Raw genomic sequence first — 57,671 nt, forward strand, 5'->3', positions numbered from 1 at the left:
GCCAATCCCCCATGGCCCGCGGGCGTGCCGCCTCCATCGCGGCCAGTTCTTCCGCGGAAGGTCCACTGGCACAGCCGGTACCCATCCACGAGGGAGCGGCGACCAGAAGACAGAGCGCCAGGACCGAATACGTGATACTCCATCTTTTCATTATAGCACTCCTTTCACATTGCGTTTCTCATCCGGCACCAGGCGGCGAGTATATGGACGCCTTCTCCGGCCTCAACTTACATTTAATATGCATAAGTCAATTCAGCACATCCACAGTTAAAATTCCGAATTCGGCGGCCAAAGTAAAGTAATAAGTCATTCTTCCGGCATAAGGTCCAGTCTCATCCTCGCGAGCTGGGCCTCCTCGGTATCGGGAAATTCACCAGTTACCCGTTCCAGGTAGGATCTTGCCTCGGACAGTTCCGCTCTGGCCACCTTGATAAAAGCGATCTTCAACAGGGTGGCCGGCACCTTGTTTCCATCCGGATGCGCGTTCAACAGCATCTCGTAAGCGTCGAGCGCCTGAGTGTACAGGCTCTGCGTGTAGTAGCAGTCGCCGATATAGTACTGCGCGTCGTCTGCCAGGTCCGAGTCCGGGAAGTATTCGATGTACTGGGTAAACTGCCGGACCGCCACGTCATAATTGCCCCGCTGGTAATCCCTCAACCCCAGGTCGTACAGTTCGCCCGGATCGAAGGACCCGGACGCCAGCGCGGAAGTATCCGGCCTTTCCGTTGCGCTCAACTGGACTTGTATGCGCTCCAGCCTGCGCACCAGGGCCGAAAACTGACGGTCGCTTTCCGTAATGCGCGTCGTAAGGATCTGCAACCGGTTTTCCAGGCCGCTGATCCGCTGTCCCATGTCCGCCCGCATGCGCAACATCTCATCCGTCTGGTCCCGCACGAGGGCTTCCAACCTCCCGATGTGGACCTTCAGCGAGTCTATGTCCTCCCGAAGGGCGACCTCCTCGCGCATGACCTGCAACTGGGCCCGCAGATGCGTCGTGTCGTTCTTCAGGTTGGTCAAGTCGGACTGGACACCACATGCGCTTGTAACGACCAGGGCGCAGACCGCCGGCAGCATGCCCCGGCCGAGGTGTTTCAAGGTCCTTTCTTTCATTTCTCCTCTATTCACGCCGGTTTCATTCGGGCCTGGGTCCCCAGCCTGGTTGCCGGTTGTTGCCCTCGGTGATGACGGGATGAACATCGCCGCCGTTCCAGTACATCCGGTAGATATGGTACTCTCCCTTGCGGATCCGGTCGGAACCGAAGAGAATGTGCAGTCCGTCTGGGGACCAGGCCGGATTCACGTTGTCCCCTTCCGGTCCGCGGACACCCGTGAGCTTCACGATGTTCCGACCGTTGACATCGCAGGTGTAGATATTAAAGACCCGTTGGGAGCCTCCCCGCCTTCCCGGCGCCAGATCACCGCCCACGAAAGCGATGCGGTCACCCCGGGGCGACCACGCGGGCGATCCGTTGTAACCGCCTTCGAAGGTGATGCGATGATCGTTCGAGCCATCTATATTAATAACGTACAGGTGCTTCTGTGTCAATCGGTCCGACATGTATACCACCTGGTCGCCCCGGGGTGACCAGGACGGTGAAACGTTGATCCCGTAACCGGTCGCCAGCGGGATCAGTTCGCTTCCGTCCAACGTGCTGATGAAAAGCTTGGAAATCCCCTTCGTGACCAGGCCCACGATCAAGTGGCGGCCGTCCGGCGACCAGCGTGGCGACAGCACCGTTCTCCCCTTGAAAGAGACCTTGCTGGTTTCCCCGTTCTGCAGGTCGAGTAGATACAACTCGTGGGGCCCGTCCCTGTAGGAGGTGTAGGCGATCCTGGTGCCGTCCGGGGACCAGGTCGGCGAGTATTTCCGTGCGCCGTCCCGGGTCAGCTGCCGGACGTTGAAGCCGTCGTAGTCCGATATGTACAGTTCCGGGGCGCCGCTGCGCTGGGAGATAAAGACGACACGAGTCTGAGCGATGCCTCGATCCCCGGTCAACTGGAACACGATATCGTCGGCCATGAGATGCACGATCCTTCTCAGGGTCAGGTCGAAGGCGGCGTACCCCTTTTCCAGGATCGTCCGCCGGGTGCCCACGTCGGTAAGGCGCACGGAGATTTCCACCTGAGATCCTGAAACCTCGTACGTTCCCGACACCATGACCTGCACGGACAACTTGCGAAGCAGCTCGAGGTCCACTTCCCCGGCGGCGTCCAGGAACACGTAGGCGGTGTCGCCGGCGCTGTCCGTCAGAACCGGGGAGCCAGCGTCCGCTCCGGTCCGGGCCGGAATGGAAAGGTCCCGCACGGCAAATACGCCGGAGAACGACAGGTCCCGCATGAGCACCTGGTTGACGGTGTCCTGCACGGCGGCGTCGAAGGCCGTTCCGTCCCGGGGGGCAAAGGGCTTGAAGGCGATCGGTATGCGGGGGGAGACGCGGGCCTGCACACTGAGATTGACCTCGTCCTGGGCCGACACGGAGTTCGCGCCGAGCAGGGGCAGGACGAAAGCCATCACCAGAATCCTCAACGGCCGGACAAACCGCTGTTTTCTCATTATTTCAGGCTTTCCGTGCTGGAAGCCAAATATGGCCTCGGGCCTGGTACTGCGTGCATTCGCGCCTGCTTCACAATGCGTATTGGAACGCGAAATGCACGCCCAGGTAGGATTTCCTGTAACCTTCCGGCAGCGGCGGCAGCGGATCGGCCGCGTTCAACGCCCGTTGCGCCGCCAGGTCGAAGACCGGGTTGGAAGACGAACGCTCCATGACGACGTTGGAAATCCGGCCCGACCGCGTGACGCGAAAATAGATGACGGTTTCCAGGTGCGTTACGCCGAGCATTCTGGGCACGTTGAAATGCTGTTGTATCTTCCGCTGTATCGCGCCGAGGTAGTACGGGAATTCGAAGTTCCGCTCGTCCAGGCGGATGCCCGGGGAATCGGTTTCAAAGGACTGCGGCGTTTCCGGTCCCGGGTCCGGTTCTTCAGAGACCAGGCGCGGCGTCCTTTCAAGCGCCAGAGCCGCCTCCTCCTGCGGCACGGCGGCCTCCTTCCGCGAGACGACTTCGTACGCCTCGTCTATCATGGGCGGACGTCGAATCGGCGGGCTCTCGGCCAGCGTTACGAGATCGACCCGGTAGACCTGCTGGTCCAGCGATGACGCCGTCGTGGACCACCAGGTATTCAAACCGATCAACCCGGCGATAATCGCGAAATGCAGCAATCCGGAAGCCCAGATCATGCGTGTCATTATCGTGACGGTCTCAGACTGGTCGCCAGTCCTATCTGCGTTACGCCGTGCTCCTTGAGTTTATCGAGCACGGCAATGACGGTGCCGTAGGGCACCCGCTCGTCCCCACGGATAAACACCGGTTTATCCTGCTGATCCTCGAATATCTCCCTGAACACTCCGTCGAACTGGCCGATCGAGAGCAGGCGGTCTTCCAGGTACAGCGACCCCTCGCTCGTTATCGTGATGACGAGGCCCTCGGCAAGATCCGGCGCGGCCGCGCTCGCCCTGGGGAGGTCCACCTGGACTCCGCTCTGGATCATGGGCGTGGTGATCATGAAGATGATCAGGAGCACGGTCATGACGTCGACCAGCGCCGTTACGTTGATTTCCGAAAGGGCGCGGGGCGAACCCGCGCTATTGAAATCAAACGAGTTCATGGCGTCCCCGCAACTGGAGGATGTTCAGGACCGCGGTGGCCAGATCTTCAAGTTCCAGGCCCAGGTCTCTCGACCGCTGCACGAAGTAGTTGTACGCCACCATGGCCGGGATGGCCACGGCCAGGCCCGCGATCGTCGTGATCAGGGCTTCCGCGATACCGGGCGCCACGACCACGATGTTGGTGGAGCCCTTGGTACTGATGTCCAGAAAAGCGGTCATGACGCCCCATACCGTTCCGAACAGGCCGAGAAACGGGCACACGCTTCCCGCCGTGGCCAGTATGGGCAGTCGTTGCTCGAACCGGGCCAGTTCCCGGTGGGCGGCCAGCCGGAGGTCGCGATAGACGGATTCCATCAGGTCCTGGCCGATTTTCTTCGACCGGTCCGCATGGTCTTCGTTGCCGCCTGAAGGGGAGAGAGCCGACTTGTGCTTCTCGTATACCTCGCGGAAGACGACGGCGGCGGGACTGCAGGGCCACTTCGAAGCGACGGTATAAACCTGGTCGTAGTCGCGCTGGGACTGAAAGAAAGCAAGGAAATGCCGGGACTGCGCCTGGGCCCGGCGGAAGTACCGCCAGCGCTCCGCCATAATCGCCCATGAAACGATAGAGAAGATCAGGAGGACGATGATAACGGACTTGGCGACGGTGCCCGAATCCAGAATCAGATTCAGGATACTGACTTCGGATGACAAAGCGCTTTCTTATCCTTTCGACCGATCTCGTGTCCCTTCCCGGCGGCCTGAAAGTAAGAGCCGGGCAGGATGCGTGTCAAGCACTATGGGAGCCCGGATATTGCCGGTTCCTATGCCCTGATCAGCGCGACTTCAACGGCCAGGTTCGGATGTCCGTCGATCAGCTCGAGGGCTTCGGCGATGCGATGCACGGGGAATACATGGGTCAGCAGGGGACGCAGTCTGACCGCGCCGATGCCGACGAGTTTCAACCCCCGTTCCACCAAATGGGAGGTTTCAAACGGCTGTTCCCGTCCCATGATCAGTTGCAGCGATCGTTCCGACCATTCCCGCATTTCGATGGATACGGGGTTTGCCACGGGTTTGAGAACGACCAGCTTTCCGCCCGGCCGCAGCATCGCCGCACATTGGAAAAAGGAAATCTCGTTGCCGGCGCATTCGAGACAAACATCCACGCCCCGGCCGCCGGTCTGGTCCATGACGCGCCGATGGGCGTCTTCCGTGGAGACATTGATCACGGTGTCCGCGCCCGCGTCCCGCGCGCGCTGCAGACGCGTCGCGTGCAGGTCCGCCGCGATTACAGCCGTCGCGCCCGATATGCGCGCGATCTGCGTACTCAGCAGACCGGTGGTCCCCGTACCGCTGATGAAAACCGACCGGTCTTTCACCTGGGCGCGTTCCAACCCGTTCAGGACCGTCGGCATCAGGGCGGCTATGGCGCCCTCTTCAAAACTGATGCCGACCGGCAACTTTACGACGTGGTACGCGGGCACGCTGTGGTATTCGGGAAAACCGCCGTCGGTATGGCAGGCGACGACCCGGTCGCCCGGGACGAGCGCCTCCACGCGCTCCCCGGCTTTCTCGATGATTCCCGTGAAACACCGGCTCAACGACACGTGGCGGCCGTTGGCGGCCGGTACCGGCTTAGCGTCGGCATCGGCGATGCCCCGGCGAGACAGGACACACGCCCGTGCCTTGAGCAGCACTTCCACGTCGTTGCAGGAAGGCACGGGCCCGCTGGATACCTCGGGATTGCCAACCGTATCCAGCGTCAGTTTCTGCATGGCGGCCTCTTCGTCGTACAAGATGCGACCCGGCTCCGGCGCTTGATGACCGGGGAACCCGGGAGGCAGGGTGCTCGTTCACCCCGCCGCGAACCGGCCGGGTCTCCGGCTACCAGTATTCCTCGAAGTGTATATTCCCCTTGTCCCTTCGATGATCCGCCTTGAAGCCACGGGACTCGAGCAGCTCGACCATGCCGGTGGGCGAGGGGTAGGACTTGTCGCCTTCTCTGGTGTAATTGGGCACGCCGATCATGTCCGGGTTTCCACAGATATACACGTGGGTCCTGTCCGGGGCCAGGACGATACCGGTCCTCTCTTCCAGTTCTCCGGTCTTTACGAGGTCTTGTATATACACCTTGCGGTTGAGGTTGTGCGCCTCCCGCGTGGTCAGCGTGATGTAATGGTAGTTCGAATGAAGCCGCTCCAGCCGCTCGTTGGTATCCTGGTAACCCAGGTCCCGGGCGTATCGGACGCAGACCACCGATATGATGTCGGGCCTGTGGCCGTTCCGCAGCAGATCGGCGATCATGCAGTTGTGGGGCGCCTCTCCGGTGCCCGTCGCGGCGAAGATGACCTGGTCTTCCGGCCCCATGTGTTCCAGGGTGTAATGGCCCGTCACCTTGGGCCCCATCCAGAGCCGGTCGCCTTCCTTCAGCATCCACAGCCTGGGCGTGAGGGAAGGATCCTGGCCCTCTTCGCCGTCACGGGCCACGAGCGTAATGTAGAACTCGTAGTAATCCATGTCCCCCGGTTCCAGCAATTGGGCGGGATCGTCCTCGTACATGGGAAAGGACATGGAGTAGGCGCGGCGGACGAGCTTCGTCTTGAGGTTCTCGTTTACATCCTCGTTATGGGCCGGATCGTTGGTGGGCTCCCAGTCGCCCAGGCCGAGGGTCGTGTACTGCCCGGGCTTGTACGGCGGGAGTTCGTCGTCCGGTTTCACCCGGATGATCCACAGTTCGGGGTTCAGCTCATGGATTTCGGTAAGTGTGGCGTTATAATGTTGCTCCCTTAAGGCCCTGATCTCTTCTGACGTATGCATGTATACCTGCCGTGTCTCCGTGTATGGGCCATGGTGAATCAACGGGGGATATGCCGACCGCCAGGCCGCGGTTTATGGAGTATCCTGGAAATCGGCGCCTAAAAATCGGCGCCGATCGTAAAGAAGAACTGGGTATCGTTCAGCGCGTTCCTCAGACGGTAGGAACGCGTACCCGGGAACTCGGATTCCAGTCCCCGGGGCACGTTGGGGAGGGCTTCGTTGTTGTACCACGACGGCCGCCTTCCCAGGTCGAATTGGCGGGCGACATCGAACTTCAGGATCAGGAAGCCGACGCGCGCCCGGGCACCGATTCCATAGGCCACGGCGATTGGGCCTCCCGCCAGCTCTTCCATCGTACCGGGTCCCAGTCCATTGCTCCGGACGAGCCTGCCGTCGACGAATTCACCCACGTTTGGGTAGCCCGCGTACTGGTTGGCCTGCACGGCGCTGGTGTTCTGGTCCCACGCGCTTCCCGCGTCCACGAACAGCGAACCCCGGATCTGCTGGAAGGCGAGCGGAAGCGGCCAGCCCATGGCCAGCACTTCGATCAGTGGAAACCGGAATTCCGCGTTGACCATCGCGACCTTGCTCCCCCAGACGGACCAGTAGTTGGCGCCACGAAAGTCATAGGGGCCTCCGAAGGGATAGAGTTCCTGGTCGCGCCCCTCGCTGGCCAGCCCGAACAGGCGGAAGGCGAAAGCGTAGCGTTGCAACACGTTGAAGTACGTACGGTAGTCGATGAAGGCGCGTGTAAACTCCAATTCACCGAAGGTCGGCGTCACTTCCACGCGGCCCCGGGCACCGGCGATCGGACCGGTGACGCCATAGAGGGTGTGATCGGTGACCAAGGCGACGTTGGGTTGAATGAAATTCACACTGCCGAGGTTCCCGCGCCGGGTTCGGCGAATACCGAAGTAATTGAAGCTCACATCTACCAGTTCACGTGTCCTGTGCACCCCCTGGACGCCCAGTTCTATGCGGCTGAACTGGCTGAAAGGCCGGCTTACGAAGAGATGAACGCCGCGGTTGATCTGGGTCGTCACCTGGGTAAGGATGGGGCTCTGGTAGTTGTAAAACAGGTCGTAACTGTACTGAAACGCCGCAACGCTCCAATTGACGCGCCGGGTCAGGTTGGTATACTGGAGCAGCAAGTTCGCATCGGTCAGGGATCCGAAAACGTTGGCGCCGACAAGAATCTTGTGATTGTTCAGGATATCGCTGAAGGACAGGAGAGAACTGCCCACCAGACCGACGTTCGTGGCGTAACCGGCATTCCCGCCGATATAATCGAGGCCGAAACGGGGGGAGTACTTCTTCTTCTTGAACGTGCCGTCGATCCAGGCGGTCGTATCCGGCAGTTCGCCCCCCGGTCCGATACCGCGCGTGACGGGTCCGAAAGGAAATTCCGGTTCCTGAAGGAGTTCGGTACTTCTCGTTTCCTCGGGCATCTCGTCCGGTGCCGTCGCTTCCGGGACGGACGTCGTATCGGGAGGCGCCGTAAGTACGGTCCGGACGGTGGATACTTTCTCCCGCTCCGGTTCTGAAGTCGATTGCCCGGTCCGCCCGGTCCGCCCGGTCCGCCCGGTCCCGGGCGCCGCGTCCGCCGAAGGGGACAGGGTATCGGCGGCCGCCACGGCGGTGTCCGGCGAAGACCCGTCGCCAGCCCCAGCCGCAGGGTTTTCTTCGGAAGGTTCGGTTCTCAGGGGCGGGGCGAGTTGCTGCGCCACCGGTGACGCTCCGGGCGTCGCGGCCCGTGCGTGATCATAGGGCTCCTTCATCAACGACACCGGGTCGGTGATGGCGAACAGGTCGAATCCGCCCCAGGACAGGGAGGAAAAGACCAGGCGGTCCGCCTTCTGCGCCCAGGTGATGGCGGGACCGGCGGCCGTAACGTTGGTCACACCGGTCAGGATATTGGTAATCTGGTAGGTCTCCCTGGACTTCATGTCCCAGATGAAGATGTTGGAAATGCCGGTGCGGTCCGATATGAAGGCGATCTTCTCGCCATCGGCCGACCACTGCGGCGAAATGCTCTTGCCGATCTGATCGGGGATCTTTTCGACCTCTCCCGTGGCCAGGTCGTACAGCGCCAGTTGCTGATAGCCGAAAGTAAGCGTTCGGAAATTCGTTACTTCGCCCCGGTCCGTGGAAAAGGCGATCTTCTTGCCGTCCGGCGACCACACGGGATCCCGGTCGGTGTACCGGTCCCGGGTCAGCGCCTTCAGATTGCTCCCCGTGGCGTCCACCACGTACAGGTCCGACTGTCCGCCCTGGAGACCGACGAAGACCAGCTTCTTCCCGTCGGGCGACCAGCTCGGCGACGTGGCCCCGTCCAGGTCGACTTTGATACGCCTGACCACCTTTCGCCTCTTGACGTCCATGACATACAGGGCGTCCCGCGCCCCCACTTTGGCCGGAAAGGCGATGTACTGCTCATCGGGCGACCACGAAATGGACGTGGAAAAAAACCGGAGGGACTCGAAATCGGCGGAGCGTTCGCCTTCGACGAGCTTGGAAATGACTTCGCCGTTAATGGCGGAGGCCAGGTAGATGTCGTTGTAAAGACTCTTGTTGGAGATGAATACCAGCTTGTCGCCCCGCGGCGAAATCGCCGGAGCGAGGTGCAGACCCGCCCGGGATTCCCGGACGTCGGTCAGCTGGCGGGCAAAGGCCTGCGGCTTGTCGTAATCCTTGATCTGCGGAAGGTAGGTCTTGCGCACATGCTCGTTCCATTCGTCGGACAGCTTCTCGATATCCTTGCCTATGGAGGAACGAAAGGCCTCGTTTACGTTCCGCATGCGGCCCGTCTTGCGGAGGATCTCACCGATCTTGCGGTCACCGTACCGGTCGCCGATGTAGGCGAAAAGGGCCTGGCCGAACCGGTATACGCCGAAGCTGTAGTCCATGGACGGTATGGTCGGGGGGAGGTAGCCCTGCAGCGCGGCGTCCCGAAGCCACATATGGGTATACGCGTCGATCCCGCCCAGGGACAGGTATTCCGCCATGCCTTCCATGAACCAGAGCGGTGCGACGAAGGCCATGGGGTTCAGGATGGACACCCCCGGACCAGCGCCGTAGAGCACGTCTCCCTGGAAGGCGTGAACGAGCTCGTGGGTGAGCACGTGTTCCAGTTCCGCGTACGAACCGGTAAAGGGAAGCAATATCCGGTTCTTGTTGAACTCCGTCACGCCGCCGGTGCCTTCGCTTATGAATCCGGGCAGGACGTTGGTCTGCTGGAAGTCGGTGTGGGAGGCGTAGAAGATGATGGGGACCTTGTCGCTGAACCGGTGCTGGAGTATGCGGCTCAGACGGTTGTACGACCGCTCGGCCATCCTGGCGGCATCGTAGGCGGCTTCTTCTTCCCCCTGGTAGTAGTAGATCTCGAAGTGGGGCGTCGATATGATCTCCCACTTGAAGTCGCGGTACTGGACCTTGTTCCGACCGAAGTAGTCTCCCTGCGCGAGTGCTACCGTCGGCGTGGCCAGCAGGCACAAGACCGCCAGCATACATCTGAACCGATGTGGCATCCGGAGTCTCCTTGAAGATAGACCCATCTTACCGATCGGCTTTCCCCGTGTCAAGCCAATATGGGCCATTCGCGTACCCGTGCCGCGGACTGCCTGGTGGACATCCGGGCCACGTCTATACTTGATTGCACGAAAAACCGCCGACTTGGTTTCGATTTAATGAAGATCGCGATCTATGACCCGGGAGACTGGAAGGCGGGTTCCCGTTAGACTCTCGAAGGCGGGTTCCTATTCCCGGAAACCGGGTAAATGAAGACGGCGGACCCGGAGCAGGCCCGCCGTCATATCCGACCGCCAATGCGCGACGCAGTTTGGAAAAACTTCCGGGCGGGTTCCGTCAGAACCGTACGGCCACGCCCGCGGAAAGCAGACGACCGATTTCCGGGGCGCCGACGAAGGCGCGGTACTTCGTGTTCAGCAGGTTGCCGGCCTCCACGCTGAAGGTGATCGCGGAGAACTCGTAGGCGGCGTTGGCGTCCACCACGGCGTAGGAATCCACTGGGCCCGCGTATACGCCGTCCAGCATCGGGAAGGAGCCGCGGTAGCTGACCTTGCCGCCCAGGGTCAAAGGCATCGACGAGGGGCGGAACGTCACGCCTCCACTGAACTTGTGCTTCGGGGAATTCAAAGGGACGTCGCCGAGGTTCTCCACGTTCTCGAACAGGTTCCGGTGTATATACGAGTAGCTGCCCGTGATATGCCACGAACGGGTGGGGAACCAGGAGAACCCCAGGTCGGCGCCGTAGACCGTGACGTCGCCGAAATTCCGGTAGGTCAGGGCCACCGCCGTGGGGTCGGAGGCCCGCTCGGGCGTTATGGTGCCGAAGGGAATCATCGCGGTGCCTTCCGCGATCTGGGCAATGTACCGGTCGACCTCGTCCCTGTAGTCGCCGTTCCCGTTGCCGCCGAAAGCGGCCGTATCGAGAAACCTGATCAGGGTGGCCAACTGTACGTTCGCGGGGTCCGCCAGATAGTCGGCGATGCCCTGGCTCAAGGCGCTCCGGAGGGAAGCTTCGTCGATAAACACCGAGGGCGTGAAGATCCAGAGCGGCAGGGTGTAGTCGTTCATCTGCGTTCGGTAGAAATCGGCCGCGAGGACCAGCTTGTTCCGGACGATGCCCTTGTATCCGAACTCGAGCGTCTGCGTGATGGTCGGCCGTATCTTGTCGATGTCCTGGACCGCCGAGACGTCGTACGGATCGAAATCCTGTGTTTCCGGGTTGAGCAGCCTCAGGGAGTTTGTCAGACCGTGGAGATTCTCGGGTATGACGCCGGTGAACTGGGCTGCCAGTTCGGGGGTTACCAGGCCGCCGCTGTCGTTACCCAGTTGCGTGATCAACTCCTCTACCACGAGTTCCCTGGCCGCACTCCAAAGCATGTCGTTGGCCGCCGGATCATCGAGACGGAGGTAGGTATCCCTGGAGAGCCCCGCCACGGTGGCGAAGGGCGACCGGTACATGGGCCGGCCGGTCTCGTCGCGTCGGAAGGTAAAGGGATTGCGCGCGCCGTACGACCGGATATCGATGGTGTTGTCCGGTCCCAGGCCCAATCCACCGAAAAGTCCGCCGAAACCGAACGCGTCGGTAACCGCCCTGATATCCAGCGACAAGGTGGTTACCGTGGGTGTGTTGAACGCCCTGTTGTAGGTGACCCTGAACGTGTTTTCCGGACTGGGCTTCATGACGACCGCCGCACGCGGCGAGAATACCGGGTTGTCCAGCCTGCTGTGCCGGTCCAGGCGGCCGGCGAGCATCAGGCTCACCTGGTCGGTGAACCGGGTCTCGCTCTGGAGGTAGACCCCGTATTCGTCGGTGTCGTCATCGTCTTCGTACGCACCGTGAATAGTTCCTTCCGTACGCGGACGGGTCAGCAGCAGGTCCACGCCGTAAACGAACTGCTGACGCCGGCCGATGTCCGAGGTGTTCTGCAACTGCATCACGGTCAGCGACGACTTGTCCACCACGTCGTCGCCGGTGCGGAGCAACTGGGTAGCCCCCGCGTCGCTCTTGTTGTAGAAAAACTGGCCGAACCAGCCCTTGTACAACATCCGGCCCTGGAGGTAACCATACACCCAGTCCCTGCCCTGTGCCGACCCCTGGCCCGTCATCTGGATGCTGGAACTCTTGGAATACCCCGCCGAACCGATGAACGTCAGCTCCTCCGATGGACGGACGTCGACCCTGATCTCTCCGTACTGGCCCCCGACGTCGAGATTGCGCGGCACGACCTCGGCGGGATCGTGGTGTTCCCAGTCCCGCGCCTTCAGATACTTGCCCGAAATCTTGAGTCCGATCATGTCGTTGACGCTGCTGGCATGGCGGAAGGACGCCTTCCGCAGATTCCGTTCGCCCCCGGAGAGGGACACGAAGTTGCCTTCCGATCCGAAAGGGGACCGGGAAATGATGTGCATCACGCCGTTGGAGCTGTTGGGACCGTAGAGCGCCGAACCGGGACCGCGGACGATCTCTATCCGTTCGATGTCCTCGCTGGTGATGGGAATGATGTGGAAGGAATTGATCCGCAGCGACGGAATCCGCGCGAGCCTGTTGTCCACCATCGTGAGCAGGAGGCCCGACAGCACTTTGTTGAAGCCGCGGATCACCGTGCTGGCCTGTACGATGCCCGTCTTCGCGTGGTCCACGCCGCTGAGAGTCTTGATGTGTTCGTCGACGGACAGCGCCTGGGAATCCCGGATATCCTTCATCTCGACCACTTCGACGGATGCCGGGGCGTCCAGCGCTTTTTCCTGCTTGCGGGAAGCGGATACCACGACCTGCTGGCCCACGAGCGCCGAGGCGGCAAGGCTGAAATCCCTTACCGTACGCTCGCCGGCCCTGATGGCGACACGGGCGGCGGTTACCGTCTCGTAACCCAGAAAGGAAACGGTGACTTCGTATTCGCCGGCGGGAAGGCCATCTACCTGGTACATCCCCCGGTCATCGCTCGTCGTGCCCCGCAACGCTGCGATCGCGGGGCCTTTGACCACGATGTTGGCTCCGAAGAGACCTTCCCCTGCCTCCGATACCACCTTTCCGGTGAGACTGCCCGGATTCTGTGCCGATGCCGGGAGTACGCAGAGCAACAGGGAAAGAAAAACGGCAACCCGTCGCATTCAGGTCTCCTTCCCGCGGGAATCACCTGCGGGTGTGCCGGTTCGCGTGGCTTCGTTTATGATTGGGAACGCGACTTCAAATCCGTTCCGGAGCGCTTGATCGGTCTTTCGCCAGATTGATATAAGTATATGCGAAAACACGACTTTGTCAAGCTGTTTGTCTCCCTCCAGTCCGTCAGAAACGCACCGCGAGGCCCGCCATGACCAGGCGTCCGATCATCGGCGCCCCGACGAACGCCTGGTACTCCTTGTTGAGCAGATTGCTGGCCTCCACGCTGAACGTGACCTTCGCGAATTCATAGGCAGCGCTCACGTCCACGACGGTATGGGATTCCACGTCGCCGACGTAGACGCCGTCGGCCATTTCAAAAGCACCGCGGTAGCGCATGCGGGCGCCGAGGTTGAGCGGCAGGCCAGACGGCTTCAGGCCGATCGCCAGGGACAGCTTGTGCTTTGGCGCGTTCAGGGGAATGTCGTCGATGCCGTCCACGTTCTCGAACAGGTTCTCGCTGATGAAGGAATAGCTACCCGACAGGTTCCAGGTATCGCTGGGATAATAGGAAAACCCGATGTCCGTGCCGTAGTACGAAACTTCGCCGAAGTTGCGGTAGGTCAGCATCACGGCATTGGGGTCGGAGGCCTCCTCCGGGGTCACCGTGCCGTAGGGAATCGCGGCCGCCGTGCTCACGAATATTCCCGTCAGTTCGTCCACCGGCGAGCCATTTCCGTTGCCTCCCACACCCGCGGCCGGATCGTCGATCGCCGCGAGCGCCCCGGCCAGTTGCGCGTTCTCCGGAAGCGCCAGTTGCTGCGCGATGCCGGCTCCAAGGGCCGTGGCCAAGGGACCGGGATCCAGGAACACGTTGGGGGTCACGATGTGTATGGAACTGATGAAATCGTGAATCTTGTTCCGGTAGAAGTCCGCGGTCAGCACCAGCTTGTTGCCGACGACGCCTTTGTAACCCACCTCAAACGTCTCGGTAATGGACGGTCTCATCGGGTCGACGTCCCTGACCACCGCCGGATCGACCGGAATGAAAGGCTCATCTTCCGGTCCCGCTCCCGTGTCCAGTACACCCAGTGAGTTCGTGAGCCCCGGCAGCGCGGACGGGATGACGCCCGGGAAAGCGGCGGCCAGTTGCGCCGCCTGCTGGGCCGCCAGCGGCGCGGCATTCTGAGCCGGAATCCCGAGCGAAATCAAATACTGCGTGATGAGGGGGACCGCCAGCTCTTGGAGCTGCGGCGTAAGCTGCGCCAGCACGGCTCCGCGGGCCACGCCCCAGAGGAGATTGGTGCTGGCCGGATCGTTCATGGGGAGATATGCGTCCACGGGCAGGCCCGCCACGGGGGCGAAGGGCGACCGGTACATGGGCAGGCCGTTGTCTCCGCGCCGGAACGTGAACTGCGAGTTGACGCCCTGCGTGCGCAGGTCGATGGTGCGGTCCGGACCCAGGCCCAGGGCGCCGAAGTTCATTCCCAGGTCGAACGGATCTGAGCTTGCGATCAGGTCGAGAAAGTAGTGCACGGAACTCGGCGTGCCGAACGCCCGGTTGTACGTCAGCCTGAGCGTACTCTCCGGCGAAGGCTTGATAACCAGGGCCGCCCGGGGCGAGAATACCGGGTCCTCGATCTTGCTGTGCTCGTCCAGCCGGCCGGCCAGCATCAGGCTGACCTGGTCGTTCAGATTCGTTTCGCTTTGAATGTAGAGTCCGTATTCGTCCAGATTGTCCCGGTCTTCGAATTGACCGTGGGTCGTATTCCCGGTGTTGGGCCGGGTCAGCAATACGTCCGCGCCATAGGTGAACTGCTGCCGGTCACCCAGCCCGAAGTTGTGCTGAAGCTGCATGACGGTCAGCCTCGAGGTATCCACGATCGGCTGGGTGGTCCGGAGGAGCTTGGTATCGCCCGCGTCGTTCATGTTGAGAAAGATCTGCGCGAACCATCCCTTGTACTGCGAGCGGGCCTGAAAGAACCGGGTAGACCAGTCGACGGCCTGGGCCGCGCCCTGCCCGGTCATCTGGATGGCCTTGATCCGGGAATACCCCGCCGATCCGATGATGGACAGGTCGTCGGTCGGACGCAGGTCGATCCGGACTTCTCCGAGCAGGCGTTCGTTGTCGTTATCCCGCGGGATGACCTCCGCCGGGTCTTCGTATTCCCATTCCCGGGCCTTCGAGTACTCGCCCGAAACCTTGAACCCTATTTTGCCGTCGACGCTGCTGGCGTGCCGGAAGGTCGCCTTGCGCAGACTGCGTTCGCCGCCGTACAGGGAAAACGCGTTGCCCTCCGAACCGATGGGCGACCGGGTCACGATGTGCATGACCCCATTGGCGCTGTTGGGACCGTAAAGGGCGGAGCCCGGCCCGCGGACGACCTCGATGCGCTGGATATCCTCGCTTGTGAGGGGAATGGCACTGCCCATGTTGAGTCGGAGCGAGGCGATGCGCGCGATCCGATTGTCCACCATCTGCAGGAGGGAACCGGTGAACGTGCGGTTGAAGCCCCGGATTACGGTGGAGCTCTGGGAAACGCCGACCTTGGCCTGGTCCACGCCGCTCAGGTCCTTGATGTAATCGGTTACCGACAGGGAAGGCCGGTTCATGATCTCGTCCAGCTCCACAACGGACACAGAAGCCGGTGCGTCGAGCAGCTTCTCCTGTTTGCGCGACGCGGAAACCACGACCTCCTGGCCGATCAGCGTCGTGGCGGCCAGGTCGATGTCGAGCCTCGTGGTCTCGGCGCTGCGGATCCCAACGCCAGCCGTGGTGACCGATTCGTAGCCGAGAAAGGACACGGTGACCTCGTAGTCGCCCGGCGGCAGGCCGTCGATGCGGTACGTCCCGTCGCCTCCGGCCGTCGTTCCCCGCAATGCTTCGATCGCGGTCCCCCTGACGACGATGTTGGCGCCGGGCAACGCCGTTCCGTCTTCGGCGGCCACACTGCCTGCCAGGCCGCCGGTTTCCTGGGCGGCCGCGGGTCCTATGCTGAACAGTACGAGCAGAATCACGCTTGCGATTCGCATGATGAGAACCTCCTCACGAGATCCGGTTGTGATTGAAGACCATTGGTGCGGGTCTGTGATTTTTGGCCTGTGATTCCTGGCCGTCTATGACAAGAACACGTATCGTGCGATAAAGACAAGGGCCAACACATCGACGAGCGGATGCACTTCGCCTCCCCTGCCGCTCAGTCGCTTGATGATCGGATAGGCGACGAAGCCAACGGCCAGGCCGTCGGCGATGCTGAAAGTCAACGGGATCGCGATGAGCGTCAGGAAGACGGGGACCGCCTCCGAGGCGTCGCTCCATTTGACCTGCGCGGCCGAGGCCATCATCAGCACGCCCGTTACGACCAGGGCGGGCGCGGTGGCGAAAACCGGTATCGATTCCACGAGGGGCGTCAGAAACAGCGCGCCGAGGAACAGGACGGCGACGATCAGGCTGGCGAATCCCGACCGCGCCCCGGACGAGATCCCCGTGGCGCTCTCGATGTAGGTCGTCACGGTCGATGATCCCAGGACGCTGCCGAAAACCGTCCCGCAGGAATCCGCGAGAAGCGCACGGTTGGCCCGGGGCAGCCGGCCCTGGGCGTCCAGGTATCCCGAACGCTCCGAAAGTCCGACCAGCGTGCCCATGGTATCGAACAGGTCCACGAAAAGAAAGGCGAAAACGAGATGCAGCATGGCCGAGTCCAGCATCAAAGGCAGGTTAACGACGGCTTCGCCGAACAGGTTCGCGGGCCAGACGGGAAGGCTGACGACGCCGGCCGGCCACGGCGCCACACCGGCGATCATGGCCAGCAGCGCGACCCCCGCAACGCCCAGCAGGATCGCCCCGCGGACACCCCGCGCAAGCATCACGCCGGTGCCCAGCAATCCGGCGAGTGTCAGTCCCACCGTCCAGGAGCGTACCTCACCCAGGCCGACCAGCGTGGCGGGATTGTCCACGATGATGCCCGCGTTCCCGAGCCCGATAAAGGCGATGAACAGTCCGATGCCCGCGGCCGTCGCACGTTTCAGCGGTTCCGGAACGGCCGTAATGATCGCTTCACGCACCCGCAGCACCGTCATTAAAAGAAACAGGAGTCCCGAGGCCAGCACAACGGCGAGGGCAAGACGCCAGTCCACGCCCATCCCCTGCACGATCGTATACGTAAAAAAGGCGTTGAGGCCCATGCCGGGCGCCAGGGCAAAGGGGTAGTTCGCCAGGAGCGCCATCAGCAACGTGCCGGCCGCCGCGGACGCGCACGTCGCGAAGAGCAGTTCCCCGAACAGCGCCTCGCCCATCGCTTCCGAAAGAACGCCCGGGTTCACGACCACGATGTAGGCCATCGTCATGAACGTGGTCAGGCCGCCGGTCACCTCCGCGCGCCAGTTCGTGTTGAGTTCGTCAAATCTGAAGTAGGACGCGATCCGGTTCATGGGCAGGTCTCACGGTCTCCGAAATCACCTTCGGTTCTTCCGAAATCGTGACATCCGGGTCAGGCGGACGCCCCGTTCGCGTTCGCGTCGCACAGGCGCGCACGTGGATGAACGGAAAGCGACAGGCCGTCCCGTTGTCCCTTCCCGAAACGATAGGCCCCGGCCGCCGCGATCATGGCGCCGTTGTCCGTACACAGGATGGGCGGAGGATAGATCACCCGGATTCCCCGCTCGGCGCCCTTTTCGGTCATCCGCTCGCGCAGGCGGCTGTTGCAGGCCACCCCGCCCGTGATCAATATGGTATCGGCGCCCACGGCCAGGGCGGCGGCGGCGGACTTGTCGACCAGGACGTCCACGACGGCTTCCTGGAAGGCCGCGGCGATATGCGTCTGGTCGCGGTCTATTTCGTCTTCTGATCGTTTCGACAGGTACATGCGCACCGCGTTCTTGAGGCCGCTGAAGCTGAACTCGAACCCCTGCGGGTCCAGGTATGTCCGGGGAAAATCCAGGAACCCGGGATCGCCGTTCCGCGACAGCCGATCGATGACCGGGCCGCCGGGATACCCGATCCTCATCAGCCTGGCGACCTTGTCGAAGGCCTCGCCGGCCGCGTCATCGCGGGTATTGCCCAGAATACGGTACCGGCCCCAGCGCTCGACGTGCACAAGCTGGGTATGGCCGCCGGAAACGACGAGCGCGATGAAAGGCGGGTCAAGACCGGTGTCCGCCAGGCGGCCGGCGAACACGTGGCCTTCGATGTGGTTCACGCCGACCAACGGTTTGTCGAGGGCCAGCGCAATGGATTTGACGGTAGACAGTCCGATCAGCAGGCATCCCGAGAGGCCGGGGCCATAAGTCACGGCCAGAGCGTCCAGGTCGTCCGGATCGCAGGAAGCCTGTTGCAGGGCGGATTCGATGGCGGGCAGCAGCAGGGTCAGGTGCGCCCGGGAGGCCAGTTCGGGTACGACGCCTCCATATTCCTGGTGTATGCCCTGCGAGGAGATAACGTTGGACAGGACGGTCGTCTCATCGCGCACGACGGCGGCCGCGGTTTCGTCACAGGAAGTATCGATACCGAGGATGAGCACGGCACCCCCATCTGCTTACTTGTGAGACTGCGTCATGGGCCTTCCGTAACTGATATCGCCGTTGTCGATGCGAATGTTGAAACCGCATTCCGGATTGGAACACGCCCAGGCCTTGTACTCGATCGTCGCGCCGTCCCGGCCATAGTCGGAGAGCGGAATCAACACGCCCACCTTGCATTTCTGACACAACGGAAAAGTCAGGTCCATCACGAATGCATCTCCCGTCCAGGGGTTGACTCGATGAAACGAAGGCCCATCTACTGCGTTTGGTTTTCAGATTATGATGCAACACCGGCGGCATTGTCAATGATTATACCACGTATCGTGCCGCGCTGGCCACGCGGACCGCGAGAAGACGCGGCGCCGAGGGCAGGGCGTGCCCGGGCGGGATACCCGGGCGGCCTGCGGCCGGGTTACGGCGAAGGGTGTTTATGATCCGGTGTGGATGTCAGTGGATGATCTTCGAGGCGAGTTGAGTAAACAGCGCGGGTACACTGTAACCGGTAACCGGAGCATCCGATTACGGATCGCTTTTTCTCAAACGGAACCTGGTATGGTCGCCGCGGAGTTCGAGCAACGAGCCGCCCCCGTTGATCGTGCCGGTTATGATGCCTTCGTCGCGCCGGAAAACCCGGGTCGAAATCTCGAAATCGGAGTCCAGGTCGCTCTGGTGGCTGACGTCGGAGTAGAGGTCGAGTCCCTGATAGCGAGGCAGGTACAACTCCGTCAGACCCTGGTGCGCGCGTATCCGCGTGTCGCCGCTGAGTCGAATCGCTTCCATGCGCACGTCCGCGTGTCTCGCGTCCAGTTCGACGGCGCCTTCCAGCTCCGTCAGCCGAAGCGTGCCGTGATCCATGTCGAGACGCGTCAGACCCGTCCAGTCCGTGCCCGTTACCGTGCTGTAATGCGCGTGAATGCGAATCGCGCCTTCCACGTGCTGGATCCTCGTATCCGTATGGCGAACCTCCAGGGCCAGATTGATACGGCGCGGCATTCGTATTTCGTAGTGGACGTAGGGGATATGCCGGATACTGATGAACCATCGTTTGTAATCGGGAATATCATCGTAGTCGGACCGTATCCGCAACGATCGTCCGGATCCCTCCACGTCGATTCTCAGCGCCGTTATGATCTTACTCGCGTAGTCGGGGTTGATATCGAAGGGGGACTCGATACGGGCGACGATTTCCACCTCGTTACGGTCCCATGACGACAGTTCAAGGCTGCCCCTGCCGGTTTCTATGTCCAGGTGGCCGCCGGGTTCGAACGCGACCGTTTTAGCGTAATGCCTGACCTCTGCGAAGGCGTCCCGGTGAAATCCCGTCAGGTCGCCGGGCAGCAGGGCGAGCACAATGGCAACGGCAAGGACTCTGCACGCGTGGGTAAACATAAGGCACCTCCCATCCGGTGAACTTAAGGTCTTTGCGATGGACCCCGCGGAACGAAGGATGCGAGGTCATCGCGTCTACCACTTTAGACCCTGTATGGGAGGCATATGTTACCGCAAAAAAGATAAGGAAACGGCGCATGCGATCCGCTCGACCGGGCCGGGAGCCGGTCTCAGCGTCTGAGGAGGTTCCGCAGGACGAACCATACGTTTTCCCTGCGTTCCCGGAGCCGCCGGTAGAAGTAGGGCATCCACTCCGTGCCGAAGGGCACGTAGATCCGCATCCGGTAACCCTGTCTGCGCATCTCCCGCTGGTACCGGGGCCGCAATCCGTACAGCATCTGGAACTCGAAGCCGTCCCTTGGAACCTCCAGACGCTCGGCATACCGCGCGACGCCCTTGATGAGGTAATCGTCGTGGGTCGCGAAAGCGGGATAGTGGCCGTCCCGCAGGAGCTGTTCCGCTATCGAAAGAAACGCGCCGCGTATGTTGGGCATCCGCTGCAGGGCCAGGTCGGAGGGCTCCCGGTAGGACCCCTTGCACAGCCGCACGCGGGCGCCGATCTTGTTGAGCACGAAGATGTCGTGGGGACTGCGGAGCAGCATGGCCTGGATCACCACGCCGGCGTTCCTATGGCTTTCGTACAGGTTGTAGAAGATGTCGAGGGTCTGCTGCGTATAGGGCGACCCTTCCATGTCCAGCCGGATGAAGATGTCCCGCTCCTTCGCGGCTTCCAGGATCCGGCACAGGTTGTCTACGCAGTATGCCTCGTCTATATCCAGCCCGAGGTGGGTGAGTTTGACGGAGATATTGGCCTTGAGCGCGCCGTCACGGATCAGGTCCAGCACGACGAGATACTGCCGGACCGCGTGCTCGGCCCCGGCCCGATCCCGGGTTCCTTCGCCGAGCATGTTCAACGTGACGTCGAGTCCCGCGCCGTTCAACTCCCGGACGACTTCGACCGCGGCTTCGAGAGATTCCCCCGCGACGAATCTCCTGGCGAGGAAAAAGAACCGGCTCATTTCGCCTCCGGCACGCCGTGCGGCGGACAGGTTACGCCACGAAGGGATTGCGCCCGAATCCGGGACGGCGCCCATAGGTCCATGCCACCCGGCTCATGTCCTCGTTTGACATCCGCCAGTCCATGAGTCTCACGCGAAGGTCCTGGACTGTCCCGGCATAGCGTGGATCACCGGCTACGTTCCGAAGCTCTCCGGGATCCGCTTCCAGGTCGAACAGCACGTCCGGCATGCCGTTGAAATGCCAGTACTTGAACCGGTCGTCCCGTACCATCCAGCCCCGGCACCTCTCCGGCGGGATGCCGAGTTTCTTCGGCGTCCAGTAGAATCGGAAATCCCAGTCGGCGTAGACTTCCGTGCGCCAGTCGCCCGGCCGTTCCCCCCGCAGGAGAGGAACGAGGGACCGGCCCTGCAGGAACGCCGACGTGTCCGGTCCGCCTGGTCCGCCTGGCCCGCCCGGTTCGCACAGTCCGCACACGTCCATACAGGTGGGAAGGACGTCGAGGGATTCGACGAAATCGTCCATCGCCATGCCGCGCGTTCCATCCGCGCAGGACCGGGGATCGCGGACGATGAAGGGCACGTTGTACGCCTCGTCGTAGAAGAGTTCCTTTTCGAACATCCAGTGGTCGCCCACATATTCCCCGTGGTCGGACGTAAAGATGATCAGCGTATTCTCCCAGAGCCCGCGGTCCTTCATGAAGCGGAACAGCCTTCCCAGGTGGTCGTCGATCTCCGTGATCAACCCGTAGTACGTGGCCCTCCGCCGGCGCCAGACCGCCTCGTCGTCATACGCCACGCCCCCGCGTTCTATGCGGAAGGGGACATGGAAGGGATGGGGCCGCGCCAGTTCTTCCGGGGACCGGTTCGGTGCGGGGGAATCGGCGGGATCGTATAGTTCGTTGTACGGATAGGGCGCCACGATGGGCAAATGGGGCTTGAAATAGGAGAGGTGGAGGAACCAGGGCGACCCGGGAGATCCGGGCGATCCGCCGGCGTCCTTCATGAAGGCCATGGCGCGGTCCGTCATGAACGCGGTATCGCTGTCCTCCCGCCTGAACCGCGTGGGGTAGGCGGAGTGATCGCCGTCGGCGCCGGCGGGCATTTCCACGGCGAACGGGTCGCGCAGGACTTCATCGGGATATCCCCTGGCTGCGAGATGCGCAAGCCACCCCTCCCCCCTGCTTTCATTCAGTTCCCAGGATTCCAGGCCGGCCAGGGCCGCGCGCCGGAACCCCTGTTCAGGCTGCGCCTCCGGTTCGCCAAGGGGATCGGGGGTGTAGTGCGTCTTGCCGCACAGGGCCGCCCGGTAACCCCCGTCCGCGAAGTAATGCCCCATCGTCTTCTCGTCCGCGGGCAGGGGGACCTCGTTCCAGGGCGACCGGTTGGCGTGGGGGTATCGCCCCGTGTAGAAGCACATGCGGCTCGGACCGCAGACTGCCGACTGTACGTAGGCCCGCCGGAACAGGACGCCGTCGCCGGCAAGTTCATCCAGGTGGGGCGTCCTGACCACGGGATGGCCGGCGCAGGACATGCAGTCCGCCCGCATCTGGTCGGTCATGATGAAGAGTACGTTCAGTCGATTGCCGGGCATGGAGTTTCTCCGCGTGCCGCGGGGTGCGGGCGCGGCGGTCCTGCCGCCGAAGCCCGGTTTGCGCGTCCTGTCCTGCAGTCGGTAATATGCAGCCGCGCACGCGTTATGGCAAAAGCATATTCGGCGCCCCGCGGACTCCTGCGGCGGGTGCCGCGGACCGGTGCATCCGTTTCTGGGAATACGCGACAGGTTTTGTGAATACGGACTTCCATGAAGATGTATGAAGTAACGCCCGAAGACGAAAGACCCCGGGCTGTAGCTCGACACGAAAAAAACGCAACTATTCGCGCGGGTCTCAAGTCATAGAAGCAACAAGTTTCAAGAGCGTTTCCCGACGGGCAGGAAGACAGCAGGAGGCAGCACATTGCTCAGGACAAGACTGATTCGGTGGATCACGGTCCTTTCGATCGCATCCTTACTCGCACCGGCGGAATCGGCGGCGCGCGAACCGGCGCCGGAAAAACGGGTTTACAACACACGGCATATCGTGTCGCAGCCCCCTGACATCGACGGGAAGGGCGATGATCCGGCCTGGGACGACGTGGAATGGTCCGGTGATTTTACCCAGCTGGATCCCGACGACGGCGGGGAACCCTCGCAGCAGACGGCTTTCAAGATCCTTTTTGACGATCACAACCTCTACGTGCTGATCCGTGCCTATGATACCAAACCGGACCGGATCACCAGCCGCGTAACCCGGCGGGACGACTGGGACAACGACTGGGTGGAGATCCATTTCGACAGCTACCACGACAAGCGCACGGCGTTTTCCTTTACGCTGACCGCCTCCGGCGGCCGGGGCGACGAAGCCATATCGAACGACGGCAACGACTGGGACGCCAGCTGGGACCCCGTATGGTTCGGCGCGTCCACCATCGACGAAGAGGGGTGGCTTGCCGAGATGCGCATACCCCTGAGCCAGCTGCGGTTCTCCGGCGAGGAGGGACAGGTATGGGGCCTGCAGGTACAAAGAAGGCTGTACCGCCGCGAGGAGCGTTCCGGCTGGCAGCACATCCATCGGAATTCGCCGGGCTGGGTCAGTCTGTTCGGAGAACTGCGCGGACTGGAAGGAATCGAGTCTTCCCACCGGATCGAGGTATTGCCCTATGTGGTGGGTGACCTCAACCGGTTCCAGGCCGAAGCGCGGAATCCCTTCCGCGACGGACAAAGCGCTGCCGGACGCATCGGATTGGACGGCAAGATCGGCCTCGCCGGCAACCTGACCATGGATCTGGCCGTGAACCCCGACTTCGGCCAGGTCGAGGCGGACCCTTCGCGGGTGAACCTGTCGGCCTTCGAGCTGTTCTTCGAGGAACGGCGGCCCCTTTTCGTCGAAGGGAAGAACATCACCGAGTTCGGCGTCGGCGGCGGCGGTCCCTTCCGGAACGACCAGTTGTTCTACTCGCGGCGTATCGGCCGGTCTCCCCAGCGGAATCCTGATCTGTCAGACGGCCAGACCATGGATATGCCGCGGAATACGCCCATACTCGCCGCCGCGAAGATCACCGGAAAGACGCCCGGCGGCCTGTCCATCGGCATCGTGGAAGCGGTCACCGCGGAAGCCTCCGCCCGGATAGACACGGAGGGCGCGCGGAGTGAAGAGTCCGTGGAACCGCTGACCAACTATCTGGTCGCACGCCTCCAGCAGGACTTCAACGACGGGGGCACGTCGCTGGGTACGATGCTCACGGCGACCAACCGGAACAACAACAAGGCCCACTTCGATTTCCTCAACCGGGCGGCCTACACGGGCGGGATCGATTTCCGCCACCAGTGGAGCGACCGGACCTACTGGCTCAACGCGAGCCTGTCGTTCAGCCATATCCGGGGCGAACCGGAAGCCATTACCCGTGTGCAGCGCAACTCCGCGCGGTACTACCAGCGTCCCGACGCCTCCTACGTAGCCCTCGATTCCACGCTGACCGCCCTGAGCGGCCATGGCGGCAGCTTCGGCATAGGCCGTTCGGGAAACAGCCCGTGGAACATGGGGATCTCCGGAACCTGGCGCTCTCCGGGCCTCGAACTGAACGACGTGGGTTTCCTGCGCCAGGCCGACGTATTCATGCAGAACAGCTGGTTCGGTTACCGGTCGGAAAAACCGAACCGGATCTTCCGCGCGTACAATGTGTTCCTGAACCAGTGGCAGGGATTCACCTTCGGCCGGGGCCGGAAATTCCTGGGCGGCAACATCAACGGGGGCGGTCAGTTCAACAACTACTGGTGGGTGTGGCTTAACGTGAACTCGGAGATCGAAGGCTTGTCCACCACCGCCCTGCGCGGCGGGCCGTCCCTGAAAACACCGGGTAACGTGGAATTCAACTTCGACGTGGACACCGATGGGCGCAAGCCGATCAGTTTCGGCGTTGGAGGCGGCCACAACCGGCGCCGCGATGACGCGGGACGCTCGAGCTGGATGTACCTGTCCATGCGGTACCGGCCGAGTAACGCCATGAACATCCGCATCAATCCGTTTTTCGACACCAACTGGAACGAGTTGCAGTACGTGTCCGATGAATCGTTCGGCGACGCGGACAGATACCTGCTGGGCCGCGTCGACCAGAAGACGCTGGGGATCGGCATCCGGCTCAACTACAGCATCACCAACAACATGTCCATCCAGTACTACGGCCAGCCTTTCGTATCGGCCGGCCGCTACGCCCGGTTCAAGCGTATAACCGACGCGCGGGCCGACCGGTATGGAGACCGGTTCGCAATGCTTTCGGACGAGCAGTTGAACTACGACGATTCGGACGGAGTTTACCGCGTGGATGAGAACCTGGACGGGCAGACCGACTACACCTTCGACGATCCCGACTTCAATTTCCGCCAGTTCCGTTCCAATCTGGTTTTGCGGTGGGAGTATACGCCGGGCTCGACGCTGTACCTCGTGTGGCAGCAGCAGCGCAGCCGCTCGGGCGGCACGGGCGAATTCTCCGCCGGGCAGGACCTGAACGACCTGTTCGACACCTATCCCTCGAACATCTTCCTGCTGAAATTCAACTACTGGTTCTCGGTCTAGGGCCGGGAAGCGGCGCGGAAGCGGACCGGGAAGCGGCTCAAGCCTGGCCGGTCCAGGGCCGCCGATGGCGCGAAGCCAGGCGGGGCGATATGGACTAGGCGGGTGAGGGCCGCAGCTTGTTCACCATTTCCAGCATGGCGGTCATGTAGCCAATGGCGTAGGCGCGGCCCCGGTGGTTCCAGTCGGTGTCGTCGACGAAATGGGGGACATGGTCGGTGATCATGAACCCGGTGAACCCGACCTCCTTCAGCGTTCGCATGACCTCGTAGGGGTCGACGTTGCCCTCGTTGATGAAGCACTCGTTGAAACAGGGCACGTTCCCCTGCACGTCGCGGAAATGGACGTAGATAATTCTGCCGGCTTCGCCGAAGTGCCGCACGGCCTTGATCACGTAGTCGTGACCCCCCATCTCAGACCAGCATCCCATGCAGAAATCCAGGCCGTGGTACGGACTGTCGAAGGTGTCCATGGCCCGCTTGAAGCCCTCGAAGCTGCTGAAGATCCGCGCCACGCCGCCCAGCATGGGGATGGGCGGGTCGTCGGGGTGCAGCGCGAGCTTGACGTTGCTCTCCTCGGCGACCGGCAGGATCCGCGTCATGTAGTAGTGGTAGTTGTCCCACATCTCGTCTGCCGTGAAGATCCTGCCGTGGGTGGGTTCCGCGTCCCGGTGGGCCTCGAAATCGAACCTTGTGGCCGTGGCCCCGCCGCGGAGTACGGCGGGATCGGGCGTCCGCCAGACGGAACTGGGGATCCAGTGGTACCCCAGGATGGGAATGCCGGCCCGACCCATGTTCCGGATCGTGTACTTCATGTTCTCGATCTGCTCGTCGCGGCCCGACAGCCCCAGCATGGCCTTGTCGTAGAAGGGGATGGGCACGTTCTCCAGGGCCATCAGGCGCAGTTCGGCGTTGTCGGCCCGCTGCTTAAGGTCGACCAGGTCCTCCAGCTCCCAACGCTTCTCGCCCGGCAGTTTCGGGGTGTTCATGAGGAAGTCGTCGGCGCCGAGCTGCTTGATGTAGGCGAGTTTCTCGTCGGTGAGGACGTTGAACTGCCCGAGGCCGATGCGCATTTCCAGGGTCATATCAGTCCTTTCCTTCCGCGGAATCGCCTGAAGGGGCGTCTGGTTCCGGACCATTCGGGATCGCCGGGCGGTCCGTCTGCCCGGGCGCTTCCGGCTGATCCTGCTTCCTGGACAGCTTCACGCCCTTGAGCGCCTTGGGCGCCAGGCGGATGCCCTTGGCCCGGTTCCCACGCACCGGATAGCTGGAAAGGTCGAATTCCTCCTCGAAGACCCGCATGCGCGGCGTGGGTTTGTAAGTGACGGTCGCCATGACATCGGGATCCGTGGTCAACTGGAGGATACGGCAACCCTCGGGCACGAGTTCGTATCCCCTGTTCAGGATGAACTTCTCCAGCTTGCAGCGCTTGACAAAGGGGTGGCCGTTCCGGTCCCTGTAGATCATTGTGAATACCAGGTCGGGATCTACAAACCCGCAGTGCAGCATGCCCTTGTCCACGAAGAGCCGTTCGATTTCATCGTGGAGGGCGTAGGCGCCTGTCTTGCGGATCACCAGCACCCGGTCGTACGGGGATACATCGAAGAGGGTATCGCCGCTGCTGAGATCGTACCCGAGGTACCCGGTGTTCCGGTCGTACTTGAGCGCGAGATTTCGCTGCGCCGCCTCCCGGGCATCGACCCGCTTGAAGGAGGTGATGGTCGTCCTGCGCTGAAAAGCCTCGCGATACTGCCCGATGAGTCCTTCCAGGAGCGTGATCGCGCAGGCCGAAAGATTGCCCAGGTGATCCCTGATCTCGCGCAAGCGGTTCCGAATGCCCTTCATCTCCTCGTTGGCGCGGTTGATATCGTACAGGGAGATCCGGCGGATCGGCACCTTGAGCAGGGTATCGATATCCTCGGACGTCAGTTCCTTCACCTTTGATTCGAAGGGTTCGAACCCCTCCCGGATCGCTTCGTGGATCTTCTCCTGCTCCCGGACTTCCTCGATGCGCTTGTAGATCCGTTCCTTGATGAAGAGTTGCTCCAGCGTTTTCGCCCGCAGCTTCGCGTGCAGCTGCTTCCGTTCGATCTTGAGTTCCGCTTCGAGGACTTCCAGGAGCCGCTGCGTGTTGTGCCTGAGCACGTCGGTAACGGGCAGTATGCACGGGTGGCCCGCCCGGATTACCAGCACGTTCGTGGAGATGGAAGACTCGCAGTCGGTGAAGGCGTAAAGGGCGTCCACGGTTTCGTCTGAATGCACGCCCCGGGCCAGCCGGATTTCTATCTCCACCTCGTCCGCCGTGAAGTCGGAGATGCCGGCGATCTTCAACTTGTTCTTCTTCGCCGCCGCCTCGATGGAAGCGATCAGGCTTTCGGTGGTCGAACCGAAGGGCAGCTGACGGATGACGATGCGCTTGGGGTCCCTTACGTCCAGGTGGGCGCGGACCATCACCTTACCGTTGCCGTCGTTATATTCCGAGACGTCCACCAGGCCCCCGGTGGGGAAATCGGGCAGGACCTCGAAAGCCTCGTCCCTGAGGCAGGCGATCTGGGCCTCCATGAGCTCGATGAGATTGTGGGGCAGGATCCGGGTCGCCATGCTCGAGGCGATGCCCTCGGCGCCCAGGGCGAGGAGCACGGGAATCTTCGCGGGAAAGGCCACCGGCTCCCGGTTGCGGCCGTCGTAGGAATCCACGTATTCGGTGATTTCCGGATCGTGCAGCACCTCCCTGGCAAGCTGCGTCAGCCGGCATTCGATGTACCGGGCCGCGGAGGCGGGGTCGCCGGTCAGGATGGAACCGAAATTGCCCTGCTTCTCGATGAACATGTCCTTGTTGGACAGGTTGACCAGCGAGCCGAAGATGGACTGGTCCCCGTGGGGATGGTACCGCATGGTCTGGCCGACCACGTTGGCTACCTTGTGGTACTTCCCGTCATCCATCTCGAAGAGGGTATGGAGAATACGCCGCTGCACCGGCTTGAGACCGTCGTCGATCTCCGGTATCGCGCGGTCCTTGATGAAATAGGAGGCGTACTTCAGGTAGTAGTCGTCGAAGAGGGTATCGGCGTAAGCCATGGATATCCTATACTTCGTCCAGCAGGTTTTCCACGATGTATTCCCTGCGCTCGGGCGTGTTCTTGCCCATGTAGAAATTCAGGGTGTCCGGTATGCTGTGGATGGAACGGACGTTGACCTTCACGAGCCGCATGTCGGCACCGATGAACTGGCCGAATTCGCCGGGCGAGATCTCTCCCAGCCCCTTGAACCGGGTCACTTCCGCGCCCCGTATCCGGCCTAAGGCCGCGTTGCGTTCTTTCTCGCTGTAGCAGTACACGGTTTCCTTCGTGTTGCGTACCCGGAAGAGGGGCGTTTCCAGGATGTGGACGTGGCCCGCGAGCACCATCTCCTCGAAGTAGCCGAGGAAGAAGGTCATCAGAAGGTTTCGGATGTGATAGCCGTCGTAATCGGCGTCCGTCGCGATGATCACTTTGTTGAACCGCAGGTTCGACATCCCCTCCTCGATGCCGAGGGCCATCATGAGGTTGTAAAGCTCCTCGTTCTTGTAGATGGCCGCCCGCGTGCGGGAAAAGACGTTCAACGGCACGCCCTTCAGCCCGAAGATCGCCTGGGTCAGCGGGTCCCGGGCCGATACCATGGAACCGGCGGCAGAGGGCCCCTCGGTGATGAATATGGAGGAATCCTCTCCGTACTTCGCGTGATCGAAGTGGTACTTGCAGTCCTTGAAATTGGGGATCTTGATGGCGATGCGCCGGGCCGCCTCGCGGGCTTCCTTCTTGACCGCGTTCAGTTCCTTCCGCAGGCGCTCGTTCTGCGTGATCTTCTCCTGGATCCGCTGGGCGGACTCCTGGTTCTTGTGCAGAAAGTCCACCACGGCGCTCCGGACCTCCGAAACGAGCCAGCCCCGGATCTCGGTATTGCCCAGCTTGTTCTTGGTCTGGGACTCGAAGACCGGTTCCTTCAGCTTGATGGCGATGGCGCCCGCGATGGACTCGCGGACATCCACCCCCCCGTAGCTCTTCTTGAAGTACTCGTTGACGCCCTTGAGGATGCCTTCGCGGAAGGCGCTCTGGTGGGATCCTCCGTCCGCAGTGTACTGGCCGTTCACGAAGGAGAAGAGCGTCTCGCCGTAATTGGTGGTGTGCGTGAAGGAGAACTCGATGTACTGGCTCTTGTGATAAGAGGGCTCGTAGAGGACATTCTTCCCCACCTCGGCCTTCAGGAAATCCAGCAGTCCGTACCGGGAAACGAAGCGCTTCTTATTGTAGATCATGCGGAGGCCGCTGTTCAGGCAGGCGTAGTTCCACATGCGGCGGTCGACATAGTCCGGCTGAAAGGCGTATTCCCCGAAGATCTCCTCGTCGGGCAGGAATTCGACATAGGTGCCGTCCGGCTCATCCGTATCGCCTTCGTGCTGGCCGAGAAGCTGTCCCCTCTCGTATACCGCCTCCGCGAACCGTCCGTCCCGGTACGCCACGGCGCGGAAATCGACGGAGAGGGCGTTGACCGCCTTGGCGCCGACGCCGTTCAGTCCGACGCTGAACTGAAAGACCTCGTCATTGTACTTGGCGCCCGTGTTGATGATCGAGGTACACTCCACGACCTTGCCGAGGGGAATCCCGCGGCCGAAGTCGCGGACGCGGACCCGGTTGTCCTCGATGGTCACGTCGATCTTTCGGCCGTGGCCCATGATGAATTCGTCCACGGCATTGTCGATGACCTCCTTCAGCAGGACGTAGATGCCGTCTTCCGGATCGCTGCCGTTTCCGAGCCGGCCGATATACATGCCGGTCCGGAGCCGGATATGCTCCAGCGACGAGAGGGTCTTGACCTTGCTTTCGTCGTAGACGGCGGCGTCCGCCGCCGACGACGATCCGTTGCCTTCAACCGGCCGTGCGCCGTTTTCCGATTCGACCGCCCTTCCGTTGGTCGCGGCGCCGCTGTCGCGCGAGCCGTTCCCGTTTCCGGAACCGCCCCTCGACGCGTCATCACGCGACGTAAGCAGGTCGAGCTGGGTGTGCAGGTTCTCTCCGTTTCCCGAACCGTTCTGGGTCGCCATAGGTCCTTTCCCGATAGCAGATGACGACGGCAATAGACAGCTCATGCCACCGTGGGATTAGAACATGTCGTGTCAGGCCATGCAGTTAGCACAATATATGGCAATCTGTCCCATGTGTCAATATACGCTATATGGCAATCGGCCGCACGTATCGATATACGCTACGTTTGTTTGGTAACTTGTCAAGGTAAAACCATACCCGCACGGGGTCCGGCTTATGGGATCGAGGCGTTCAGGCCGGTCGGCCTGCTACCCGGCGCCGTCCGACTTCAGGATGTTTCGCGAGATGACGATCTTCTGGGCTTCGGAGGTGCCTTCGTAGAGGGTGGTGATCCGTGCGTCCCGGTAGAAGCGCTCTACGTCGAAGTCCCGGATGTACCCGTAACCGCCATGGATCTGAATGGCCTCGTTCGTGATCCGTATCGAGGCCTCCGACGCGTACAGCTTCGCCATGGACGACGCCGTTATGTAGTCCTGCCCGGCATCCTTGAGCCACGCGGCCCGGTAGGTCATGAGGCGGGCCGCCTCGAGTTCGGTCGCCATTTCGGCCAGCTTGAAGGCGATCGCCTGGAACTCGGCGATGGGTTTGCCAAACTGGGTCCGTTCCTTCGCGTACCCGAGGGATGCGTCGTAGGCGCCCTGCGCGATACCCAGGGCCTGCGCCGCGATGCCGATGCGGCCGCCGTTCAGAATGGACAGCGCGATGTTCAGGCCCCGGCCTTCATCGCCCAACAGATTAGTCACCGGCACGCGGCAATCCTCGAAAACAAGCTCGCTGGTATCGGAGCCCCGGATACCGAGCTTCTGCTCCTGGCGGCCGACGGTAAATCCCGGCGTGTCCTTCTCCACGAGGAGCATGCCGAGGCCGCGGTGGCCGGTTCCGGGGGCGGTGGTCACCAGAACGAGGAGATAGTCCGCGAAACCGCCGTTGGTCACGAAGTGCTTCTTGCCGTTGATGACATAATCCGTGCCGTCCTTCAGCGCCGAGGTGGCCGTCGAGCCGACGTCCGTCCCGGCGCCGGGTTCGGTCAGCGCGAGGCAGGCCTGCGCCGCACCGCAACCCAGGGGCGGCAGGTAGGTCTTCCGCTGGTCTTCGGTCCCGAAGGCGTAGACGCCGTCTGCGAATAGGGAGTTATTGACGGAGACGCATACACCGGTCGAAGCGCACACCCGGGAGAACTCCTCCACGGCCAGCACGTAGCTGATGGTATCCAGCCCCGCTCCGCCGTACTCCTCGGGAATCATCATGGCCATGAAGCCCATCTCGCCGAGTTCCCGGATCGTTTCGTAATGCACGGCCTCGCGCTCGTCGATTTCCCGGGCGTGGGGTTTCAGTTTCTCCTCGGCAATCCGGCGGGCGGTGTCCCGCATCATGACCTGGTCGCTGCTCAAAGCGAATTCCATCGGTTCTCCCTCTTCAGTTTACGCCAAGCAACCGGACCGCGGTGACCGCCATGACCTTGCAGCTCTGCACGAGATGATCGATCTCGCAGTATTCATCGGGCTGGTGGGCGAGATGCAGCAGGCCGGGGCCGTAGGCGACACACTGCTTCACCCGCCCCGTGTTGTAAACGTGCTTGTGGTCATAGGTGCCCGGGCTAGCGACGTAGTCCGCCGGCGCCCCCGTGAGATCCTCGATCGTCCGCGCCGTCGTCCCGACCAGTTCGGCGTCCGGGTCGGTCTCGACCGGGTGAACGACCATCAGGTCGGTAAGCTCCGCGTTGAAATCAGGGTCTTCCGCGGCCAGGCCGCCGATCAGGGTCTCGATTTCCTGTCTTACGTCGTCAAAGGATTCCTCTTTCAGGTAACGGCGGTCGAAGACGGCGGAGCACCGGTCGGCCACGCAGGGCGAGCCCACGCTCCCGTCCGTCTGCCCGCCGGAAATGCCGTTCACGTTGATCGTCGCGTGACGGGCCTCCGGCGGATCCACGGGCATGTCCGTTTTTCGGACGCGAAGCGCCGGCGCAAGGGTCGTTTCGATCTGCCGCAGGACCCGCTCCATCTGGCTTATGGCGCTGACGCCCAGAAAGGGCATGCTGCCATGGGCGGTGCGGCCGATGGTGTCGATCCGGAACCAGTAGACCCCGCGGTGTCCCAGGCAGATCCGCCCCGGTCCGAAGGGTTCGGGGATGATCACGTACGACGTCCGTTCCGGGGAGATCAGTCCCTCGCGGGCGAGATGGTCCATGCCGGCGAACCCGCCGGTCTCCTCGTCCACCGTCGCACTGAATTCGAGGCTCCCAAGCAGGTCGACACCCGCCTGACGCAACGCGGCCGCCGCGAAGAGCGCGGCGGCGATGCCGCCCTTCATGTCGCAGGCGCCGCGCCCGTAGACCCTGCCGTCCTGCACCACCCCGGCGAAGGGATCGACCGTCCAGCCTTCGCCCGGCGGCACCACGTCGGTATGGCCGTTGAAATGCAGTGTGGGCATCGGAGACCGGCCGGGAAGACGGCCCACGACGTTCACGCGGGGACGTTCCGCGGAATGGTCCGGATGATGCTCGGCGGTCACGTAGCGGGTTTCGAAGCCCAGCGCTTTCAACCGGTCGCCCACCAGCCGGGCGCAGGGGAGGTATTCGTCGCCAGGCGGATTCACGGAGGGAATGCGAATCAGCTCCCGCAAAAACCCCAGCATGTCTTCGCGGAGGACGTCAACCTGTTCCACGATACGCTGTTCCAGCGGGGTGATCATGGGCTCACGGGTAAATGTGGCTATGCGGTGCCGGTGCGTTGGCGAATAGTAACGGGCCCTTGGATTTCAGGCGCCCTGTACCGGGTAACCCCGGTACAGGGCGTCTCGTCGTAGAACCTGGCCATGCTGCCCCTTTCCTTCGCCGCGTTGAACCGCATGCCCGCCCGGGGGTGCTGGTTCATCAGGCCCGTGATCATGTAAGGAATGTCGAATCCCCACATCAGTTCGGCCCGCATCGGCTCGACGTCGTACTGAATGCATTCCAGCAACGGCCGCAGGCGGAATTTAGGGTTGTGAAGGAACCCGACGATCAACTCCATGGGACAGTTGCCCGCGCCGCGGCCGAGACCGGCCAGGCTGGCGTCCAGGTAGTTCGCCCCGCGGATCAGTGCCTGGACCGTGTTGGCGAAGGCCAGTTGCTGATTGTTGTGGGCGTGAATGCCCACCTGCTTGTCGGTGGACTGCAGGGCGTTAAGGAACTTGTCCACGAGCGCTTCGACCTGTTCGCTGTACAGCGCCCCGAAGCTGTCCACTACGTAGATGGCGTCCACACTGGATTCGGCCAGCATGGAAAGCGCCTCGTCCATCTCGCTTTCGGGAACCGTCGAAGCCGCCATGAGGTTCAGCGTGGTCTCGTAGCCCTTTTCGTGGGCGTCCTGGATCATGTCCAGCGCCAGCGGGATCTGGTGGATATAGGTGGCGATCCGGATCATGTCCAGCACGCTTTCTTCGGAGGGCAGAATATCGGTCTTGTAGTCGGATTTCTCCGCGTCGGCCATCGCCGCCAGCTTGAGCGGCGTGCCGTTGTCGCCCACGATGCCGCGGATGTCCTCTTCGGCGCAGAACTTCCACGGTCCGTGCTCATCGGGAGAAAAGATCTGCCGCGAGTTGATGTAGCCGATTTCCATGTAGTCGATCCCGCCGGCGACGCAGGCCCGGTAGACCGCCCTGACGGTATCCGCCTCGAAACGGTGGTCGTTCATCAGGCCGCCGTCCCGTATCGTACAGTCGATGAGCTTGATCTCCGGACGGTAGGTCAGCCACTTTCGTGCCGGCGCTTCGTTGAGAGCTGATTGGTCCATAATCCTGTTCAGAACGCTCCTGGTATCTGGTGAATACGCGCAAATGCCCTGGCGGCCGCGAAAAGCACGGCCGACACCGCGACAGAACATATATGACACCCGGGCGCGGGACAAGGTATTTCAAGCAGCGCGCGCGAAAGACGCCCGCATCGGGTAGCGGCACGGACCACGGGTGATCTTCGAAGGGACATGGACCTTGCGGCCGGGCCTGGACCGGCCTGACCCCGCCTGGATCCGCCTGATTCCGCCCTTGCGTAGATTCGACGCGCTCGCCTGGACCCGCCCGTGAATAGATTCGAAACGCCCGGCTGAATCAGACCGTGCATGGATTCGACGCGCCCGGCTGAATGCCCTTGACTAAATCCCCTTCCCCTGTATCATGCTTGGTGCGTTCGGGCCGCGCCAATCAAGCGCATACCCGGACGCGCCGGGCATTCGTTTTTGCGGGCTGAATCTCACGGGATAAAGACCATGGGCATCATTCTCAAGACGGAAAAACAGATCGAGACCATTCGCCGCAGCGCCCAGGCCGCGACTGCGACGCTGCAGCGTATGGGGGAAGCCGTAAAACCGGGCCTGGCGACGTCCGAACTGGACAGGATCGCCCGGAAAATGATCCGGGACTTCGGGGGCACATCCTCTTTCCTGGGATACAAGCCCACTTTCCATCCGCCCTTTCCCGCCACGATCTGCGCGTCCATCAACGATGAGATCGTACACGGCATCCCCAGTCCGCGGCGCGAGGTCGCCGAGGGAGACATACTCAGTCTCGACTTCGCCATGATCATCGACGGGTACCACGGCGATACGGCTTTTACTTTCCCCGTCGGCCGTGTTTCACCGGAGACGCAGCGGCTGCTGGACGTCACGCGGACTTCGGTATTCAAGGGGATCGAGGAAGCGAAGCCGGGAAACCGCATCGGCGACATCGGACACGCGGTGCAGAAACACGCGGAATCCCACGGATACTCGGTGGTGCGGGACCTGTGCGGACACGGGATCGGCCGCAGTCTCTGGGAGGAACCGCAGGTCCCCAATTACGGCAGGCCGCAGCGCGGCATCCGGCTCAAACCGGGCATGGTCATCGCCATTGAACCCATGGTGTGCGCGGGCGCGCACGCGATCCGGGTCCTCGACGACGAATGGACGACCTCCACCGCCGACGGACGGCTGTCCGCCCATTTCGAGCATACGGTCGCCATCCTGTCCGACGGTCCCGAGATTCTGACAGAAAATTCCGACCTCTGGGATTAACGCGACCGGTCCATCCGGTACGGCGCGATCCGAAGGATGTTGCGGCATTCAGGATGCGCATCTGAACGCCGGGGTCTTTCCATGTCCTTCTACAACCCCGTCAGTACTTGTTCACTGCAGATCCTTCAGTACGGCGTACCGTCTCGCTTCTTCCCGGGAGTCGGCCAGGACCAGATAGGCGGGCATTTCCTTGGCACCGTGGGCGGGCACCTCGAACTTCGTCTTGAGTCTGAAGTGTCCTCCGCCGATGCCCCAACTGTCCATTCTGGCTACTTTCAAGGGCGATACGAGCACGAGAGTCCGTCCGGTTCGCGGATTGGCGGCAGCGGTCCAGTGACCGCCATGGTGACGGAAGTGCCAGTCGATCCGTTTTCGTTCGTAGTCCGCTGAGAACAGGACGGTGTCGTGCATCTCGCCATCGGGCTGCAAAAAGAGATTCCACCCACCGTTCAGTTGGCGAGGCGTGCCCCCTCCATTCACGAGTCTCCATACCAGCTTGATCACCGGGCTGGCGCCCAGGGTCAGCGTATCGAGTTCCAGAGTCAGTCCGCGGGTCTCTTCGAGGGATAGCACCGCCCGCTGGCGAACGCCAGTCCATTCGATGCCGCGCGCATCTTTGCAGAAAACCGTCTCCGCCGTAAAGGTCTCACCTTCCAAGGGTGCTGTCCAGGAAAGTCGGCCCATCTCTACTCTCGGCTGCAGACCGCCGTACCAGGGGTAACTTGCTCCGAAAACCCTTGGGTTCGGAAAGGCCGATGCCAGGTGGTTACATTCGTCCCCCGCGTCTCGGATTGCGCTCACAGAGCCCAGGAAAGAAGGGACCACGTCGATTTCGAGCCGCCGATTACGAATGGTGAATATCCTGTGGCGCGCGGATTCGCCTTCTTCCACCTCCACGGCGGACCCGTCTCCCAAACGGATGAGCGGTACATCGGCCTCGACGTTGCGCTCCCCGCCTTCGAGTACCATCCGGCCGTTGTACACACCCGGTGGTTGGGACGTGGCCAGTCGCACCGACCCGGTGAAAGGGGTTTTCCAGTCGATTTCCGAGAATGAAATCCACATGGGATCGCAGCGCCAGCCGTCGGGCATGGCAAAGGTGACGGTTCCGCTGGCCTTCCGGGTCTTCCATTGCGCTACGCGGAACCGGATTTCTGTCTCTTCCCCGATGACCACGGCCGTCGGTGGATCGGTCGACACCTCGAATTCGCCCAGGACCGGTGGGAGCGGGTCGAACTGGTTGACCTGGTGCCCATTCGTGCGCCGCCACACCCGGCGCACGCCCTGCCAACCGCCGTCGCCAACGAAGAGACGAAGCAGACCAATGGATATCCGCGACTGTGGCGCGCAGGTCGTCTCCCGGCTCACAGACTGGAATTCGTACCCGTTCCATTCGATTTCGTCCAAGTCGCCAGGCCAGAGGACCCCGATCGTTCCATGCGACATTTCAAAAGCACCCCACGTCTCAGCGAATGAATCACCACGCTTGAAGGCGTAGTCGTCCGGCGCAGGACGGTCGGCGCATTGCGCTCTCAGAACCCCGTCCCCGAGCGGCAGCGTCAGCGTCGTAAACTCCGAGCCCCCATTCGTCACGAACTGGTAGAGGCGAAAGGTACGGGGGTCGAACCCGGTGTTTTCCACTACATGTTCCACCGAAATGACCGGTCCGGCGTTCAACCGGATGATCCGGCTGAAGACCAGGCCGGGGGTCTTTTTCGGTGCATAGGTTGCCGAGAGGACCACGCCGTGCCCGTCCCGTTCGGCTTTCAGCTTGAAGTCCGACTCGCTGTATTCGCTCGGCCACTTCGGCGGTATGGGGCGCGCGCCTTCGGTGCCCAGATACCTTCCGGTGGTCCGGTCCCTGATCTTCAACTGGCCGCCCCCGGCCTCCAGAGTCGCCCTGAAGATTTCGTTCTCGAACCGTACCGCGCCGTCCTGATGGAACAGCAGTCCGCCCGGCTCCAGCGCGAAGACGGCGTGTTTCGCATCCGCCAAGTCGACCGTTCCGCCCTTCCATTCCACGCGGCCCGAAAAGGTCACTTCGAAGACGCCCGGACCGTCCGCCGCGAGGACCGTTTCGAATCCTCCGTATCCCCGGGCGGGCACCGCGTTGGTTTGCGCGCTCTCGTCCACCGAGAGGCCGTCTGAAACGGTGAGGCGAACCCGCGCTTCGACATCATCGGGCAACTGGCTGCGCAGGATTACGCGCACGGGCTGCGAGTTGCCGGGCGCCAGCGTGATCTCCTCCGGATCAATGGAAACAACCATCTCGACCCGGGGGCGAATGCCGGTGGCGAGCTCGATGGGAAGATCGTCCCAGCGAATGTCGGAGCGGACCCTCGGCGCGGTCTTATCCCTGTCCACGGCCTCGGCCTTCGCCGATACGCTTACCGGCGCCTCGAGGGTAATCGTCTCACCGGGTCCTAACGTTGCTCGATGATGGAAGTCGACGGACAGGTCGCCCGACTCCTTCGCAGTCAACGAGAGGACGACCGGCGTGTCCCTCCGGTTCTGCAGTTTCCACCGCAGGACCGTCTTCCCTCCCCGCACGGGTTCGATGTCGTCCACCGTAGCAGCCGCGTATAACTCTGCCGTCTCCACCGCCGTCACGTGCCGGGCCTCGCGGTCCACCCGGACCGTCAATTCCTCCCGGGCTTCGGCAGACGCGGCCTCATCGGACGGCGCATATCGTTCGGCAGGCGCCGAGAATCGGTAGGTGAAAACCCGCAGCCCTTCCCACTCTTCCTCGTCGGGCACCTGCTCGACCGACCTCTGCAGGGACTCGTACCAGTCGTGCCGGTCGAAGAAGTACCGTGTACACGGCATCGAAAGGATCGCGGGCATGTAGTTGCGCATCACCGGATAGGGTCCGGCGTCCCAGAAGAAGCCCGTCCGCTTGTAGGGCGCCATCGCCTTCACGTTCCCCGACCAGGTGTCGAGGTCGACGTGGGCCTTCTTGTCCTCGATGGTCTTCTCCACCGAGCGGACGAGCATCCGCCGGCCGATACTCCTGCCCTGGAAACGTGGAGAGACGTTCAGCAGCGCGAGGTACAGGGCCTCGCCGTCGTCCTTGTCGTATACCAGGGAACAGTACCCGCCGATCTTTTCCCCTTCATCCCACACGAAGACCGCGATGTATTCTTCCCGCTCGTGCCAGTCCCGGATGTCCCGCGCGTTCGTGGGCACGCCGCCGTTCCACGTGCCGGGCCATTCGAGGTCACTTTCGTTCCACATTTCGGCGAGCGCGTCGGCATCCCGTACGGGGTCGATCAGCCTTAGATTGGCTTCTTTCGCCATCTTGTCTCCTCTTTATCTCAAGTGGTTCCCGCCATGGTCAGGCTCCCCGCGTCGACCGGGCGGGAGTACCGCATTATCATGAGGAATCGCCCCTGCTTCGTTCACCTCGTAGCCGAACCGTTCCAGGTAGTGGTCGGCGGGAAGCAACGCATCGCCGCGAAGCGCCATCTCCTGCTCCAGCCGGCCGTCCAGCCGGCGCTGCAGCGATGTGTGTTCCGTGCGTCCCACGAGGTTCCGCATCTGAAACGGATCCTTCCTGTTGTCGAACAGCAACCAGGGGCCGTCGAGGTTGCGAACGTATGTATGGCCGCGGGTCCTGATTCCCCGCCACGGCTGGCCCCGGTATTCCGAAAAAGGCGCGATGCTCATGATATAGGCGGCTTCGTTGCCCCTGAAGGCTTCGCCCCGGACGGCCGGCGCATGGTCGCGGCCTTCGCAGGTGCCGGGGACGGGGACTCGGGCCAGGCCGAGTAGCGTCGGCATGATGTCCACCACGTTGAAAGGCGTTTCGATGCGAAGTCCCGCATACGCCTGTCCGGGGCAACGCATGACGAAGGGGACGCGAACGGACTCGTCCCACGGGTGCTGCTTGCGCTGCCGGCCGTGCGATCCGAGCATGTCGCCGTGGTCCGATGTATAGACGAAAACCGTGTTTTCCGTCAATCCCCGTTCATCGAGCGCACGGCCTATCCGCGCCAGCTGATCGTCGAGGGCCGTGATATGGGCATAGTAGCCCAAAAGGTCGGTGCGACTGGGTTCGGGGCAGTTGGGGCGAGCTTCGATCTCCTCCGGCGGATACCGGTCGAGATAGCGACCGGGCACGGCATCGTAGGGATTATGCGGCGGTCCCCACGAAAGCACCAGGGCGAAGGTACGGTCCCCTTTCCTGGTCCGTATGTAATCGATGGCCAGGGAAGTCTGTGCCTCCGCGTCGTAACCCGTCCAGTAGAGCGGATCCTCCGAATCCCGGTAATACACAGAGTGCATGTAATCGTGCGTGCAGTTGCCCACCGCCCAGAATTCGAATCCCCGCCTCCGCGGCCCGGGCGGGGTATATCCGCCCCGGGACGGGCCGTCGAGATGCCATTTCCCGATGTAGGCCGTGTCATAGCCTGCCCCACGCAGGACGGTTCCCAGAGTCGGCCGGTCCGCCGGCAACCTGACGTCGTTCATGAACATGCCGGTCGTCAACGGGTACTGGCCGGTCAGAAAGGCTGCCCGCCAGGGCGTGCAGACCGGGATGTTGGCGACCGCCAGGTCGAATACGACGCCTTCGCCGGCCATGCGGTCCATGTAAGGCGTTTGTACCTGGCGGCTCCCGCCGAATCCGGTACTGCACCATCGATGCTGATCGCCAAAAACGAATACGATATTCGCGGCGCGATGCCCGGACATGGATTTCGATCTCCGTATTACTCGCCCCGGACCCGGTTACGTGCTCCGGTCCGCCCGGTCCGCCTGGTCCGCCCGGTCCGCCCGGCCCGCCCGGATCGCGCGGTCCAGCAACGATTTCAACGCTGGAGCAAAGTCGATGTCCCGGGCCGCGGCCTGGCCCGAGGCCGACATCTTCTTCCAGGTCTTCGCCAGGATTTCGACCAGTTTCTCCTCGCTGTGCTTCTCCGCGAACGCGGGCAGGTAATACCGGAGAAACACCAGGCAGGCTACGTCCTCGAGGGTCTGCGCTTCGGGATCGGCCTTGAATCGCTCTTTTCTGACGAGGGACTGCACACGCTCCACGAGCGTATCGTCATAGCCGACGTCCCGCAGGATCGAGCCCGCGGTCTGGGCATGGTACCAGGCCAGTTCCGTCCGCCACTGCCGGTAGCCGAGCCGGCCGACGGGGAAATCGCCGCGGGGTATCTTCCACCGTTGAATATGCTGGCAACGCACGGCAAGGCGCAATGCTTCCGACGCACCGGGCGCCAGGTCTTCCAGGCAGGCGGACATCCGACGGCCGTACAGAAGCGCCTTCGGAATCGGCCGGCCGTCGACTTCTTCGGATTCCGGGTCGGCGCCGTTCGCGGTGTCGATGCGTTCTATCGCGTCCGAGAATCGATCATGATCCATCAATCTTTTCGCTTTCAATTAAAAAGCCGCCGGATGTTGACTCCGGCGGCTTTTTCGTCGTGGCATGAGGCGGTGCGGGAATGCGCTCAGGCGGAAATGGCGAGCCGGTCACGGTACTCCTGCTTCCCGAAGGTCGGTTTGACGGGACGAAAATCGATACCATGCCGGGTGCACAGTTTGCGCAACTTGTTGACCGCGCCCCCGATATGCTTGCCATCCCGGCAGATCCCGAACAGATGCTGACTCACGACCCTGCGCGAGATACCGAGGATCTCCGCGACCTCCTGCTGGGTTTTCTGATAGATGAAATACAGCACCACAACCTCGCACTGTTTCTGGGTCAGATACTGGGAAAGGAAATCGTAGACCGCGTCGGCCAGTTCGTCCACCCGATCCTCGCGCTGGTACCGATGCACCCGGTCCTCCCCCGTTTCGTACCAGATATTCGCTTCGTTGGGAAACTTTTCCAAATCAACCTGATCCAATCGTATTTCCCAGAATTCAGGATTATACATGAACTGACTTTACCTCCGGTTCGATACGTTCAAGGACAGAAAAAAACCGCGTGACTCTTGTCTCGCGGCTCCGGAGGACGTGCGTAGTACCCCTTTCAAAATCCGGATTTCAGGGGCTGCGCCAACAACACTCCGGAGACGGGAACGGCGTGCCTGCGTCAGGGACGAGGGCCTTCGGCCCGGTAACGGACCGCGTTGCATGGATATCTGTTGCCATCTTCATGCCTCCCTTTGTGTGTGTTATCCCGGGGCGGACGCTGGTCACAGATGCCTTTGCTGTACGAGCTGTCCATGGCGAATTGCACAGAGGATTCCCACGGGAATAAGGACGCTATCTACATATATACAATCCGGATGCACTTTTTCTTCGATTTGAAAAGAAAAAACAGAAAAAGGCAGGCCCCGGTTAAACAACCGCTCAGCCAATCTAACGTTGGAGTCCCGATCCGGTTCCCTCGATCTGCGATTCCAGGTCCTGCCGGGTGAACTAGTTCAAGGGCCCGGGAATGGAACAGGCCAGGGCAGCGGCGGCGTTGCCGTAACGCAGGGCGGAACGGGTGCAATCCTGCAGACAGCCGAGGAGGTAGCCCGCGGCGAAGGCGCCAGGCACCCCGTCGGGATCGATCGCCTTTATCCCGCTGATACGGTCTTCGAAGACCTCGCCGGACGGGGAGACCGCGATACCGCACAGGTCCCCCGCTCCGGCGGCGGGGAGGCGGTGCTCCACGACCGACAGGTTCTTTGTGACGAACCTGGCCCGCGCCCTGTCTGCCGCCGACGGCATCGGCCCGTCGAACCCCCAGATCGTCTCCAGGGCCCGTAGCGTCACCATGAGGATATCGGCGGTTTCCACGAGATCGCGCACCCTTTTTTCGACCTCGACGTCGAGACGCTCCCCGTCCGGCGCGTCCAGCAGGATACTGACCCGGCTGTCTGTGGCCCGCGCCGTTTCGAGGGCGGCTTCCAGCCGGCCGGCGTTGGCGGAATCGAGCATGGGCGCCGTGAGGTCCAGATGAAAGACGGCCGCTTCACGGATGGAGGACCAATCCTCCGTGCCGGGACGGGCTGAGCGAAAGGCGGTATCGTCCATGTCGTACCAGGACAGGGTCGGCCGGGGCGCGCTCCCCGTCTCGGTGTAGCACAGCCCGGTGCGCCCGTCCGGTATCCGCACCACATATTCTGTATCTACCCCGTGCTCCCGGACCTTGTTGACCAGCTTCATGCCCAGGGGCGTGTCTCCCACCACGGACAGCCATGCCGTCCGGAGGCCAAGCCGCGCAAGCCCCACCGCCGTTTCCAGGGCGCCGCCGGCCACGGTCACGCCGAAACCCCCGGCCTGCTCGAATCGTTCCCGGCCGGCCGGGGAGAGCCGCAGAAAGCCCTCGCCCCAGGCTAAGACGTCATACCTGGCTCCCTTTTTACTCATCGGTGGTTCTCCTTGCCGTCCGCCTCGATCGACTCCAGGAACTTCAGCGATTTCAACTCCCGCCCGTCGTCCATCTGGTACAGGTAGAAGGCGCGGATCGCGCGCTGAATCTCCTGCCGGGACGTTCTGACGGGTTTCAGCCTGGACAGATGTTCCAACGGCATTTCGCGGACACGGGACAACAGCCGCGTGGTGCCGAGGGAGAGTTGCATCGCTTCGCCGTCCTGGGCCTGGCAGTCGCGGCACAGAATCCCGCCCAGGGACGGACTGAAACGGACCGACGCTTCCTCCGGGCGCCTACCGCATCCCATGCAGGCGGAGAACTCCGGCCCCGTGCCGTAAATGTCGGCAAATTCGAGTTGAAACCGCCAGAACAACATTTCGCACGCTGCCGCGGGCAACCGGTCGATCGCTTCCAGCGTGCGCATGATCAGTCCGAAGAGCTGTTCGCCCGGCTCCTCGCCGAGGACCAGCCTGTTCACCAGTTCGCAAACGGCGCTGGCGTAGCCCACCTTCGTCAGGTCTTCCCCGATATGCCTGAAGAACGGCCCCGGCTCGACCCTGGAAAGATGCTGCAATTCGCGGTTTTCGCGGCGGTTGAACGATACCGTGATCACGCAGAACGGCTGCAGGGAGGAGGCCATCCTGCTCTTTGGACGCCGTGCTCCCCGGGCTACGAGCTTGACCTTTCCGAATGCCCGCGCGTACACCGTGACCAGGAGACTGGTATCGCCCAGCGGGATCCGGTTAAGCACGATGGCTTCCGAGGATTGAATGGCCATGGGGAGGCCCGGAGGTTCCAGGGAGAATATCGCTTCAGGGGGCGGGATCTGACGGCTTGACTTCGGTCGTATCCTCTTCTTCCGCGGGGAATCGGTAAATCAACTCGTCCTGCCGGGCCATGCCGTGTTCCTCCCGGGCCCGCCTTTCCAGTTCGAAGCGCGTCCGTTCATCCGCCTCGGCATCGCCCCCCAGCAGCTCCAGTTCGCCGGTGAGATCCCGCTTCCCCGATTCAAGTTCCTTCAGTTCGGCCTGCAACTGGGATTTCTGATTCCTGAGTTTCCACATGTTGTACCAGCCGTAGGTGCCGCCGACATAGAGGTAGCCGAAGGCGATGGCGATCAGCGCGAGGATAATCCACCTCAAGCGGTTTCTCTTTCCGGCTCGCCTTCGATGTCCGGCCTCGGACGCGGGGGAGGATCCGGTACTGATCGGCTTCATATCGGCCATGGCGGCACTCCGATTACGAGGCTCGGCGCAGGACGGCCCGGCCCGCGTACCTGGCCCGGTCGCCCAGGGATTCTTCTATCCGCAGCAGCTGATTGTACTTCGCGGTCCGCTCGGAACGGCAAAGGGAACCCGTCTTGATCTGGCCGGCCGATTTCGCGACCGCGATATCCGCGATCGTCGTGTCTTCCGTTTCCCCGGATCGATGGGAGATCACCGTGGCGTATCCCGACGACTGCGCCATATCGATGGCTTCGAAGGTCTCTGTCAGCGTCCCGATCTGGTTGATCTTGATCAGAATGCTGTTGGCGATGCCGCGCCGGATGCCGCGTGAAAGCCGGCCGGTGTTGGTCACGAAGAGATCGTCGCCGACGAGCTGCACCTCACCGCCGAGCCGCTCCGTCAGCAGTTTCCATCCGGTCCAGTCGTCCTCCGCCACCCCGTCTTCTATGGACGCCACGGGATACCTGCCCACCAGGTCCGCGTAGAAGTCGATCAGTTCCTGCGCCGTCTTTTCGGGCGTGGATTCCGCTTCCAGCCGGTAGACCCCCTGCCCATGGAACTCGGAGGCCGCGGCGTCGAGGGCGATCACGACGTCGGAGCCCGGATCGTAACCGGCATCCGAGATACCCGACATCAGCACCTCGATAGCTTCCGCGTTCGACGAGAGATTCGGGGCGAAACCGCCTTCGTCGCCCACGGAGGTGACGTACCCGTGCTTCTGGAGTACTCCCTTCAGGCTGTGGAAGACCTCGGCGCCCATGCGCAACGCTTCCGAGAAGGCAGAGGCGCCGACGGGCATGATCATGAACTCCTGCAGGTCGACGTTGTTGTCGGCGTGAGATCCCCCGTTCAGGACGTTCATCATGGGGACGGGAAGCGTGCGGGCCTCGTCGCCGCCGAGGTAACGGTACAGCGGCTGGCCGGCCGCCGCCGCCGCCGCGTGGGCCACCGCCAGCGACACGCCGAGGATGGCGTTGGCGCCAATGACGTCCTTGTTGGCCGAACCGTCGAGTTCGGTCATGGCACGGTCCGCCCCGGCCTGGTCGGTCCCGTCCCGGCCGCGCAACGCAGCGGCGATCTCGCCGTTGACGCTGGCCACGGCCCGAAGCACGCCTTTCCCAAGGTAGCGGGAACCGTCGCCGTCACGGCGCTCATGGGCTTCGTGCGCGCCGGTCGAAGCGCCCGAAGGCACGATCGCCCGTCCGAAGGCGCCACAGGAAAGCCGCACTTCGGCCTCCACGGTGGGGTTCCCCCTGGAATCCAGTACTTCACGGCCATGTATTGAAACGATATCTGTCATCCGGCCCCGTCCCGGGTTGCGTTCAGAGAGTCGTAGTTTTCCGCCCGCGCGCATGGACGCCACGCGCCGCTTCAGCCGCTCAAGCCGCATCAACGCGCCGCTTCAACCACTCAAGCCACATTAGCCGCTCAATATGTTAACGGCTCTGATCCATGCGTCAAGGACAAGACGGAACGCTTCACGGCGGATTTCCTTCCAGCGTTCTGAGTTGTCTGCTCACCCGGGCCAGTTCGATCAGAAGGTCCTCCATAAGCGCCGCGTATTCCTCGGGGTCCAGCCGGTCCTTCGTGGCTTTGAGTTCATCGATCGACACCCTCAGTTCCTCCGCCCTCATCCGCAAAGACCGTTCGCCAGGCGAACCGGTCGTCAGGGCGGGCAGCGATCTGCGGCCGAAGTACACCCTGCCGGCCAGTACCCCGTCCGTACCGCCGGGCCCCGGTTCCCGGGAGCCCCTTCCGTCGCCGTTGTCGTCCAGCAGGGGATGCTCCGTAGCCAGCAGCCCCTGGCCGGCGTACCATTCCGCGGTCTTGTTCCGCGCGTAGACAAAAGACTCCAGCACGGAGATCCGCTCGTTCTTGTCCAGGTCGCCCGACTCCTCCTTCAACGACGCCAGCAGGTGCTCCGGAAAGATCGTGGACAGCCGTTCGCTGCCACTCTTGGTCGCCGTTACGATCACGCGATCCGGACCGCTGAGCGCGTCGATGAAAGGGGCGCTGGAACTCGCGCCGTTCATCACGACCGTGTACCGCCCCCTGATTTCGTCGAGTGCTCCGCGGAGCATGTCCGCCGTCAGATCGGGGCCGGGGATGTTCAGCCTGGCGCCCGCACCCGTGGCGCTGCCATGGCCGATCAGCAGGATGAAGAGGTCGTCCTCGGGGCGGACAAGACGCGCCAGGGCGGACAGCGCGTCCCGAATCTCATTGAGCGTGGACTTCACGGCAGGCGGCCCGCCCGCTGCGTCCGGATCCTCGACCAGGAGGATCAACCGGTCTTCCGGGAAACCATGATCGGATTTCAATACGTCGTAGAAACCAAGGGCCCAGGCCAGGTTCCGGTCCACATACTTCTTTTCGCCTCCGAGTCCCGCGACGATCAATCCGTATTGCAGGCCGTACAGGCCATGCGGTCCGGAAGACGATCCCGTTTCCGCCTGGCGAGGCGCTTCCGCCGCCTGGCGAGGCGCTTCCGCCGCCTGACGAGGCGTTTCCGCCTGGCGAGGCGCTTCCGCCGGCCGCGCCGAAGACGATTCTGAAAAAAACAGGCAGCCAACCAGCAACCCCGCGCAGATACCCGGTCCCCGGCCCATCACGACAGTCCTTTTTGGCGTCTCAGAAACCACTCGGTGCCCAGAAAGAGCAGAATGGCCGCGAAGAGGAAAGGCGCGTCCCGCAAGTCTCTCTCACGCGTCGACGTAGCGGTATCCTCGACGGGCCGGATCAATTCCGCCAACTGGTCCGCTTCGGACAAGGGCAGGTACGCGCCGCCCGTGGACCCGGCCAGCCTTTCGAGGTCTTCCGCGTGAAGCTCCGCGTTGGTGAATTCGGCGGCCGACGGAGCCACGGTAAACCCGGTCTGGTCGCGCAACAGCCCGTCTTCATCGGAGCGAACCGACACTTCGACCTTGTGCACGCCGCCCATTTCAGGACGATACTCGCCCCGGTACAGGCCGCCCTTCCCGAGGGACCACTCGAGCCGCACGGTTTCCGACTGGCCGGCGGGACCTGTTACATGGGCCCATACGGCGGCGCCGTCGACCGGTTCGAATTCCCGGTCGAACAGGCGGCTTTCGATGATCACCGACTCGTGTCCGCCGTAATTCGAGCGGTCCGTTGCGACCGTAATCCGTCCGGGGGCATAGAGGGCGATCCAGCGGATCATCTGACGCCAGAACCGCTCGTGCGACTGGTCTTCCGACGGAAGATGCATCTGCCAACGCCATGTACTGAAACCGGTGAAGGCCATGGACCGGCCTCTTCCGTAACGCTGTGCGGCCAGGAGCACATTCGACCCTTCCAGCACGTCGGCCTCGGGGTCGATCGCGAGCACGGAGGCGCCGGGCTTGACGCCCCCGACCCGGTTGTATCCGATCAGTTCCGGCAAGCTGTTCCAGATCGCCCTGTTTTCTTCCTGAGTCGACCCGAAACGAAGCAGGGGATGGTTGATTCCCTCCTCGGCCGGTTCCAGCAGAAAGGCATGGTCGACGATGCCCATGGCCCAGTTCCCGCCGGTGAGTTGAACGGGGAGCACATCCTCTACCGGCGTTCCCGCGTAACCCCCTTCCCGGAACGAGTTCAGTCCGCCGATCATCAGGAAACCGCCGCCCCGGTCGCTTACAAAGGCCTCGGTGAACTCCAATTGCTCGGGCGTGAACCAGTCCGCCTCGATATCTCCGAATACGACGGCGTCGTATGAGAACAGCTCCGCGCGGCTTTGCGGGTATCCCGCGGACAGTTCCCGCTTCGGATCCCGGATGCCCTGCCGGTAGATCCTCCCGTCCGGAGAGCTCCTGACCATCGAGACCATGTCGATCCGCGGGTCTTCTTCCAGGGCTCTTCGAATGAACTTGAACTCCCTGCGGGGATATCCTTCCACGTACAGGACCCGCCCCGTCCTGGACCGGTTGTCCAGCAGGAAGGCCCGCGTGTTGTTCTCCGCGATCGTCTCCGCGTTCTGCGGAGCGACTTCCGCCGAGTATTCGAGAATACCCGGCGATTCAGGTGACAGAAACACCCGGACGCGTTGAATATCGCCGTCCCGGCCGAGCCGCACCGGCACCGTCTTCACGACCCGGCCGCCCTCCTTGATGTTCAGGTCGATCGACCGGCCGTCATACCCCGAACTTCGCAGGGTGACGACGAGGTCGGTTATCGTACCCTCCGTCACCCTGTTCGACGCGGCCACCTTGAGTATCTCGACATCCCGGGCGATCCGCTTCCCGCCAACACCCACGGTAAAGACCGGCGTGTTCTGCGACTCGAGGTACGCGGTCGCATTCGTCAACTTGTCCGTTCCTATGCTTGCGTTGTCCGCGCCGTCCGTTACGAGCACGACGGCGGCCACGGGCAGATCCCGGAACTCGCCGGCGGCCTGGCCAAGGACCCCCGCGATATCCGTTGCGGTCCCCGAGGCGTCCAGTTCCCCGATGTCTTCAACCCGTTCGGTTCGATCCGCGAATCGGTAGGCCCGTACCCTGAACCGGCCGGACAGTTCCCGCAGCAGTCCGTCCTCCCGAAACCGGCGCTTTACCGCTTCCACGCGGGCCAGGCCCTGCCCACCGTCCTGAATGCCCATGCTCCCGGAGTCGTCGAACAGCAACAGCAGGAACCCCTGCCGGGGGGAGACCTCGGATGTTACGATGACGGGTTCCATGAGACAGAAAACGACCAGCAGCAGGGGCAGGATCTTCAGCGTGGTAAACACGGCCTTCATCCCCGGGGAGACCGCCACGGGCATACGGCGGTAGAACAGGACCACGAGCCCGGCCACGGCCAGGGCCAAGAGGACGATGATCCAGACTGGGATCGGGGTTCTGAAAGCCAGATGCTCGGACGCGCCGATCAGTCCGAGCGTGCCTAAAATCGAATCCATCACGGCGGATTCCAGGTGGGCGCCCAAAGAAAGTGGGGCGCCCAAAGAAAGTGGGGCACTCAAAGAAACCTGAAGCGACGATCCTTCCGGATTGAATGCCCGGGAAAGGTATCTACGCGGACGTCTTCAATACCGGACCGGCCATGCCGGTATTGAAACGGCAATCGCGCGGAACTGTCAACACAAATAAGGTTGACAGGGCAACGGCGCGTACCTAAGTTTTCCGAACCACCTGCCGGGCGGAGAACAGGCCCGGCGGCGCGCATCAGGCCCCGTAATGCCCACGACGAAAGGAGTCGCGATGAAACGGATCATACCGGTGATTGCCGCGTGCTTCGTGATGACGGTCCTCCTCGACGTAAGCGTGGACGCCCAGCGCGCCCCCAAGAACGTCCAGGTCCTGACGGATCTCTCCACCCGGGAAATCCGCGACTACATGAAGTCGGTCAGCAGCGGCATAGGGGAGAAGTGTGTCTACTGTCACAATTTGAAAGACTATTCCAGCGACGAAAAGGAAACCAAGTTGATCGGACGCGAGTTCATCAAACTCGTCGAGCAGGTCAACGAGCAGGTTGCGGCCATCAACAAGAACGTCATGAACAAAGAGAACCTGCAACCCGTAACCTGTTATACCTGCCACGCCGGTGAACTCGCCATCATATCCGAGGACTAGGAATCCATGCTCCTCGCAAACCCTGAACCTGCCGGGGTCAAAGAAACCGTGACAAGATACGCCGCGATCTCAGTGCTTCTGGGCCTCCTCCTGCCGGCCGTCGCCTCGGCCCGTCCAGCCGGGAACAGCTTCGAGGGAAACCTCCATTTCAACGTGGAGTTCAATGGCGGCGACATGCAGGACCGGGCCCGGGTAGCCATGCTGGTGCCGGAGTCGTACAGGCTCTACTTCAAGGGCGACCAGACGAAGATCCTCATGCGGGGCGGCATGATAGGCCTGACGATGGGCGAAGTCGTGATCAACGGGTCGACGGGCCGCGGATACGTCATCAGCCACATGAACAGCAAGGCCTACGAGATCGTCGCGGACCCGAACCTCGGCGAACGGGTGGCGCCGGTCATCGTCGAGGAAAACGAAACGATCTCCATAGCCGGCTACGAATGCAGAAAATACAGGGTCACCCGTACCGATCCGTCCGGCACGATGATTCAGTACATGTGGGTCACCGATTCGATTCAATTGGACCTGGCCGCTACGCTGGGGGGCGCCTTAAAGGATACCATGCCTTTCTGGACCGAGGGCCTGGCCGGCTTTCCACTCAAAATCACCACTTCGTTCCCCGGTACGTCCATGACCATGACCCTGACGGCGACCGAGGTGAACCCCCAGGCCGTCGACCCATCGATATTCGTCGTCCCGGCCGGATACGCTATTGAATCCATCGATCCGGGGCAGATCTTCGGCAGATGATCCAACCCTCCCTTCCGGATCCGTCATCCAGGCCAGGTGCCGGACCGTCCGCCGGTCCGGCACCCCGGGCATTTCCCTAGCGCGGAGATACGCCCGGTATCCGGGGTTGCCATGAAAATCGCTTCCGTCGAACAGTTCTTTCCCCGCCACCGTACCCGGCTCGTCAAGATCACCACGGACACGGGGCTGGACGGCTGGGGCGAGACCACGCTCGAAGGAAAGCCCGAGAGCGTGGAAGGCGCGGTCAGGGAGCTCGCGGACTACCTGGTCGGCAAGGACCCCCTGCGCATCGAGCACCACTGGCAGCACATGTACCGGTCGGCCTTCTTCCGGGGCGGAGCCATCCTCATGACCGCCATATCCGGTGTCGACCAGGCGCTCTGGGATATCGCCGGGAAGCACTACGGCGTACCGGTCTATAAACTCCTGGGCGGCGCCGTCCGGGACCGTATCCGCGTCTACGCCCACTGGGGCATCGGGAATCTCTCCGATGAAACCCAGGCTGCGGCGAGGGAACGGCTGGACATGCTGCTCGGAAGCGGCTATACGGCCTTCAAGACCGGCCCCGGGGGCAAGTGGCGCGGCCATGAGCCGCCGGCTGCCATCGACGAATTCGTCGAATGCGCGTATCTCATGCGGGAATGGGTGGGCCCCGAAGTGGAACTCGCCTTCGACTTTCACGGCAAGATGACCCCCGCCCTGGCCATCGAGGTCTGCCACGAGATCAAGGACATGCGGCCCATGTTCGTGGAGGAGCCGGTGCCCCAGGAAAACGTGGACGCCCTGAAGCTCGTTTCGGATCACGTCACCTTCCCCATCGCCACGGGCGAACGGCTGCTCAGCCGCTGGGAATTCCGCCAGGTCTTCGAGAAACAGGCCGCGGCCTACATCCAGCCGGACGGTTCCCACGCCGGGGGCATCACCGAACTCAAGAAGATCGCCAACATGGCGGAGGTTTATTACATCCACGTCCTCCCCCATTGCGCCATCGGCCCCGTAGCCTTCACGTCCTGCATGCACGTGGACGCCGTGATTCCGAACTTCCTCGCCCAGGAGCAGGTCGACTGGGCGCTCGGCGGAGATATTTTGACGGAGAACTGGAAGGTCGTCGACGGGCATGTCGAACTGCCCGACAGGCCGGGACTGGGTATCGAGATCGACGAGAAGGCCGTAAGCGACCGGGCGACGTACCAGGAAGAACTCGGCGGCGAACACTTCTATGAAACGGACGGCAGCGTGGCCGACTGGTAACCGATAATGGGAGATCTCGCCCGGGAGATCTTCCGAAGCATGGCTGGATCATTCCGCACTGCGGCGGGACGCGGCCGAGTGAAAAGAAGACCGGAAAAGAAAACTCCAGGGAGTTCCCATGTTAAGACCCATGACCGCGGCGTTAAGGTCTACAACCGCGGCGCTTTTTCTGCCGCCGGCGCTTTTTCTGCTGCCGGCGCTGCTCCTGCTGCCGGCGCTGGCCCTGCTGCCTGGCTGCTCGCAATCTCCCGAGCCGGCCACGCTGGTCGTCCGGGACGCCCGCGTGTGGACCGGGCAGCCGGACCTGCCCTGGGCCGAGGCCGCGGCCGTGTCGGACGACCGCATACTGGCGGTGGGCAGTAACGAAGACATCGGACCGCTGATCAACAGTGAGACGCGGGTGATCGAAGGCGCCGGCCGCCTCGTTACCCCGGGCTTCATCGACACCCACGTGCACTTCATATCGGGCGGGTTCAACCTGTCGTCCGTCCAGTTGCGGGACGCGCCGACCCCGCAGGCGTTCATCGACCGCATCGCCGAATTCGCCCGGGGACTGGAGCCGGGCGTCTGGATTCTCGGCGGCGACTGGGACCACGAACAGTGGGGCGGAGAATTGCCTCGCCGGGACTGGATCGATTCGGTCACGACGGACAACCCGGTCTGGGTCAACCGGCTCGACGGACACATGGCCCTGGCCAATACGGCCGCGCTGACCGCCGCGGGGGTGACGCGGGAAACAGAGGAGATTGACGGCGGCACCATCGAAAGGTACGAAGACGGCGAACCCGCGGGCATCCTGAAGGACAACGCCATGTATCTCGTCGACCGGGTCGTTCCCGAAGCGCCGGAAGAACTGAAGGACCGCGCTTTGGACGCCGCGATGGCGTACGTGGCGGCCCAGGGGGTCACCTCCGTCCACGACATGGGCTCGTGGAGCAACGTGGCAGTCTTCGAACGGGCGCGCAACGAAGGCCGGATGAAGACCCGCATCTACGCCGCCATACCGCTGTGGGACTGGCAAAAACTCTCGGACAGAGTGGCGGAAAGCGGGACGGGAGACGAGTGGGTCCGGCTGGGCGGCCTCAAGGGGTTTGTGGACGGCTCGCTGGGATCCCACACGGCCGCCTTCATGGAACCCTTTACCGACGCGCCGGACGATACGGGCCTGCTCATCAGCACCGAAGAAGACCTGTACGCCTGGACCTCCGGCGCCGACGGGGCCGGTCTTCACGTGATGGTCCACGCCATCGGCGACCGGGCCATCCGGATGCAACTCGATATCTTCGAACGCGTGGCGGCGGAGAACGGTCCCCGGGACCGCCGCTTCCGCATCGAGCACGCCCAGCACATCGCGCCGGACGACATCGCGCGGTTCGCCGCCCTCGAGATCATCCCCAGCATGCAGCCCTACCACGCCATCGACGACGGCAGGTGGGCGGAAAAGGTCATCGGCCCGGAGCGGATCAAGACGACCTACGCCTTCCGGTCGCTGCTGGACTCCGGCGCGCGGCTCGCCCTGGGCAGCGACTGGTCCGTGGCGCCGGCGACGCCGATCGAGGGGATCTACGCGGCGGTTACGCGCCGGACGCTGGACGACCTGAATCCCGGCGGATGGGTACCGGAGCAGAAGATCACCGTGGAGGAAGCCCTGCGCGGCTACACCATCGACGCGGCGTACGCCTCCTACGAGGAAGACGTCAAGGGCTCGCTGGAACCCGGCAAGCTCGCGGATTTCGTGATTCTGGACCGGGACCTGACCACCATGCCTCCCGAAGAGATCCGGGACGCGAAGGTGGATCTGACCGTAGTCGGCGGCAACATCGTATATGAACGGTGACGGCCCCAGGGACGATGCGATGTGGCGGACGGCGCCCTCCGGCGCGGCGTGGCGGCTGGACCCCGGCCAGATCCATCTCTGGCGCGCTTCACTCGATCTGCCGCCAGCGCGGGTCCGGGAGCTGGAGCGCTTCCTTTCCCCTGACGAACTGGCCCGGGCGAAGCGTTTCGTCGCGCGCAGCGTGCGGGGACGTTACACCACGGCCCGTGCCGTCCTGCGAAACATCCTGGCGCGGTACGTTTCCGCAACCCCGGAAGACCTGCGTTTCAGCTACACCGAGTACGGGAAGCCCGACCTCGCCCATCCCGCGACGTCCATCCGGTTCAACGTATCCCATTCCCACGACCTGGCCGTTTACGCGCTGACCACCGGACAGTCCGTGGGGGTCGACGTGGAATACCTGCACCGACGCGCGATCGTGGACCGGCTGAAGATCGCCTACCGTTTTTTCTCCGACCGGGAATATAACGCCCTGGCGTCCATGCCGCCGTGGCGACGCGACCAGGCCTTCCTGGCATGCTGGACGCGGAAGGAAGCCGTCGTCAAAGCCATCGGCCAGGGCCTTTCCTGTCCCCTCGACCAGTTCGACGTCACCGTCGATCCCGGCGATCCGGCCGAACTGCTAGCCACGCGCTGGGACGTCTCGGACGCGCAGCACTGGTCCATGGCGTCCGTCGATCCCGGCCCGGACTATATCGGGGCGATGGCCGTGAAAAACCGGGACATTCGTCTCTGTTTCTGGCAGTGGGACCATGCGCAGTTCGAATGAGCATTGAAACCGAGGAGCATCCATGTCCGAGAAATTCTGCCCGCTGAACCTGACCCCGGAGGAACTCGTCGAATACACGCCGGACTGGGACGGCGAACGCTTCCCCGACGGCCGCCCGATGGTGCCCGACGGGATCATCGAACGGATGAAGAACGTCTCCGTCACCCAGGCCTGGGGCGTGATGCGCGGGGCGGGGTACGAATACCAGTACGAGGGCGGATGGGCGCAGACCCATCCCGGCAAGACGCTCGTGGGACGGGCGGTGACGGCCATGTACATGCCCCGGCGGCCGGCCATGCGCGCGGTGATGGAGGCGAAAGGCGCCGCCCACGGCTGCATCGGCGACCAGATCTCCTGGCCCATCGATATGCTGGTCCCGGGCGACGTCTACGTGGCGGACACCTACGGCAAGGTGGACGAGGGGCCCATCATAGGCGACAACCTGGCCACGGCCATCTACGCGAACTCAGGCAACGGCGTGGTCTTCGACGGATCGGTGCGGGACCTGGAAGGCATCGAGGAACTGGAGGATTTCGCCTGCTTCGTCCGGGGCTGGCACCCCTCCTATGCCTCGCCCACCATCATGCTGCTGGGCGTCAACACCGCGGTGCGCATCGGCCAGGCCACCGTCATGCCCGGCGACGTGGTCCTGGGCAAGCGCGAAGGGGTCGTCTTCATCCCGCCCCACCTCGCGGAGACCGTCGTGAAGACCTCGGAACTCGTCCAGCTGCGGGACATGTTCGGCAAGCAGCGGCTGCGGGAAGGGAAATACACGCCCGGACAGATCGACGACCGGTGGACGGACGAAATGGAGGCGGATTTCTCCGAGTGGCTGGAGGGTCATATGGACGAATTACCTGTCCCGAAGGAAGCCATCCAGGACCTGTTGAAGGAGCGGACGTGGTGAGTTTAATTGCGTCAGGCACTCACTTTTGGTCTGCGCTCAAAAGCGAACTCCATGATGTTCGCGTTTTCTTCCGCGTGTTCGATGGTCATCGGGACGAAATTGCCATCTTGATCAGGGTCCATGTAAACGTCCTCAGACACCTCCTGCGTCTCTGATACGGTGTTGTTTGTGAACACGAGGCGCAAGGTGTCCGTATCTTCAAAGCGGATCCCGGCCATTCGCGAGAACTGCCTTAATCTCTTCGAGTGATAACTCGACCTTCTCGAAACGTTTGTCCATGGATGACTCGACCTTCTCGAAACGTCTGTCCATGGATGACTCGACCTCCTCGAAACGTCTGTCCATGCAGTCATGAAGGTTGTCAAAACGCTGGTTCATTTCATGGCGTCTGGTTTCCAGTGTCTTGAATAAGACCCGTTCGTAACGTTCAAACATTTCCTTCGTGACGTATCTTTCGTCTGTATCACTCAACTCGTTCCTCCTTTGGAATTGGCAATCGACCGCTTGGGGTTTCCCGCTACAGCGAGGGATGTGATGCTCTTTGGCCCTGATGTAGATGACGGTTGAAACACGACCGCGCGATCCGTCCACGAAAACCCCTCTGTTAGATCGTCATATTCCTTTAGTGTCATTTATCATCGAATTCTCGTGATGAAATCGCGATATTGCCCAACAGGGGCAGCATGGTCAACCCGTCAGCGCCCATCCCGCGGGAATACCTATCACGCCATCGCCCAGGTCTCGTATGTGTGGATCGCCGGATAGCACCAGCGCCTGCAGGACGGGTTTGTCCAGGATCTCCTCCAACCGGCGCAGGTGGCGCGCGTCCTTGTGCGAAACCCTATCCTTGTACTTAATCTCGATAGGCACATAGCCGCTTTCGGCCTCGATCAGCAGATCGACTTCCCGGCCGTAAAAATGGTTAGGTATTAGGTGGGATCACCATAAGAGCTTGGAAGAAACTGTGCCAGAGCGGGATTACAGACTACCTGTTGAAGTAAAGGGAAGGTAGGGAATGGGGCTTGGAAACGACGCGATCGATTCCTGGCCGTGATCAGTTATCCATCGTTGTCAACGACGCGCCCGTCCGCGTCTTCAGCCTGGTCTTCTTCCGGCTTACCGTCTGTCAGTTTCTGGATTGAACCGGGGACGGCATCGACAGGCGGAACTTCGGGCAATTCCCGCGTAATGGGGACGTTCAACTCGGTAAACCGCCGGGCAGCCGGTGCCACGCGGGTATCCCACGATCCGACACTTCGATTGTACCGTTCGATAGCCTGCCGAAGCGAATTGCCCACGTTGACGTAATGCCCCGCGAAAACCGCCAGCCGCTCGTACATCTCCTTGCCCAGGTCGCTTATCTGCCTAGCGGTCTCAGCGACTCGTATCTGCTGCCAGGACATCTCCACGGCCTTGAGCAGGGCCAGCAGGGCCGGTGGCGTGACGATCACCACGTTTTTCTCCAGCGCACGCTCGGTCAGGCCGGGTTCGCGTTCGACCGCGGGAAGGAAGGCAAATTCGGGCACTACCATCACCACCATGTCGGGCGTCGTGGCGAGTATGTTCCAGTATTCTTTCTTCGCAAGCGAATCGACGTGATTTTTCATCTGGCTGACATGGCGGTCGAATGCGGCCGACCTGGTTTCGTCATCGTCCGTCTCGAAGGCTTCCATGAGCGCCGTCAGCGACACCTTGGAATCGAGAATCACCGTACGGTCCTGAGGCAGGTGGACGATAACGTCAGTTCGTATTCGTTCCCCTTCGTTGTTGAAGGTGTCCTGTACCGTGAAATCGATGTCCTTCCGCAGGCCGGACAGTTCGAGTACACGCTCGAGCTGCGTCTCCCCCCAGCGGCCACGCACGTCGGGCCGCTTCAACGCATTCGACAACGCCTGGGCTTCTTCAGCCAGTTCCTTGTTGGTCCGCATGAGGTTCGATATCTGCGTCTGAAATTCGCCCGCGTTCTTGGCACGCGCCTTATCCAGCGTCTCGATCTTCTCCGACAGTGGTTTGACCAGTTTCTCCACCGCCTCCTGCCGCGCCTTTAACGATTCCTCAGCGTTAGCCTTGAACGATTCCTGTTGAGACTTCAGGACTTCGGACGACAGTGCCTTGAACGTATCCTTGAACCGTTTCTCCACTTCGTCGCGCTCTCCTAAACGTTCCTCAGCATTGGAGAGTTTCTGAAGTAGCCCGGCCCGTTCGACTTCCAACTGCCGGGCCTCCTCCAGCGACTTCCGCGCTTCGGCCAGTTGATCGCGCATCAAACCCAACTCGGTCTCCATTCCGGCCTTATCGCCGCTGAGTTGCTCGACGCGTGCGTG

The 57,671-nt window shown here is 62.4% G+C and carries 44 protein-coding genes (1 of these 44 running past the window's edge); 8 read left to right on the forward strand and 36 right to left on the reverse strand.

What is annotated here, in order from left to right; genetic code table 11:
- Nucleotides 1-306: 306 nt before the first annotated feature.
- The 16 genes from ybgF to OXG98_18305 form a co-directional block, all read right to left on the reverse strand.
- Entirely contained in the window at nucleotides 307-1,110 is an 804-nt protein-coding gene (gene ybgF / locus OXG98_18230) for a tol-pal system protein YbgF (GenBank protein ID MCY3773948.1), read from the reverse strand.
- A gap of 22 nt (nucleotides 1,111-1,132) precedes the next feature.
- Complete coding sequence (locus tag OXG98_18235; protein MCY3773949.1) at nucleotides 1,133-2,512, reverse strand: hypothetical protein; 1,380 nt, start codon at nucleotides 2,510-2,512, stop codon at nucleotides 1,133-1,135.
- 112 nt (nucleotides 2,513-2,624) lie between these two features.
- On the reverse strand, nucleotides 2,625-3,248 hold the full coding sequence (locus OXG98_18240) for an energy transducer TonB (protein MCY3773950.1): 624 nt from the start codon (nucleotides 3,246-3,248) through the stop codon (nucleotides 2,625-2,627).
- Nucleotides 3,248-3,667, reverse strand: a complete 420-nt coding sequence (locus OXG98_18245; GenBank protein MCY3773951.1) for a biopolymer transporter ExbD — start codon at nucleotides 3,665-3,667, stop codon at nucleotides 3,248-3,250. The genes OXG98_18240 and OXG98_18245 overlap by 1 nt, the downstream gene beginning before the upstream one ends.
- A complete protein-coding gene (locus OXG98_18250; protein MCY3773952.1) occupies nucleotides 3,654-4,361 on the reverse strand; it encodes a MotA/TolQ/ExbB proton channel family protein in 708 nt (235 codons plus the stop codon). Before OXG98_18250 ends, OXG98_18245 begins: the two co-directional genes overlap by 14 nt.
- Nucleotides 4,362-4,471: 110 nt before the next feature.
- Nucleotides 4,472-5,446 carry a zinc-binding dehydrogenase gene (locus tag OXG98_18255; protein ID MCY3773953.1) on the reverse strand — a complete coding sequence of 325 codons (975 nt, stop codon included), beginning with the start codon at nucleotides 5,444-5,446 and terminating at the stop codon, nucleotides 4,472-4,474.
- Nucleotides 5,447-5,534: 88 nt separating this feature from the next.
- Entirely contained in the window at nucleotides 5,535-6,467 is a 933-nt protein-coding gene (locus OXG98_18260; GenBank protein MCY3773954.1) for a ferredoxin--NADP reductase, read from the reverse strand.
- A gap of 98 nt (nucleotides 6,468-6,565) precedes the next feature.
- A complete protein-coding gene (locus OXG98_18265) occupies nucleotides 6,566-9,994 on the reverse strand; it encodes a DPP IV N-terminal domain-containing protein (GenBank protein ID MCY3773955.1) in 3,429 nt (1,142 codons plus the stop codon).
- Between the two features lie 337 nt (nucleotides 9,995-10,331).
- The gene (locus OXG98_18270) at nucleotides 10,332-13,106 is read right to left on the reverse strand and encodes a TonB-dependent receptor (GenBank protein MCY3773956.1); all 2,775 of its coding nucleotides are present in this window, start codon (nucleotides 13,104-13,106) and stop codon (nucleotides 10,332-10,334) included.
- Nucleotides 13,107-13,281: 175 nt separating this feature from the next.
- On the reverse strand, nucleotides 13,282-16,128 hold the full coding sequence (locus OXG98_18275; GenBank protein ID MCY3773957.1) for a TonB-dependent receptor: 2,847 nt from the start codon (nucleotides 16,126-16,128) through the stop codon (nucleotides 13,282-13,284).
- An 84-nt stretch (nucleotides 16,129-16,212) separates the two neighbouring features.
- A complete protein-coding gene (locus OXG98_18280; protein MCY3773958.1) occupies nucleotides 16,213-17,526 on the reverse strand; it encodes an NCS2 family permease in 1,314 nt (437 codons plus the stop codon).
- A gap of 59 nt (nucleotides 17,527-17,585) precedes the next feature.
- On the reverse strand, nucleotides 17,586-18,614 hold the full coding sequence (tsaD, locus tag OXG98_18285; protein ID MCY3773959.1) for a tRNA (adenosine(37)-N6)-threonylcarbamoyltransferase complex transferase subunit TsaD: 1,029 nt from the start codon (nucleotides 18,612-18,614) through the stop codon (nucleotides 17,586-17,588).
- 15 nt (nucleotides 18,615-18,629) lie between these two features.
- Complete coding sequence (locus OXG98_18290) at nucleotides 18,630-18,821, reverse strand: hypothetical protein (protein ID MCY3773960.1); 192 nt, start codon at nucleotides 18,819-18,821, stop codon at nucleotides 18,630-18,632.
- 313 nt (nucleotides 18,822-19,134) lie between these two features.
- Entirely contained in the window at nucleotides 19,135-20,004 is an 870-nt protein-coding gene (locus OXG98_18295; GenBank protein MCY3773961.1) for a hypothetical protein, read from the reverse strand.
- A 170-nt stretch (nucleotides 20,005-20,174) separates the two neighbouring features.
- Nucleotides 20,175-21,023 (reverse strand): proline dehydrogenase family protein, encoded by an 849-nt coding sequence (locus OXG98_18300; GenBank protein ID MCY3773962.1) that lies wholly within the window; start codon nucleotides 21,021-21,023, stop codon nucleotides 20,175-20,177.
- A 31-nt stretch (nucleotides 21,024-21,054) separates the two neighbouring features.
- The gene (locus tag OXG98_18305; protein ID MCY3773963.1) at nucleotides 21,055-22,614 is read right to left on the reverse strand and encodes a sulfatase-like hydrolase/transferase; all 1,560 of its coding nucleotides are present in this window, start codon (nucleotides 22,612-22,614) and stop codon (nucleotides 21,055-21,057) included.
- Between the two features lie 364 nt (nucleotides 22,615-22,978).
- Between OXG98_18305 and OXG98_18310 the strand changes: the two genes are divergently transcribed.
- The gene (locus OXG98_18310; protein MCY3773964.1) at nucleotides 22,979-25,633 is read left to right on the forward strand and encodes a DUF5916 domain-containing protein; all 2,655 of its coding nucleotides are present in this window, start codon (nucleotides 22,979-22,981) and stop codon (nucleotides 25,631-25,633) included.
- 94 nt (nucleotides 25,634-25,727) lie between these two features.
- Here the strand turns inward: OXG98_18310 and OXG98_18315 are convergent, their stop codons facing one another.
- The 6 genes from OXG98_18315 to OXG98_18340 all read right to left on the reverse strand — a co-directional run bounded on the left by OXG98_18315 (nucleotide 25,728) and on the right by OXG98_18340 (nucleotide 34,483).
- A complete protein-coding gene (locus OXG98_18315) occupies nucleotides 25,728-26,714 on the reverse strand; it encodes a mannonate dehydratase (GenBank protein ID MCY3773965.1) in 987 nt (328 codons plus the stop codon).
- A gap of 1 nt (nucleotide 26,715) precedes the next feature.
- On the reverse strand, nucleotides 26,716-28,707 hold the full coding sequence (locus tag OXG98_18320) for a DNA topoisomerase IV subunit A (protein ID MCY3773966.1): 1,992 nt from the start codon (nucleotides 28,705-28,707) through the stop codon (nucleotides 26,716-26,718).
- A 7-nt stretch (nucleotides 28,708-28,714) separates the two neighbouring features.
- Entirely contained in the window at nucleotides 28,715-30,436 is a 1,722-nt protein-coding gene (locus OXG98_18325) for a toprim domain-containing protein (GenBank protein ID MCY3773967.1), read from the reverse strand.
- A gap of 522 nt (nucleotides 30,437-30,958) precedes the next feature.
- A complete protein-coding gene (locus OXG98_18330; GenBank protein ID MCY3773968.1) occupies nucleotides 30,959-32,113 on the reverse strand; it encodes an acyl-CoA dehydrogenase family protein in 1,155 nt (384 codons plus the stop codon).
- Nucleotides 32,114-32,126: 13 nt separating this feature from the next.
- Entirely contained in the window at nucleotides 32,127-33,401 is a 1,275-nt protein-coding gene (locus tag OXG98_18335; protein MCY3773969.1) for an acetylornithine deacetylase/succinyl-diaminopimelate desuccinylase family protein, read from the reverse strand.
- Nucleotides 33,402-33,421: 20 nt separating this feature from the next.
- Nucleotides 33,422-34,483 (reverse strand): aldolase catalytic domain-containing protein, encoded by a 1,062-nt coding sequence (locus OXG98_18340; protein MCY3773970.1) that lies wholly within the window; start codon nucleotides 34,481-34,483, stop codon nucleotides 33,422-33,424.
- A 471-nt stretch (nucleotides 34,484-34,954) separates the two neighbouring features.
- Here OXG98_18340 and map point away from each other — a divergent pair, with 471 nt between their 5' ends.
- Nucleotides 34,955-35,737, forward strand: a complete 783-nt coding sequence (gene map / locus OXG98_18345; GenBank protein MCY3773971.1) for a type I methionyl aminopeptidase — start codon at nucleotides 34,955-34,957, stop codon at nucleotides 35,735-35,737.
- 111 nt (nucleotides 35,738-35,848) lie between these two features.
- Here the strand turns inward: map and OXG98_18350 are convergent, their stop codons facing one another.
- From OXG98_18350 to OXG98_18395, 10 genes are all read right to left on the reverse strand, one after another.
- Entirely contained in the window at nucleotides 35,849-39,034 is a 3,186-nt protein-coding gene (locus tag OXG98_18350) for a GNAT family N-acetyltransferase (protein MCY3773972.1), read from the reverse strand.
- 12 nt (nucleotides 39,035-39,046) lie between these two features.
- The gene (locus OXG98_18355; GenBank protein ID MCY3773973.1) at nucleotides 39,047-40,429 is read right to left on the reverse strand and encodes a sulfatase; all 1,383 of its coding nucleotides are present in this window, start codon (nucleotides 40,427-40,429) and stop codon (nucleotides 39,047-39,049) included.
- A gap of 36 nt (nucleotides 40,430-40,465) precedes the next feature.
- Complete coding sequence (locus OXG98_18360) at nucleotides 40,466-41,101, reverse strand: DUF4202 domain-containing protein (GenBank protein MCY3773974.1); 636 nt, start codon at nucleotides 41,099-41,101, stop codon at nucleotides 40,466-40,468.
- 86 nt (nucleotides 41,102-41,187) lie between these two features.
- Entirely contained in the window at nucleotides 41,188-41,571 is a 384-nt protein-coding gene (locus OXG98_18365) for a hypothetical protein (GenBank protein MCY3773975.1), read from the reverse strand.
- Between the two features lie 532 nt (nucleotides 41,572-42,103).
- A complete protein-coding gene (locus OXG98_18370; GenBank protein MCY3773976.1) occupies nucleotides 42,104-43,042 on the reverse strand; it encodes a PfkB family carbohydrate kinase in 939 nt (312 codons plus the stop codon).
- Complete coding sequence (recO, locus tag OXG98_18375) at nucleotides 43,039-43,824, reverse strand: DNA repair protein RecO (protein MCY3773977.1); 786 nt, start codon at nucleotides 43,822-43,824, stop codon at nucleotides 43,039-43,041. Before recO ends, OXG98_18370 begins: the two co-directional genes overlap by 4 nt.
- A gap of 34 nt (nucleotides 43,825-43,858) precedes the next feature.
- Entirely contained in the window at nucleotides 43,859-44,188 is a 330-nt protein-coding gene (locus OXG98_18380; protein ID MCY3773978.1) for a septum formation initiator family protein, read from the reverse strand.
- Nucleotides 44,189-44,285: 97 nt separating this feature from the next.
- A complete protein-coding gene (gene eno, locus OXG98_18385) occupies nucleotides 44,286-45,572 on the reverse strand; it encodes a phosphopyruvate hydratase (protein ID MCY3773979.1) in 1,287 nt (428 codons plus the stop codon).
- Nucleotides 45,573-45,750: 178 nt separating this feature from the next.
- On the reverse strand, nucleotides 45,751-46,878 hold the full coding sequence (locus tag OXG98_18390; GenBank protein ID MCY3773980.1) for a hypothetical protein: 1,128 nt from the start codon (nucleotides 46,876-46,878) through the stop codon (nucleotides 45,751-45,753).
- Complete coding sequence (locus tag OXG98_18395; GenBank protein ID MCY3773981.1) at nucleotides 46,878-49,160, reverse strand: glutamine amidotransferase; 2,283 nt, start codon at nucleotides 49,158-49,160, stop codon at nucleotides 46,878-46,880. Before OXG98_18395 ends, OXG98_18390 begins: the two co-directional genes overlap by 1 nt.
- A gap of 301 nt (nucleotides 49,161-49,461) precedes the next feature.
- Between OXG98_18395 and OXG98_18400 the strand changes: the two genes are divergently transcribed.
- The 6 genes from OXG98_18400 to OXG98_18425 all read left to right on the forward strand — a co-directional run bounded on the left by OXG98_18400 (nucleotide 49,462) and on the right by OXG98_18425 (nucleotide 55,347).
- Entirely contained in the window at nucleotides 49,462-49,833 is a 372-nt protein-coding gene (locus OXG98_18400) for a c-type cytochrome (protein MCY3773982.1), read from the forward strand.
- A 6-nt stretch (nucleotides 49,834-49,839) separates the two neighbouring features.
- Entirely contained in the window at nucleotides 49,840-50,583 is a 744-nt protein-coding gene (locus OXG98_18405; protein MCY3773983.1) for a DUF4412 domain-containing protein, read from the forward strand.
- Between the two features lie 111 nt (nucleotides 50,584-50,694).
- Nucleotides 50,695-51,834, forward strand: coding sequence for a galactonate dehydratase (gene dgoD, locus OXG98_18410; protein ID MCY3773984.1), 1,140 nt, complete (start codon nucleotides 50,695-50,697; stop codon nucleotides 51,832-51,834).
- A 118-nt stretch (nucleotides 51,835-51,952) separates the two neighbouring features.
- The gene (locus OXG98_18415; GenBank protein ID MCY3773985.1) at nucleotides 51,953-53,671 is read left to right on the forward strand and encodes an amidohydrolase; all 1,719 of its coding nucleotides are present in this window, start codon (nucleotides 51,953-51,955) and stop codon (nucleotides 53,669-53,671) included.
- The gene (locus tag OXG98_18420; GenBank protein MCY3773986.1) at nucleotides 53,661-54,440 is read left to right on the forward strand and encodes a 4'-phosphopantetheinyl transferase superfamily protein; all 780 of its coding nucleotides are present in this window, start codon (nucleotides 53,661-53,663) and stop codon (nucleotides 54,438-54,440) included. Before OXG98_18415 ends, OXG98_18420 begins: the two co-directional genes overlap by 11 nt.
- Nucleotides 54,441-54,462: 22 nt before the next feature.
- Nucleotides 54,463-55,347 (forward strand): RraA family protein, encoded by an 885-nt coding sequence (locus tag OXG98_18425; protein ID MCY3773987.1) that lies wholly within the window; start codon nucleotides 54,463-54,465, stop codon nucleotides 55,345-55,347.
- A gap of 11 nt (nucleotides 55,348-55,358) precedes the next feature.
- Here the strand turns inward: OXG98_18425 and OXG98_18430 are convergent, their stop codons facing one another.
- The 4 genes from OXG98_18430 to rmuC all read right to left on the reverse strand — a co-directional run.
- Entirely contained in the window at nucleotides 55,359-55,565 is a 207-nt protein-coding gene (locus OXG98_18430) for a DUF2283 domain-containing protein (GenBank protein ID MCY3773988.1), read from the reverse strand.
- Complete coding sequence (locus OXG98_18435) at nucleotides 55,546-55,818, reverse strand: hypothetical protein (protein ID MCY3773989.1); 273 nt, start codon at nucleotides 55,816-55,818, stop codon at nucleotides 55,546-55,548. The genes OXG98_18430 and OXG98_18435 overlap by 20 nt, the downstream gene beginning before the upstream one ends.
- A gap of 216 nt (nucleotides 55,819-56,034) precedes the next feature.
- Nucleotides 56,035-56,217 (reverse strand): hypothetical protein, encoded by a 183-nt coding sequence (locus OXG98_18440; protein MCY3773990.1) that lies wholly within the window; start codon nucleotides 56,215-56,217, stop codon nucleotides 56,035-56,037.
- A gap of 188 nt (nucleotides 56,218-56,405) precedes the next feature.
- Nucleotides 56,406-57,671 carry the 3' portion of a DNA recombination protein RmuC gene (rmuC, locus tag OXG98_18445; GenBank protein ID MCY3773991.1) on the reverse strand. 78 nt of this gene lie beyond the right edge of the window, so the window shows 1,266 of its 1,344 coding nt (coding positions 79-1,344); the start codon falls outside the window, past its right edge — the gene reads right to left on this strand; it ends in the stop codon at nucleotides 56,406-56,408.

Source organism: Gemmatimonadota bacterium (genome assembly GCA_026706345.1).
Classification (GTDB): domain Bacteria; phylum JAAXHH01; class JAAXHH01; order JAAXHH01; family JAAXHH01; genus JAAXHH01.

Bases quoted from the DNA above. Each gene is read 5' to 3' on its own strand.
- OXG98_18315 (MCY3773965.1), bottom strand. From the start codon at position 26,714: ATGACCCTGGAAATGCGCATCGGCCTCGGGCAGTTCAACGTCCTCACC.
- eno (MCY3773979.1), bottom strand. From the start codon at position 45,572: ATGACAGATATCGTTTCAATACATGGCCGTGAAGTACTGGATTCCAGG.
- OXG98_18290 (MCY3773960.1), bottom strand. From the start codon at position 18,821: ATGGACCTGACTTTTCCGTTGTGTCAGAAATGCAAGGTGGGCGTGTTG.
- OXG98_18320 (MCY3773966.1), bottom strand. From the start codon at position 28,707: ATGGCTTACGCCGATACCCTCTTCGACGACTACTACCTGAAGTACGCC.
- OXG98_18270 (MCY3773956.1), bottom strand. From the start codon at position 13,106: ATGCGACGGGTTGCCGTTTTTCTTTCCCTGTTGCTCTGCGTACTCCCG.
- OXG98_18405 (MCY3773983.1), top strand. From the start codon at position 49,840: ATGCTCCTCGCAAACCCTGAACCTGCCGGGGTCAAAGAAACCGTGACA.
- OXG98_18305 (MCY3773963.1), bottom strand. From the start codon at position 22,614: ATGCCCGGCAATCGACTGAACGTACTCTTCATCATGACCGACCAGATG.
- OXG98_18295 (MCY3773961.1), bottom strand. From the start codon at position 20,004: ATGTTTACCCACGCGTGCAGAGTCCTTGCCGTTGCCATTGTGCTCGCC.
- OXG98_18280 (MCY3773958.1), bottom strand. From the start codon at position 17,526: ATGAACCGGATCGCGTCCTACTTCAGATTTGACGAACTCAACACGAAC.
- OXG98_18370 (MCY3773976.1), bottom strand. From the start codon at position 43,042: ATGAGTAAAAAGGGAGCCAGGTATGACGTCTTAGCCTGGGGCGAGGGC.
- OXG98_18325 (MCY3773967.1), bottom strand. From the start codon at position 30,436: ATGTATATCGGCCGGCTCGGAAACGGCAGCGATCCGGAAGACGGCATC.
- ybgF (MCY3773948.1), bottom strand. From the start codon at position 1,110: ATGAAAGAAAGGACCTTGAAACACCTCGGCCGGGGCATGCTGCCGGCG.
- OXG98_18260 (MCY3773954.1), bottom strand. From the start codon at position 6,467: ATGCATACGTCAGAAGAGATCAGGGCCTTAAGGGAGCAACATTATAAC.
- OXG98_18240 (MCY3773950.1), bottom strand. From the start codon at position 3,248: ATGACACGCATGATCTGGGCTTCCGGATTGCTGCATTTCGCGATTATC.
- OXG98_18430 (MCY3773988.1), bottom strand. From the start codon at position 55,565: ATGGCCGGGATCCGCTTTGAAGATACGGACACCTTGCGCCTCGTGTTC.
- OXG98_18420 (MCY3773986.1), top strand. From the start codon at position 53,661: ATGAACGGTGACGGCCCCAGGGACGATGCGATGTGGCGGACGGCGCCC.
- OXG98_18265 (MCY3773955.1), bottom strand. From the start codon at position 9,994: ATGCCACATCGGTTCAGATGTATGCTGGCGGTCTTGTGCCTGCTGGCC.
- OXG98_18350 (MCY3773972.1), bottom strand. From the start codon at position 39,034: ATGGCGAAAGAAGCCAATCTAAGGCTGATCGACCCCGTACGGGATGCC.
- OXG98_18355 (MCY3773973.1), bottom strand. From the start codon at position 40,429: ATGTCCGGGCATCGCGCCGCGAATATCGTATTCGTTTTTGGCGATCAG.
- OXG98_18390 (MCY3773980.1), bottom strand. From the start codon at position 46,878: ATGGGCCGGGGACCGGGTATCTGCGCGGGGTTGCTGGTTGGCTGCCTG.
- OXG98_18400 (MCY3773982.1), top strand. From the start codon at position 49,462: ATGAAACGGATCATACCGGTGATTGCCGCGTGCTTCGTGATGACGGTC.
- OXG98_18330 (MCY3773968.1), bottom strand. From the start codon at position 32,113: ATGGAATTCGCTTTGAGCAGCGACCAGGTCATGATGCGGGACACCGCC.
- OXG98_18395 (MCY3773981.1), bottom strand. From the start codon at position 49,160: ATGGATTCGATTTTAGGCACGCTCGGACTGATCGGCGCGTCCGAGCAT.
- OXG98_18425 (MCY3773987.1), top strand. From the start codon at position 54,463: ATGTCCGAGAAATTCTGCCCGCTGAACCTGACCCCGGAGGAACTCGTC.
- OXG98_18415 (MCY3773985.1), top strand. From the start codon at position 51,953: ATGTTAAGACCCATGACCGCGGCGTTAAGGTCTACAACCGCGGCGCTT.
- OXG98_18235 (MCY3773949.1), bottom strand. From the start codon at position 2,512: ATGGCTTTCGTCCTGCCCCTGCTCGGCGCGAACTCCGTGTCGGCCCAG.
- OXG98_18360 (MCY3773974.1), bottom strand. From the start codon at position 41,101: ATGGATCATGATCGATTCTCGGACGCGATAGAACGCATCGACACCGCG.
- dgoD (MCY3773984.1), top strand. From the start codon at position 50,695: ATGAAAATCGCTTCCGTCGAACAGTTCTTTCCCCGCCACCGTACCCGG.
- recO (MCY3773977.1), bottom strand. From the start codon at position 43,824: ATGGCCATTCAATCCTCGGAAGCCATCGTGCTTAACCGGATCCCGCTG.
- OXG98_18300 (MCY3773962.1), bottom strand. From the start codon at position 21,023: ATGAGCCGGTTCTTTTTCCTCGCCAGGAGATTCGTCGCGGGGGAATCT.
- OXG98_18340 (MCY3773970.1), bottom strand. From the start codon at position 34,483: ATGGACCAATCAGCTCTCAACGAAGCGCCGGCACGAAAGTGGCTGACC.
- OXG98_18245 (MCY3773951.1), bottom strand. From the start codon at position 3,667: ATGAACTCGTTTGATTTCAATAGCGCGGGTTCGCCCCGCGCCCTTTCG.
- OXG98_18275 (MCY3773957.1), bottom strand. From the start codon at position 16,128: ATGCGAATCGCAAGCGTGATTCTGCTCGTACTGTTCAGCATAGGACCC.
- OXG98_18335 (MCY3773969.1), bottom strand. From the start codon at position 33,401: ATGATCACCCCGCTGGAACAGCGTATCGTGGAACAGGTTGACGTCCTC.
- map (MCY3773971.1), top strand. From the start codon at position 34,955: ATGGGCATCATTCTCAAGACGGAAAAACAGATCGAGACCATTCGCCGC.